Annotated in this window: 83 protein-coding genes and 1 pseudogene (1 of these 84 running past the window's edge); 53 read left to right on the top strand and 31 right to left on the bottom strand. The window is 60.4% G+C overall.

Going from position 1 to position 50,549, the window contains the following annotated elements:
• Both WCA85_RS26150 and WCA85_RS26145 read left to right on the top strand, forming a co-directional pair.
• Positions 1-490: the 3' portion of a patatin-like phospholipase family protein gene (locus WCA85_RS26150; RefSeq protein WP_424067764.1), read on the top strand. Its footprint begins 323 nt before the window's first position; 490 of the gene's 813 nt are visible here — the last part of the coding sequence; the start codon falls outside the window, past its left edge; it ends in the stop codon at positions 488-490.
• Positions 487-1,218: a hypothetical protein gene (locus tag WCA85_RS26145; protein WP_424067763.1), complete on the top strand. Its 732-nt coding sequence runs from the start codon at positions 487-489 to the stop codon at positions 1,216-1,218. The genes WCA85_RS26150 and WCA85_RS26145 overlap by 4 nt, the downstream gene beginning before the upstream one ends.
• Positions 1,219-1,579: 361 nt before the next feature.
• Here WCA85_RS26145 and WCA85_RS26140 read toward each other — a convergent pair whose 3' ends face one another.
• From WCA85_RS26140 to WCA85_RS26130, 3 genes are read right to left on the bottom strand one after another with little or no spacing between them, the layout of a single operon-like run.
• Entirely contained in the window at positions 1,580-2,710 is a 1,131-nt protein-coding gene (locus WCA85_RS26140) for a tyrosine-type recombinase/integrase (protein WP_424067762.1), read from the bottom strand.
• Positions 2,707-2,958 carry a DUF4224 domain-containing protein gene (locus tag WCA85_RS26135; protein WP_424067761.1) on the bottom strand — a complete coding sequence of 84 codons (252 nt, stop codon included), beginning with the start codon at positions 2,956-2,958 and terminating at the stop codon, positions 2,707-2,709. The genes WCA85_RS26140 and WCA85_RS26135 overlap by 4 nt, the downstream gene beginning before the upstream one ends.
• Entirely contained in the window at positions 2,951-3,421 is a 471-nt protein-coding gene (locus tag WCA85_RS26130) for a DUF4224 domain-containing protein (protein WP_424067760.1), read from the bottom strand. The genes WCA85_RS26135 and WCA85_RS26130 overlap by 8 nt, the downstream gene beginning before the upstream one ends.
• A 141-nt stretch (positions 3,422-3,562) precedes the next feature.
• Here WCA85_RS26130 and WCA85_RS26125 point away from each other — a divergent pair, with 141 nt between their 5' ends.
• Positions 3,563-3,811, top strand: a complete 249-nt coding sequence (locus WCA85_RS26125) for a hypothetical protein (protein ID WP_424067759.1) — start codon at positions 3,563-3,565, stop codon at positions 3,809-3,811.
• Here the strand turns inward: WCA85_RS26125 and WCA85_RS26120 are convergent.
• The 26 genes and pseudogenes from WCA85_RS26120 to WCA85_RS25995 all read right to left on the bottom strand — a co-directional run.
• Positions 3,802-4,455 (bottom strand): hypothetical protein, encoded by a 654-nt coding sequence (locus WCA85_RS26120; RefSeq protein ID WP_424067758.1) that lies wholly within the window; start codon positions 4,453-4,455, stop codon positions 3,802-3,804. The genes WCA85_RS26125 and WCA85_RS26120 overlap by 10 nt on opposite strands.
• Complete coding sequence (locus tag WCA85_RS26115) at positions 4,452-4,706, bottom strand: hypothetical protein (RefSeq protein WP_424067757.1); 255 nt, start codon at positions 4,704-4,706, stop codon at positions 4,452-4,454. Before WCA85_RS26115 ends, WCA85_RS26120 begins: the two co-directional genes overlap by 4 nt.
• Positions 4,703-5,185, bottom strand: coding sequence for a hypothetical protein (locus tag WCA85_RS26110; protein ID WP_424067756.1), 483 nt, complete (start codon positions 5,183-5,185; stop codon positions 4,703-4,705). The genes WCA85_RS26115 and WCA85_RS26110 overlap by 4 nt, the downstream gene beginning before the upstream one ends.
• Before the next feature lie 198 nt (positions 5,186-5,383).
• Positions 5,384-5,854, bottom strand: a complete 471-nt coding sequence (locus tag WCA85_RS26105; protein WP_424067755.1) for an HNH endonuclease — start codon at positions 5,852-5,854, stop codon at positions 5,384-5,386.
• A gap of 19 nt (positions 5,855-5,873) precedes the next feature.
• Positions 5,874-6,338, bottom strand: a complete 465-nt coding sequence (locus tag WCA85_RS26100; protein WP_424067754.1) for a DUF1566 domain-containing protein — start codon at positions 6,336-6,338, stop codon at positions 5,874-5,876.
• Positions 6,339-6,368: 30 nt separating this feature from the next.
• Positions 6,369-6,731, bottom strand: a complete 363-nt coding sequence (locus WCA85_RS26095; protein WP_424067753.1) for a DUF1566 domain-containing protein — start codon at positions 6,729-6,731, stop codon at positions 6,369-6,371.
• A gap of 97 nt (positions 6,732-6,828) precedes the next feature.
• Positions 6,829-7,539, bottom strand: coding sequence for a 1-pyrroline-5-carboxylate dehydrogenase (locus WCA85_RS26090; protein ID WP_424067752.1), 711 nt, complete (start codon positions 7,537-7,539; stop codon positions 6,829-6,831).
• A complete protein-coding gene (locus WCA85_RS26085; RefSeq protein ID WP_424067751.1) occupies positions 7,536-8,030 on the bottom strand; it encodes a hypothetical protein in 495 nt (164 codons plus the stop codon). The genes WCA85_RS26090 and WCA85_RS26085 overlap by 4 nt, the downstream gene beginning before the upstream one ends.
• A complete protein-coding gene (locus WCA85_RS26080; protein ID WP_424067750.1) occupies positions 8,027-8,689 on the bottom strand; it encodes a ribosome modulation factor in 663 nt (220 codons plus the stop codon). Before WCA85_RS26080 ends, WCA85_RS26085 begins: the two co-directional genes overlap by 4 nt.
• 42 nt (positions 8,690-8,731) lie before the next feature.
• Positions 8,732-9,427, bottom strand: coding sequence for a lambda exonuclease family protein (locus WCA85_RS26075; protein ID WP_424067749.1), 696 nt, complete (start codon positions 9,425-9,427; stop codon positions 8,732-8,734).
• Between the two features lie 52 nt (positions 9,428-9,479).
• Entirely contained in the window at positions 9,480-9,995 is a 516-nt protein-coding gene (locus tag WCA85_RS26070; protein WP_424067748.1) for an HNH endonuclease, read from the bottom strand.
• The gene (locus WCA85_RS26065) at positions 9,992-11,122 is read right to left on the bottom strand and encodes a RecT family recombinase (protein ID WP_424067747.1); all 1,131 of its coding nucleotides are present in this window, start codon (positions 11,120-11,122) and stop codon (positions 9,992-9,994) included. Before WCA85_RS26065 ends, WCA85_RS26070 begins: the two co-directional genes overlap by 4 nt.
• A gap of 32 nt (positions 11,123-11,154) precedes the next feature.
• Positions 11,155-12,531 carry a hypothetical protein gene (locus WCA85_RS26060; protein ID WP_424067746.1) on the bottom strand — a complete coding sequence of 459 codons (1,377 nt, stop codon included), beginning with the start codon at positions 12,529-12,531 and terminating at the stop codon, positions 11,155-11,157.
• Positions 12,521-12,757, bottom strand: a complete 237-nt coding sequence (locus WCA85_RS26055; protein ID WP_424067745.1) for a hypothetical protein — start codon at positions 12,755-12,757, stop codon at positions 12,521-12,523. The genes WCA85_RS26060 and WCA85_RS26055 overlap by 11 nt, the downstream gene beginning before the upstream one ends.
• Complete coding sequence (locus WCA85_RS26050; protein ID WP_424067744.1) at positions 12,754-12,909, bottom strand: hypothetical protein; 156 nt, start codon at positions 12,907-12,909, stop codon at positions 12,754-12,756. The genes WCA85_RS26055 and WCA85_RS26050 overlap by 4 nt, the downstream gene beginning before the upstream one ends.
• An 8-nt stretch (positions 12,910-12,917) precedes the next feature.
• The gene (locus WCA85_RS26045; protein ID WP_424067743.1) at positions 12,918-13,145 is read right to left on the bottom strand and encodes a hypothetical protein; all 228 of its coding nucleotides are present in this window, start codon (positions 13,143-13,145) and stop codon (positions 12,918-12,920) included.
• A 7-nt stretch (positions 13,146-13,152) separates the two neighbouring features.
• On the bottom strand, positions 13,153-13,305 hold the full coding sequence (locus WCA85_RS26040; RefSeq protein WP_424067742.1) for a hypothetical protein: 153 nt from the start codon (positions 13,303-13,305) through the stop codon (positions 13,153-13,155).
• A gap of 114 nt (positions 13,306-13,419) precedes the next feature.
• A complete protein-coding gene (locus tag WCA85_RS26035) occupies positions 13,420-13,602 on the bottom strand; it encodes a hypothetical protein (RefSeq protein WP_424067741.1) in 183 nt (60 codons plus the stop codon).
• A gap of 390 nt (positions 13,603-13,992) precedes the next feature.
• On the bottom strand, positions 13,993-14,376 hold the full coding sequence (locus tag WCA85_RS26030) for a DUF1566 domain-containing protein (protein WP_424067740.1): 384 nt from the start codon (positions 14,374-14,376) through the stop codon (positions 13,993-13,995).
• 22 nt (positions 14,377-14,398) lie between these two features.
• Positions 14,399-14,713: a hypothetical protein gene (locus WCA85_RS26025; protein ID WP_424067739.1), complete on the bottom strand. Its 315-nt coding sequence runs from the start codon at positions 14,711-14,713 to the stop codon at positions 14,399-14,401.
• 191 nt (positions 14,714-14,904) lie between these two features.
• Complete coding sequence (locus WCA85_RS26020) at positions 14,905-15,147, bottom strand: type II toxin-antitoxin system HicA family toxin (RefSeq protein WP_424067738.1); 243 nt, start codon at positions 15,145-15,147, stop codon at positions 14,905-14,907.
• Complete coding sequence (locus WCA85_RS26015; protein WP_424067737.1) at positions 15,144-15,467, bottom strand: hypothetical protein; 324 nt, start codon at positions 15,465-15,467, stop codon at positions 15,144-15,146. Before WCA85_RS26015 ends, WCA85_RS26020 begins: the two co-directional genes overlap by 4 nt.
• A 360-nt stretch (positions 15,468-15,827) precedes the next feature.
• Positions 15,828-16,112, bottom strand: a complete 285-nt coding sequence (locus WCA85_RS26010; protein WP_424067736.1) for a hypothetical protein — start codon at positions 16,110-16,112, stop codon at positions 15,828-15,830.
• Between the two features lie 39 nt (positions 16,113-16,151).
• Complete coding sequence (locus tag WCA85_RS26005; RefSeq protein WP_424067735.1) at positions 16,152-16,598, bottom strand: hypothetical protein; 447 nt, start codon at positions 16,596-16,598, stop codon at positions 16,152-16,154.
• Positions 16,599-16,611: 13 nt separating this feature from the next.
• Positions 16,612-17,223, bottom strand: coding sequence for a S24 family peptidase (locus WCA85_RS26000; protein WP_424067780.1), 612 nt, complete (start codon positions 17,221-17,223; stop codon positions 16,612-16,614).
• A gap of 105 nt (positions 17,224-17,328) precedes the next feature.
• A pseudogene (locus tag WCA85_RS25995) lies at positions 17,329-17,481 on the bottom strand (helix-turn-helix transcriptional regulator); the annotation flags it as partial.
• Between the two features lie 113 nt (positions 17,482-17,594).
• On the opposite strand from WCA85_RS25995, the gene WCA85_RS25990 reads away from it, so the two are divergent.
• The 19 genes from WCA85_RS25990 (at position 17,595) to WCA85_RS25900 (ending at position 26,037) form a co-directional block, all read left to right on the top strand.
• Positions 17,595-17,900, top strand: coding sequence for a transcriptional regulator (locus WCA85_RS25990; protein ID WP_424067734.1), 306 nt, complete (start codon positions 17,595-17,597; stop codon positions 17,898-17,900).
• A 219-nt stretch (positions 17,901-18,119) separates the two neighbouring features.
• Positions 18,120-18,302: a hypothetical protein gene (locus WCA85_RS25985; RefSeq protein WP_424067733.1), complete on the top strand. Its 183-nt coding sequence runs from the start codon at positions 18,120-18,122 to the stop codon at positions 18,300-18,302.
• A 69-nt stretch (positions 18,303-18,371) separates the two neighbouring features.
• Positions 18,372-18,899 (top strand): hypothetical protein, encoded by a 528-nt coding sequence (locus tag WCA85_RS25980; protein WP_424067732.1) that lies wholly within the window; start codon positions 18,372-18,374, stop codon positions 18,897-18,899.
• Positions 18,896-19,492 carry a helix-turn-helix domain-containing protein gene (locus tag WCA85_RS25975; RefSeq protein WP_424067731.1) on the top strand — a complete coding sequence of 199 codons (597 nt, stop codon included), beginning with the start codon at positions 18,896-18,898 and terminating at the stop codon, positions 19,490-19,492. Before WCA85_RS25980 ends, WCA85_RS25975 begins: the two co-directional genes overlap by 4 nt.
• A 103-nt stretch (positions 19,493-19,595) precedes the next feature.
• Positions 19,596-19,760, top strand: coding sequence for a hypothetical protein (locus tag WCA85_RS25970; protein WP_424067730.1), 165 nt, complete (start codon positions 19,596-19,598; stop codon positions 19,758-19,760).
• Positions 19,761-19,767: 7 nt separating this feature from the next.
• Entirely contained in the window at positions 19,768-19,941 is a 174-nt protein-coding gene (locus tag WCA85_RS25965) for a hypothetical protein (protein WP_424067729.1), read from the top strand.
• A 45-nt stretch (positions 19,942-19,986) separates the two neighbouring features.
• A complete protein-coding gene (locus WCA85_RS25960; RefSeq protein ID WP_424067728.1) occupies positions 19,987-20,799 on the top strand; it encodes a hypothetical protein in 813 nt (270 codons plus the stop codon).
• Complete coding sequence (gene dnaB / locus WCA85_RS25955; RefSeq protein WP_424067727.1) at positions 20,796-22,190, top strand: replicative DNA helicase; 1,395 nt, start codon at positions 20,796-20,798, stop codon at positions 22,188-22,190. The genes WCA85_RS25960 and dnaB overlap by 4 nt, the downstream gene beginning before the upstream one ends.
• Entirely contained in the window at positions 22,187-22,621 is a 435-nt protein-coding gene (locus WCA85_RS25950) for a RusA family crossover junction endodeoxyribonuclease (protein ID WP_424067726.1), read from the top strand. The genes dnaB and WCA85_RS25950 overlap by 4 nt, the downstream gene beginning before the upstream one ends.
• The gene (locus tag WCA85_RS25945) at positions 22,621-23,175 is read left to right on the top strand and encodes a hypothetical protein (RefSeq protein ID WP_424067725.1); all 555 of its coding nucleotides are present in this window, start codon (positions 22,621-22,623) and stop codon (positions 23,173-23,175) included. Before WCA85_RS25950 ends, WCA85_RS25945 begins: the two co-directional genes overlap by 1 nt.
• A complete protein-coding gene (locus tag WCA85_RS25940; RefSeq protein ID WP_424067724.1) occupies positions 23,172-23,333 on the top strand; it encodes a hypothetical protein in 162 nt (53 codons plus the stop codon). The genes WCA85_RS25945 and WCA85_RS25940 overlap by 4 nt, the downstream gene beginning before the upstream one ends.
• A 3-nt stretch (positions 23,334-23,336) precedes the next feature.
• Entirely contained in the window at positions 23,337-23,480 is a 144-nt protein-coding gene (locus WCA85_RS25935; protein ID WP_424067723.1) for a hypothetical protein, read from the top strand.
• Entirely contained in the window at positions 23,477-23,686 is a 210-nt protein-coding gene (locus WCA85_RS25930) for a hypothetical protein (RefSeq protein ID WP_424067722.1), read from the top strand. Before WCA85_RS25935 ends, WCA85_RS25930 begins: the two co-directional genes overlap by 4 nt.
• Entirely contained in the window at positions 23,683-24,201 is a 519-nt protein-coding gene (locus WCA85_RS25925; RefSeq protein WP_424067721.1) for a hypothetical protein, read from the top strand. The genes WCA85_RS25930 and WCA85_RS25925 overlap by 4 nt, the downstream gene beginning before the upstream one ends.
• Positions 24,198-24,542 carry a nuclease domain-containing protein gene (locus tag WCA85_RS25920; RefSeq protein WP_424067720.1) on the top strand — a complete coding sequence of 115 codons (345 nt, stop codon included), beginning with the start codon at positions 24,198-24,200 and terminating at the stop codon, positions 24,540-24,542. The genes WCA85_RS25925 and WCA85_RS25920 overlap by 4 nt, the downstream gene beginning before the upstream one ends.
• Positions 24,539-24,799, top strand: a complete 261-nt coding sequence (locus WCA85_RS25915; protein ID WP_424067719.1) for a hypothetical protein — start codon at positions 24,539-24,541, stop codon at positions 24,797-24,799. Before WCA85_RS25920 ends, WCA85_RS25915 begins: the two co-directional genes overlap by 4 nt.
• A complete protein-coding gene (locus WCA85_RS25910) occupies positions 24,796-25,038 on the top strand; it encodes a hypothetical protein (protein ID WP_424067718.1) in 243 nt (80 codons plus the stop codon). The genes WCA85_RS25915 and WCA85_RS25910 overlap by 4 nt, the downstream gene beginning before the upstream one ends.
• A 13-nt stretch (positions 25,039-25,051) precedes the next feature.
• Positions 25,052-25,714, top strand: coding sequence for a hypothetical protein (locus tag WCA85_RS25905; protein ID WP_424067717.1), 663 nt, complete (start codon positions 25,052-25,054; stop codon positions 25,712-25,714).
• 125 nt (positions 25,715-25,839) lie between these two features.
• On the top strand, positions 25,840-26,037 hold the full coding sequence (locus tag WCA85_RS25900; protein ID WP_424067716.1) for a hypothetical protein: 198 nt from the start codon (positions 25,840-25,842) through the stop codon (positions 26,035-26,037).
• Between the two features lie 344 nt (positions 26,038-26,381).
• On the opposite strand, the gene WCA85_RS25895 is transcribed toward WCA85_RS25900, so the two are convergent.
• The gene (locus WCA85_RS25895) at positions 26,382-26,588 is read right to left on the bottom strand and encodes a hypothetical protein (protein ID WP_424067715.1); all 207 of its coding nucleotides are present in this window, start codon (positions 26,586-26,588) and stop codon (positions 26,382-26,384) included.
• A gap of 99 nt (positions 26,589-26,687) precedes the next feature.
• Between WCA85_RS25895 and WCA85_RS25890 the strand changes: the two genes are divergently transcribed.
• From WCA85_RS25890 to WCA85_RS25745, 30 genes are all read left to right on the top strand, one after another.
• Positions 26,688-26,927, top strand: coding sequence for a hypothetical protein (locus WCA85_RS25890; protein ID WP_424067714.1), 240 nt, complete (start codon positions 26,688-26,690; stop codon positions 26,925-26,927).
• Positions 26,928-27,010: 83 nt separating this feature from the next.
• Positions 27,011-27,571, top strand: a complete 561-nt coding sequence (locus WCA85_RS25885) for a hypothetical protein (RefSeq protein WP_424067713.1) — start codon at positions 27,011-27,013, stop codon at positions 27,569-27,571.
• A 129-nt stretch (positions 27,572-27,700) separates the two neighbouring features.
• Entirely contained in the window at positions 27,701-28,249 is a 549-nt protein-coding gene (locus tag WCA85_RS25880) for a hypothetical protein (protein ID WP_424067712.1), read from the top strand.
• Positions 28,170-29,699, top strand: a complete 1,530-nt coding sequence (locus tag WCA85_RS25875; protein WP_424067711.1) for a terminase — start codon at positions 28,170-28,172, stop codon at positions 29,697-29,699. The genes WCA85_RS25880 and WCA85_RS25875 overlap by 80 nt, the downstream gene beginning before the upstream one ends.
• Positions 29,700-29,709: 10 nt before the next feature.
• Positions 29,710-31,059 (top strand): phage portal protein, encoded by a 1,350-nt coding sequence (locus tag WCA85_RS25870; RefSeq protein WP_424067710.1) that lies wholly within the window; start codon positions 29,710-29,712, stop codon positions 31,057-31,059.
• Positions 31,060-31,126: 67 nt separating this feature from the next.
• On the top strand, positions 31,127-31,435 hold the full coding sequence (locus WCA85_RS25865; protein WP_424067709.1) for a hypothetical protein: 309 nt from the start codon (positions 31,127-31,129) through the stop codon (positions 31,433-31,435).
• Between the two features lie 58 nt (positions 31,436-31,493).
• Positions 31,494-31,703 (top strand): hypothetical protein, encoded by a 210-nt coding sequence (locus WCA85_RS25860; protein WP_424067708.1) that lies wholly within the window; start codon positions 31,494-31,496, stop codon positions 31,701-31,703.
• A 13-nt stretch (positions 31,704-31,716) separates the two neighbouring features.
• On the top strand, positions 31,717-32,109 hold the full coding sequence (locus tag WCA85_RS25855; RefSeq protein ID WP_424067707.1) for a hypothetical protein: 393 nt from the start codon (positions 31,717-31,719) through the stop codon (positions 32,107-32,109).
• An 11-nt stretch (positions 32,110-32,120) separates the two neighbouring features.
• Positions 32,121-33,530, top strand: coding sequence for a DUF6582 domain-containing protein (locus WCA85_RS25850; protein WP_424067706.1), 1,410 nt, complete (start codon positions 32,121-32,123; stop codon positions 33,528-33,530).
• 45 nt (positions 33,531-33,575) lie between these two features.
• On the top strand, positions 33,576-34,631 hold the full coding sequence (locus tag WCA85_RS25845; RefSeq protein ID WP_424067705.1) for a hypothetical protein: 1,056 nt from the start codon (positions 33,576-33,578) through the stop codon (positions 34,629-34,631).
• A gap of 95 nt (positions 34,632-34,726) precedes the next feature.
• Positions 34,727-35,011, top strand: a complete 285-nt coding sequence (locus tag WCA85_RS25840; RefSeq protein WP_424067704.1) for a hypothetical protein — start codon at positions 34,727-34,729, stop codon at positions 35,009-35,011.
• A gap of 31 nt (positions 35,012-35,042) precedes the next feature.
• A complete protein-coding gene (locus tag WCA85_RS25835) occupies positions 35,043-35,327 on the top strand; it encodes a hypothetical protein (RefSeq protein ID WP_424067703.1) in 285 nt (94 codons plus the stop codon).
• Between the two features lie 3 nt (positions 35,328-35,330).
• Positions 35,331-36,269 (top strand): hypothetical protein, encoded by a 939-nt coding sequence (locus WCA85_RS25830; protein ID WP_424067702.1) that lies wholly within the window; start codon positions 35,331-35,333, stop codon positions 36,267-36,269.
• Positions 36,266-36,619, top strand: a complete 354-nt coding sequence (locus WCA85_RS25825; RefSeq protein WP_424067701.1) for a hypothetical protein — start codon at positions 36,266-36,268, stop codon at positions 36,617-36,619. The genes WCA85_RS25830 and WCA85_RS25825 overlap by 4 nt, the downstream gene beginning before the upstream one ends.
• Entirely contained in the window at positions 36,619-37,440 is an 822-nt protein-coding gene (locus WCA85_RS25820; protein ID WP_424067700.1) for a hypothetical protein, read from the top strand. The genes WCA85_RS25825 and WCA85_RS25820 overlap by 1 nt, the downstream gene beginning before the upstream one ends.
• Positions 37,441-37,447: 7 nt before the next feature.
• Positions 37,448-37,672, top strand: a complete 225-nt coding sequence (locus WCA85_RS25815; RefSeq protein ID WP_424067699.1) for a hypothetical protein — start codon at positions 37,448-37,450, stop codon at positions 37,670-37,672.
• Between the two features lie 2 nt (positions 37,673-37,674).
• On the top strand, positions 37,675-37,911 hold the full coding sequence (locus WCA85_RS25810; RefSeq protein ID WP_424067698.1) for a hypothetical protein: 237 nt from the start codon (positions 37,675-37,677) through the stop codon (positions 37,909-37,911).
• Positions 37,912-37,998: 87 nt separating this feature from the next.
• A complete protein-coding gene (locus tag WCA85_RS25805; protein WP_424067697.1) occupies positions 37,999-40,005 on the top strand; it encodes a hypothetical protein in 2,007 nt (668 codons plus the stop codon).
• A 58-nt stretch (positions 40,006-40,063) separates the two neighbouring features.
• Positions 40,064-40,498: a hypothetical protein gene (locus WCA85_RS25800; protein WP_424067696.1), complete on the top strand. Its 435-nt coding sequence runs from the start codon at positions 40,064-40,066 to the stop codon at positions 40,496-40,498.
• Positions 40,499-40,500: 2 nt separating this feature from the next.
• Complete coding sequence (locus WCA85_RS25795; RefSeq protein ID WP_424067695.1) at positions 40,501-40,866, top strand: hypothetical protein; 366 nt, start codon at positions 40,501-40,503, stop codon at positions 40,864-40,866.
• A gap of 29 nt (positions 40,867-40,895) precedes the next feature.
• A complete protein-coding gene (locus WCA85_RS25790; RefSeq protein WP_424067694.1) occupies positions 40,896-41,036 on the top strand; it encodes a hypothetical protein in 141 nt (46 codons plus the stop codon).
• Positions 41,033-41,515, top strand: a complete 483-nt coding sequence (locus tag WCA85_RS25785) for a hypothetical protein (protein ID WP_424067693.1) — start codon at positions 41,033-41,035, stop codon at positions 41,513-41,515. The genes WCA85_RS25790 and WCA85_RS25785 overlap by 4 nt, the downstream gene beginning before the upstream one ends.
• Complete coding sequence (locus tag WCA85_RS25780; protein WP_424067692.1) at positions 41,512-41,988, top strand: Fis family transcriptional regulator; 477 nt, start codon at positions 41,512-41,514, stop codon at positions 41,986-41,988. Before WCA85_RS25785 ends, WCA85_RS25780 begins: the two co-directional genes overlap by 4 nt.
• Before the next feature lie 11 nt (positions 41,989-41,999).
• Positions 42,000-44,015 carry a hypothetical protein gene (locus WCA85_RS25775; RefSeq protein WP_424067691.1) on the top strand — a complete coding sequence of 672 codons (2,016 nt, stop codon included), beginning with the start codon at positions 42,000-42,002 and terminating at the stop codon, positions 44,013-44,015.
• Complete coding sequence (locus tag WCA85_RS25770; protein WP_424067690.1) at positions 44,015-45,037, top strand: LysM peptidoglycan-binding domain-containing protein; 1,023 nt, start codon at positions 44,015-44,017, stop codon at positions 45,035-45,037. Before WCA85_RS25775 ends, WCA85_RS25770 begins: the two co-directional genes overlap by 1 nt.
• A complete protein-coding gene (locus WCA85_RS25765) occupies positions 45,034-46,155 on the top strand; it encodes a hypothetical protein (RefSeq protein WP_424067689.1) in 1,122 nt (373 codons plus the stop codon). The genes WCA85_RS25770 and WCA85_RS25765 overlap by 4 nt, the downstream gene beginning before the upstream one ends.
• On the top strand, positions 46,152-46,796 hold the full coding sequence (locus WCA85_RS25760; RefSeq protein ID WP_424067688.1) for a hypothetical protein: 645 nt from the start codon (positions 46,152-46,154) through the stop codon (positions 46,794-46,796). Before WCA85_RS25765 ends, WCA85_RS25760 begins: the two co-directional genes overlap by 4 nt.
• 8 nt (positions 46,797-46,804) lie before the next feature.
• Positions 46,805-47,191 (top strand): hypothetical protein, encoded by a 387-nt coding sequence (locus WCA85_RS25755; protein WP_424067687.1) that lies wholly within the window; start codon positions 46,805-46,807, stop codon positions 47,189-47,191.
• Positions 47,181-48,365, top strand: coding sequence for a baseplate J/gp47 family protein (locus WCA85_RS25750; RefSeq protein WP_424067686.1), 1,185 nt, complete (start codon positions 47,181-47,183; stop codon positions 48,363-48,365). The genes WCA85_RS25755 and WCA85_RS25750 overlap by 11 nt, the downstream gene beginning before the upstream one ends.
• A complete protein-coding gene (locus tag WCA85_RS25745; protein WP_424067685.1) occupies positions 48,365-49,024 on the top strand; it encodes a hypothetical protein in 660 nt (219 codons plus the stop codon). Before WCA85_RS25750 ends, WCA85_RS25745 begins: the two co-directional genes overlap by 1 nt.
• Here WCA85_RS25745 and WCA85_RS25740 read toward each other — a convergent pair.
• Positions 49,021-49,503 carry a hypothetical protein gene (locus WCA85_RS25740; protein ID WP_424067684.1) on the bottom strand — a complete coding sequence of 161 codons (483 nt, stop codon included), beginning with the start codon at positions 49,501-49,503 and terminating at the stop codon, positions 49,021-49,023. The two genes, WCA85_RS25745 and WCA85_RS25740, sit on opposite strands and share 4 nt — an antisense overlap.
• Positions 49,504-49,564: 61 nt before the next feature.
• On the opposite strand from WCA85_RS25740, the gene WCA85_RS25735 reads away from it, so the two are divergent.
• The coding region (locus WCA85_RS25735; protein WP_424067683.1) for a hypothetical protein at positions 49,565-50,549 on the top strand (985 nt) is incomplete at its 3' end.

The following is a 50,549-nucleotide window of genomic DNA, read 5'->3' as shown; positions in this document are numbered from 1 at the left end:
CCTGAAGGTGATCGCCTCTGACCTGCTGACCGAGAAAGAATTTCTGTTTAGCAGAGCGACGACTCCCGATGCGTCGATCGCTCTGGCTGCTCGAGCGTCGGCGTCGATCCCGGTCGTCTTTACGCCGGTCCCGTACAAGAACGTGCTGTGCGTTGACGGCGGCTGCTGCGACAACATCCCGGCCAGTCACCTGACCGTCGACGGCGTGCCGCGCGTGGGGATCTACCTCGAATCGGACGATGCACCGCTTTTGCCGGGTGCGTACGGGCTCGCCACACTGGCGCCGCGGATGATCGATCTGCTGCTCGCGTCCAATGAAAGCTCCCACGTGGAGCTCGACACGAAGAATGGCGCGCAGATCATTCGCGTTCAGACCGGGTTCGCGTCGAGCTTTGACCGCAACATGCCGGCCGCTACGCGTCAGAAGCTGTACGACGTGGGCCACGACGCCACTACCGCTGCACTCCAGTCCTCTCCGGTGACCGCATGAAACTAGGCAAGCTGCCGGCGCGGCACGATCCGCGCGTGCCCCATCTATCCCGGCACATGATGGTGGGAGTGCCGAAGCCCGCAGTGGACTGGACCGGCGCGGTGAAGTCATGGCCGATGCTGGCCAACGATGTGCACGGTGACTGCACAGCCGCTGCGGCCTATCACATCTCTCAGCTCTGGCGCGCGAACTCGTCGCTTGACGCTTGGCAGCCGACCGATCAGGAAGCACTAGCGCTGTATTCGGCGACCAGCGGCTTTCCGAAAGTCGACGAGGGCGCCGTCGAAATGGACGTGCTTCGCTACTGGTCGACGTTCGGCATCGGTACAGACATCGGTACCGAAACGATCGCCTTCACGTCGCTGAACCCGCAGAATCTGGACGAGCTGAAACTCTCGATTCAATGGTTCGGCGCGGCGTACCTCGGCGTTGCGCTGCCACTGTCGGCGCAGACCCAGACGGAATGGGATGTCGTTGCGGGTGCGGACAGCCTGACGGCGCCGGGTAGTTGGGGTGGTCACGCGGTCTGCGCGGTTGCCTACGACGAGACCAGCTTTACGGTGGTGACGTGGGGAGCTCTGAAGAAGGTCACGCCTGCTTTCATGCAGAAATACCTCGACGAGGCGTATGCCGTCGTATCGCGGGATTGGCTGGCCGATTCGGGTATCTCGCCGCCCGGACTCGACTGGGCCGCGCTCACGCGAGACATGGAAGCGATACAGGTCTAATCCTGTATTTGCGTTTTACAGGTGATCGCTTGTATCGGGATCGCCTGCACCCCTCAGCACGACTCTCGCGGCGCCTCCTCACGGCATCAAAATATTAGAAAGTTTCTAATATGGTGCTCGCCACGATTAAAAATTGAGCACAACGAAAAAACCCGCACAGCCTTACGGCGTGCGGGTTAGATCTTGGTCGGGGCGAGAGGATTTGAACCTCCGACCACCTGCACCCCATGCACCCGCGCCGATTCATCTTTAGCTTTACAAATCAAGGCATTGCAAAACAGCTTTCTAATATAATGCTCTAGTTTTATGCGCGTGGCGATGCGCTTTTGCGCGATACTCACGCCATCTTATTAGAAGCTTTTCAGGCTGACTTTTTCACTGGGAGCGCCAGTCTGACCGTCGAAACTGGCACCTCCCGCGATTTGATATATCCCTCTGTTGTCGAACGATCAGTGTGCGCTCCCGCCACCTGAAGAGCGTCGATATCGTACCCAGCTTTCTTGGCATCCGTCAGCGCCTTCGCGCGAATGTCCTTGATCGTGTATGGCGCCTCGTCTAGGCCGCACCGGTCCATCGCACCCTCCCATGCGTCGCGGCACGCCTGATCCGTCTTCGGCTTGCCGTGCTTGTCGCGAATCACGTACGTCTGCCCGAATGCTGGATCAAGTTTTCGCGCTCGATCGAGCACCGCTTCGATCTCCGGAGTGATCGGCCAATCGACCATTTCACCGCTCGAGTCCTCGGTCTTCGACGGCAGGAAGTGAATGACGCCCGACTCTCGATCAATGTAGCTGCTAGTGAATCGCTCCCCCTCATCGACATTCCATCGCAAATTCCGGATCTCGGTTGAGCGTTGAGCGGTCAGATAGCAGAGGTCGATAAAGCACTGCATCATGGGGCCCGTCTGCACCTTTGATTGCTTCCCAGTCTTAGGATGCGGCTTCGACACCATTAGCGCGTCTCGAATGGCCAGAAAGGCTGCATCCGGGATATACACCGTGCGCACCTTCGGTTTCTTGACCTTCACTTCCCGTGCCGGATTGATCTTGAGCAATTTCTTCTTGACGACAAGCCAGTTGAAAAATTTCGATACCCAAGCCTTCATGGCCCTCTGAGACGACAGTTTGCCTGGCCATTCACCGGTGACAAAGTCCTCAATCGCACTGGCATCCATCAACTCGACATTCCAGTCCCGGAAGTAACTGGCCACCACATCGCCGCGTCGCACCCATTCGTCCCGGTACGTTTCCGCATAGGCGCTTTTGTGGAGATCCACGAACTCGCCGACCAGTTTCGACAGGTTGCCGGCGCCGATCGACGGCTCGAACTTCCTCTTCTCCTCTGCGAGCCGCTCGAACATGCGGCGATCGCCCTCGTCGACTCGCGATAGCTTGATCCACTTGTTGTCGTGGCGCACCCAATAGTAAGCCCCTGATTTCGCGTAAACGCGGCTCGGCAGGCCATCGGGTTGCGCGCGGCGGCGTGCATTCATGCTGCGGCCTTCCTCATCGAATAGACCGGCGGGCGCATTGGCGCAGCGCCGGAGAGTGGCCCGTTCGTCAGACCTGCTTTCCGCGCCTGTAGCGCCTCAAATGTAGCCCAGGTCAGCACGATTGTACCGTCGCCGCGACGCACCACATCAATGTCAAATTGGCGTTTGAACCAAGTGGCTTGCGCCGAGCAGCGTTTCTTTCCGGTCACCTCTTCCAGGTCCCGGTCAGACATCAAACGCTCATTCATTGCACACCTCGAACATTCTCTCCGGCTTACCGGTGACGTTATAGATTGGGTCGAACCTCGCGATCATTTCCGCTTCCAGGTCTTTCAACGTGTCGAGCGACGATTCTATGAGTGAGATACCGTCGAATTCCTTGTCTGATCGAAGGTGCTGAGCAATGCGGGCAAGGACGTTGCGCGACATACCCACATAGACGACTTTTCCCATGCGCCACAGGAAATAGACGCCACAAAGACTACGCGGGAAGCGCTCCATGCGCATGATCTCTACGATGTCGGGAAACGGACTGAGGGGCACCTTATTAGCCATGGCAGCCTGGTAGGCTGAGCGCAACACGACGAGCGAACCGTGCGGCCGCAGTTTGTGCGGGATATCGTTCGTGATCATCCATCTCGCCTGTGCCCAGTGCGTTCTACACCCGGTCAATTCGGTCAACTCTTCGTCGGTCAGGAACATCGAGTCCATTCAACCTCCCACAGCTTGCTTGTCAGTTCCAATATTCGTTGCGCGGCTTCAGTCATACTATGAATTCAAACGTTTGGGTCGAGCGTTCGCGGCGATGTTAAGCGAGCACTTCGACCCTCCAAACCACAGCAGGTGGTAGTTATGGCGAAAATCGTTCACCTTGAGCACGGCGGCTACGTCTATGTGATCGACGAGATCAAACAGAAACTGAACGGCGGCACGTGGCGCGCCACAGGCAGCATCGGTCACTTTGATGGCGACGAATACGTGCCGGAAATCCAGAATCTGACGGAGTACGATGCAGGATCCCCGATGGGCGCGGGTTTTGCGCTCGAAGCGCGGATTAAGTCGATCATCGACGAAAAGAACGCGAAAGTAGATCAAGGGTGAGCCCTTCGGAATTCGACCACCCACACCCACGGGTTGGCGTCCCACCCATAGCCGCGCCCAGCGTTTAAACCATCCCAGAGCGTCCGGAAAAGATCGCGGCACATATTGCTCGAGCAATCGTGGCGGATTTCAACGCCATCCGGCCAGCGCGGCACCATGCCTTCCGCAGCGGCGTCCTGCTCGCTGATGTCGCAAAGCCGCTCGACGCGCACCCCGGTCACCTCAAGCGTGATTCTCGATGCCCACCGAGGCATGTGGATGGATGGCTTCCAAGAGCCATACGCGTATTCGTCGTGGCTAAAACCATCTGCCCTATAGACGACATCGTCATCGCACCTCGTTTCAGGTGCGGCATTGCCGCGATACATGTGAGCGAACGTCTCGCGCACCCACAGACGATCACCTGGCGTTCCGTAAGGGCATTTGCAGCCCCATGAACCATCTTCGCTGTATGCGCCGAAGATCACGCTTCCCGGCTCTTCCTCTCCGCGCCAATTGATCACGGTCGGTTCATAGTGCGCGACATTGATTGCTGCTACGCCCTCGGGCGGTTGATTCTTCAAGACGCGCCGCGTCTGCGTCTTACTGCCATCGAGCAAAGCGCGCACCATCGCGCCGCTGAAAATGATCGGACGTTCTTTCACTTCGCCTCTCCTTTATCAGCCTGAGCGGCGATAGCGCACGCTGGCGCGCTGAAGTTGATACCGCATGCTGCGTTCGCGCAGATCTTCTGGAACGGCGCATTTCCTTTGCCGCATACCGGGCACTTCCATCCGATCTGAGTAGATTGATCTTTGAATTTGACTTCGCTTTTGCACCCGCGCAGGCATCGACCTTCGCGAAAACAGTCGCCTCCCGTGGCTGTGCAGGTCGATCGAGGAATGAAGTCGCTCATGATTGCGCCTCGCCGGTGCTGAGATAGACCCGGAGCAGGTTGCCGATGGACTCAGCAGAGTTACGCCAATCCCGCGCACCTGCTATCAGATTATCCAACTGCTCTTGCGTCAGCACCGCTACTGGTGGCTGAGCACTGGCAGGGGCGGCGTAGAGAGGGCGCCAGTTCGTGCAATTTGAATCGGGGCTAAGGATCAGCACTCCATTGCTATCAGCCAAGCCTACCCGCCGCTTGTCCATATTGGAACTTGCCAATTCGAGATGCGGATTGAGGCCCGATCCAATCCTATCGTAAAGCCACGCTACCGGCACACCCGCAACAGGCGTGCTATCCGCTGCGGGCGGGGCGACGCATTTCACGCTGTCAATCGCAGATAGCATCCGACGGGCTTCATCGTCTGTGCATTCGAACGCCTCGCATTCTGCCCAAACCGCGTCTTTAAGCGCTCGAATGCGTGCGGCGGATAGTTCGTTGCTCATATCAGGTCCCTATAAGGTTTGGCGCGGTTTGCGATAGGTCTTCGTCAGCGCGGCATTTACCGAATGTCCACGGTCGCGCACGACATTCGCCAATAGCGCGCGATCGTGGTGACTGGCCGATGCCTGCCGCAGCAAGCCGAAATAGCTATTCGCCATCTCGTGGACTGTAGATCGGGAGGGTGGTGTGCGTCGCCACGGTTAAGCGCTCCTTGATTTGCCGGACAGAATCGCCCGAACAGCGGTCTTCGAAACGCCGAACTCTTTGGCCAGCACGTGACTTCCGTTACCTCGAACTCCGGGGACATAGCGTCGACGGATTTCGGCTACCTGATCATCGGTCAGCTTTGCCTTCGGATGACTCTCCCCTTTGCACTTATTGGCACGCCCCTTCGAAAACATGTCTTGGACGTTTTCCAACTGCGTTCCCGGGCTGAGGTGCCCGAGATGGATGCACGCCGGGGTGTCGCACGAATGCATCAAAACCTTTCCATCCGGGACTGGGCCGTGATGCAGCTCGTAGTGAACGATATGGGCGGCGCGGACCTTCCCACCGGTCTTGATTCGCCCATATCCCTTGTCGCTCTTCATGCCGGTCCAGATTAGGCAATCGCCAACCTTTACCGTCTTGGAAAGCAACTTTTCTTGCAGGGAGAGTTTGTTGTTGGCCATTGCTGACTAAATGATTAAATTACTCAATAACTAATCTGCGGACGGCACGCGCGCGGCAATAGCTGTCGCCCTTGCGGTAGTAGGTCTGGTAGCCGTAGCCGAAGTACTGATACCAGGCGTACGCGCTATCCGACTCATGCGTCTCCGCTGACCAGTACCAGGCTTTCTCGAAACTCTCCTTCAGGTTGGCGAACAGCAGCGATTGCTCGCGCCGGTTCGGCAGCCCACCGCCCTGCTTCGACGCCCAGTTCATCGCCTCCGACCAGGAACCTTTGTCGAGGTCGCCCGGGAGAAGAATCACGTGCCAGCTCGACTCTCCGCCGTTGCTGACGATCATCCCTGCATATTCCTCGCCGGGCTTCAGATCGATGGTCACCTCTGGGAAGTACAGCGTCGCCCTCTCCTTCTGCTGCTTTTCGAAGGCTGCGATCATTTCGCTAACCCTCGTTTGTTCCGCCTTGATGGCATAAAGCGTGATCGTCATTGCGGATGCTCCTTTTAAATTGATGAATGATTAAATTGACAATCTGCGGACGGCACGCGCGCGGCAATAGCTGCCGTCCTTGCGGCCGTAGCTCTGGTTGCCGTGGTAGAAGTACTGATACCAGGCGTACGCGTCATCGCTGTGATGCGTCTCGTTGCTCCAGTACCAATCCTTCTGGAACGAATCGCGGTGGTTGGCCCACAACATGGCCTGCTCCACCCGATTCGGCAGATCTCCGCCGACACTCTTGGCCCACTCCAACTGCTCGGCCCACGGCGCATCGTCGTTGTCGACCGGCAGCAGAATCACGTGATGGAAATCGCCGTTCTTGTCGCCAATCGCGCCGACATACACTTCGCCCTCGGCGAGCGGCGGAATCTGAAGCTGTTGCATGCACATCTCCTTGTTTGGGGAAAAAGCAGGCGCCGTACAGGCCGCCCTTCAAAAACACACGCCGCAGAGCGGGTACAACTGCGACGGGCCAATCAAACTACTGAGGGCGCCACTCGCTACCGCGAACGACCCGGCCAACCGGCTCCAACACGAGCACCTCCGATTCCTTCTCGGTGCGCACCAGCAATGCCGCACGCTTCTGTGCCTTGTCGAGCGACGCATGACGCTTCGGCGCGGCGTAGCGGCCGACCGTGACGAACAACGGAGACTTCGCGCCAACCGGCCCGAGCGTTAACTCGTCGATGCGCTTTTCGAGGATCGCGTTGTTCACCTTCAGTCGGGCGGCCAGGGTCTTGAGCGATTCGTTCTCGACGCGCAGCTCGTCGCGCTCGGTCGCGGTCTTCCGCCCTACCTCGACCATCTGGCGCGCAGCGTCGATTGCTCGCGCCAGAGTCGGCGGCAAGCCCAGCACGCTGAGCAGTTCGCGCATCTTCTCCACCACGTCGGTACTGAAGGACGGCTCGGCCACAGGCTCCGTCGCTTCCTGCTTCACGACAGGCGGCAGGCTCAGGACCGGCACCGGATTGCATTCGACGGTCGAGGCGGCCGGTGCGGGTTTCGGTGCCTCACCGCGCGAAAGCCAATACGCGTACTCGCCCTTCGACATCTCGCGCTCGAGCGTCCCGTCCTTGATCATCGCGTTGAGTTCACGCGTGACGTCGAGCTGGGGCAGGCCGACGCGGCTGGCGATGGTCTTCGCAGTCGACTGCTGGACGGTCCCGAGGTACTTCTCGATATCTGCTCTCACGAAGCCTCCACATATCCATAGACAACGAGGTCCGGTGCATGGCCGTCGTTGTAGACCGCGTCCGCGATCCGATTGAGATCGGTCCCGGCCGGCATCGCGTCGCCCTTCGTGACGCGCTCAACCGTGCGTTTGGCAATCTCAAGCGCACGCTCGCGGGTCAGCGAGATCCAGACACGCTGGCCAGCCAAGGGCGCGTGACTCGGCGCGTACTTGTCGAGGTTCCAGTTGACGTGCTTGAGGGACGCTTCGCCGCACGATGGACACGCCATGCAGAACGCGGTAACGCCGTCGCGGCTGTTCCAGATCCGCTCACGGTGCCCGCATTCGCACGCGTACCACATGAGGCTGAAAGCCTCGTTGTGCAGATGGCCAAAGCTAGTACGCGGCGCCACGCTAGCGGCGACCGGTTGCTGTCCTTTGCTGGCCGCACGCTGCGCCGCGCGGCGAATCTCGCGCGCGGACATGGATTGATCGGATGGCTTGCCGTTCATTGCGCGCCGCCGTTGTCTTCGTGCCACTGCTTCCAGCCCTTCACCCAGGCGATGCACAGCGCGCCGGCCATCACCGGGCATTCGCTCTGCGGCTTGCCTTCCTCGGCGGCGAGATAGCCCGCTTCCTCTGCCGCATCGAGTTCTTCCTTCAGCGGCTGATGCTCGATCTGGCGCGCGTCGACGTCGATCACGTCATCGCCGGGCGGGCCGTCCATGCCGTCGCCGTCTTGGGATGTGTATTCCTTGCCCAGATCCATCGCGCGCTGGTCGGACTCGCCCTTGATCTCATCCATGCCGCCCGTGTGATCCTCGGCGCTGGCCACTACCACGAGGACCGCTTTGCTCTGCGCGTCGTATAGCTCATGAAGCGACGCAGCGGCCGCGCTGAATTTGATCACCGCCTTAACGCCATCCTTGATGGTGATCTGGTCGAGGTCACCGGCAACTACCGTGCGACCGGCGCTGGCGAGCGTATGGACGGCCATTCCAACCTGCGACGCCACGCGGGCGCGCAGGCGGTCAATGATGTCGTCCTGCTTCTTCTGCGACAGCTTCACCCAGGTGTCGGGCAGCAGCTTCAGTTCGGTCACAAGCGCCGAGAGCAGATCTTTGCCGATCGAATCGGCGGTCATTGCGCGGAAGTCATGAGGTGCGTTCATCGAATGTCCTTCAGGGTGGAGATGTGTTTAAGCGGTCCAGCGTCAGGCGGCTTTCTGCCGCAACGTGCGTTCGTACTGGTCGACCAGCGCCGAGAACTGCAGCAGTTCAATTTCGAGGTCTTCGATATAGCCCTCGTCGCGCTCGACGCGGCGCCAGTAGAGTTCCTTGCCGACTGGTTCAAGCGCTGGGCAATACAGAGCGAAGTGCCAGTACCGACGGCCCGTGATCCACATGCAGCCCTGGATCTGGTCGATGAACTCGGAGATGTCGTCGGACAGCAGTACGTCGCGCAGGCCTTCCGGCGAAACGAGGCACTTGTATTCGCTGCCGCCGTCGTCACCGATCAGGCCGTCCGCGCTGGCACCGAACCGGCCGTCATCGGTCGTGACGAACCCTGCGCGCTCGACCATCACCCCAGCCGACGCTTCGTGCGCCAAGCGCGCCGCCGGTTCGAGGTCGTGACCGCGGCGCATCTGCCAAGTCTCGAAACCCTCGTCGAGCGGCTGGCCGCTGATGCGCTCGACGGCCAGACGGAACGCATAATTCAGCGCAGCTTCAGACGGATCGCCCACCACTTCTCCGGCGATTGCGCGCTTTACCGTTTCCGACTTCGGAGGTGCTTTGTAGTCAGCGACATCGCGCGCGGCTGCCTCGTCGAGACCCGACAGGATCGCGTTCACGTACGCAGCCTGCTTTTCGTCGAGGCCGTTGATCTTGGAGCGCGCGATTTTGAACATCGACGCGGTGATGCAGCCGCTTCTCGCTTGGTGCCAAGCCTCGCTACCTTGTTCACAGGCCACTAAACGCATGGAACACCTCCTTTCGCTTTTGTTTGTAGGCAACCAGCGCTTCGTCCACTGACTCGAAAACGCCGATTGATACGGGTTTCTTGTTGCACGTGATACGCGCTTGAAACTTTCCATTCGGCAACTGACGCACACCCATCGGTAGAGGGCTCTTCTTTGCTCGGGTCCGATGGTTCTGTGCGTTTTCTGTTGCAGACGCATGCCGCAAATTCTTAGACCGATCATCTAAGGTATTGCCGTTGTCGTGATCAACCATTTCGACCGGCCAACGCCCAGTTGCCAGCATCAAGACCAGTTGCGCCCGCTTATATGCGTTGCCGTTGATCTTGATTACCCAATAGAAATTGCCGCGACGCGTTTTCCGCGGACTGCCAGCCTCTTGACCATTTAGTCGAGAGTGATACTTCGTCGCGTTGACCCAGTAACAGCGGCCGCTTTCCATGTCGACAGACAAGCGCGCACGGATATCGTCCACCGTCAGAGGCGGCAGCCGTTTCATTGCGCACCTCCCTCGACGGCTTCAACAAGCGCGGCGTATTCGGTGCGCAGCTCAGCCTGCTCATCGGCGTCGTTGACGTTGCGGATCATGTCGGCGGCTGCATTCAGACCGTCCAGATCACCACGCTCGGCGGCGCTCTTCATGCTCGCCATCACCTCAGCGAAGGTGACTTCGGGTGCGCCGCTCTGCGCCGTCGATGCAGCGGCAGCGGTAGGCTTTGCGGTCGCGGCTGCACCGTTGTCGATGGTCCGTTCTTTGTCCGCACGCACAGCAGTCGCCTTCAGGCTTTCGTGCTCGCCGGCCAGCAACTTACGGTTGTCTTTGCTGGTGGCTGCCCAAAACGCCTGATAAGCAGCTACGCCCTTCCCTGCAGCGGTGCGCGCTTCGTCGAGCAATGCCGTCGACGGTTCGGGCGTGACGACTTCAGCGGCGCCCATGTTGCGCGGTGCCGGGGCTTCGTCGAGTTCATCCGGCGTGTAGACGCCCAGGATCACGTCCGGGCAGTACAGGCGCGCCCAGCGTTTGACCGCGAGATACGCCAACTGCTGCTTCGGGTCTTGCCCCCAGAGCGGCGAGTTACGTACGCCAGCCTGCGCGAGCAGCAAGCGCAGCTCGCGCGGTTCCGCTTCACCCTTGAACGTCGCCCAGACCCGCACGCCAAGGCCTTCTTCATCCTTGATCGTCCAATCACGCACGATGCGCATCTCGCCGGGATTGTTCTTGGCGGGCATTTCCTTGAAGCGGCCGGCGATGCGATCCCAGTCGCCGAACCAGTCATAGTTCATGCGCCCGGTCACCGGAGCGCGCGCCGTGATCACCGCGTTGACGAGCTGGGCCTCGTAGCCGAGCGTGCCATTCACGAGGTGGGTTTTCTGAGCCACCGCGAAAGGCATCATTCCCCACTGCATAGCCTGGATGGTCACCGCCAGGCAGTCGCCGCGATTGCCCTGCAAGTGCTTGGGCACAGTCGAGCGGCCGGTCGCCATGACGTCGGCGAACTTGAGCGCCCGATCCATCGCGTCGCCGCTCAGAATGAGCGCGGCGCTGCTCGTGTCTTCGGAAGGAAGATCTGAAGGCGCACCACTCGCTACCTGAAGCGCGCGCACGTTGGATTCCGGGTTAGTCACGTGAAACTCCTTTGAGATATGGAAATAGGGATTCAGACGACGGCCGCTTCCGCTTCCGGAACGCGCGCAGCGTCGATCGCTTCGCGCACCTTCGTCAGAGTCGTTTCGAACACCGGCTGGCCGTCGCGAACGATCGAGCCGAGCGCGTGCTCCGCGGCCTGCAGGGCTTCGAACATCGCCTTCGATGCGGCGAGCAGATGCGCGTCGGCTGGGCGGTAAATGCTCTCGGCGATCAGGTGGCCGCCGTAGTACTCGACGTCGTCATGACCACCACCAAACAGACCGGGGATTGGTTGATCACTGACGACAGCTCCGCCAACCACAGACCAGGTGCCGCCAGTCGGTTCCGAGGCCATGCGCGCGGCGACGTTTTCTGCACGCTCACGCTCGGCCTGCGTACGACGAGCCGCTTCGGCTTGCTCTTCCAGTGCGCGAAGCGTTTCCGCTGCCGCCGCCTCTTCAGCGCGACGCGCAGCATCAGCCGCTTCCTGCTGGGCGCGCAACGCGGCAGCTTGCTCATCGAGGACGCGCTGCTCGGCGGCACGGGCCTCGGCAGCAATCCGATCCTGTTCGGCGCGCTGTTCGTTCGCTTTACGATCGGCCTCTTCCCGAGCTGCTTGCGCCTGACGATCCAGTTCGGCTTGTGCAGCCCGCGCGGCGGCGGCTTGCTCTTCGACCTGACGTGCGAGAGCGGCAAGGCGTTCACCCTCTGCGCGTTGCTCAGCAGCGACACGTTCGCGCTCGACGCGATCCGCCTCAGCTTGGGCCGCAGCTTGTTCGGCCTCTTCTTCCCGGGCGACCGCCGAGTCGTACATCTCGGCCAGCTTCGCCAACGTGTCGGCCTTCGCCTTCATCGCGTCGCCAGCGCGCTTGTCGAATTCCTCGGCGGTGATGTCGCGGAAGTCGAGGGCGATCTGCGCCTGATCGATCTCAGCAGACGACTTGCCGACCAGCGTCAGCACGATCGCCTTGATGGCGTCGATTGCCGCCTGGATCTTGGCTTGACGCTCAGCCTCAACGCGCGCCGCCTCAGCCTTGATGGCTTCCTTGCGCGCTTCCTCCGCCTTGATCTCTTCATCGAACAAGGTTTCGAGCGGCAACAGCGTGGCTTCGATTTCGCCTTGGCGGCTATCGAGCAACTTGCCGATTTCGAGAATCGGAGCCTTGCGCAGCTTGCGCGCCTTTTCACTGGCAATGCGAATGTCGCGGAACAGGGCGCGATGCTTGATCGCGCTGTTCATACCAGCCGTCGTGGCGATGTCGTACGCCGTTTCACGGACGGAGTTCTTTGCCTCTTCGAACTGCTTCGCGAACGGTTCGAACACCAACTCGACGTACTTCTTCGGCTCGATGGTGATCAACTGTTGCGGCTGCTCGGCAACCACCAGTTCGGTTTGTTCAACGGTCATACAACGCCTCCATTTGTTCGGTTTTCAGATGCCGCTGAAGTTCAGCGGCGTTGTACGGGATGTCGACGATGACCTGACCATTGAACTCGGCGTACGACTCCAACACTTCACCGGTCAGGTCATCGAACACCAGCGAGTGCGCCACCTCAACCTGCGCGAGCATCACGTCGCGCGGTTCGGTCATCTGCTCGATGGTGATTCGCACCATGCGTTCGATCTTGCTCATACCGCACCTTTCGACGCAGCCATCATCAGTTGCAGGCGCAACGCGTTGGTATCGGAGCGGTCCCAGTCAGCTGCGATGTACAGGCAAGCGAACGCCGCCAGGACGGCGATACCAAACGCAATGCGCGGGTGGCGATCGTAGAAACGGGCCATGGCACGAATCACCGCACACCTCCAACCGTGCAATGCAGGAACTGTCTGGCGACGCTCTCCGGCACGTGATGTACGCCGATTTCCATCGGCACGAGACCGCGACGCGCATTGCGGGCCTTTTTCTCTGCTAGCTGAGCGTCGTTCATCGCTGACAGGTGACGCATCTGAGCAGCGAGCCGCTCTGCCTGAGTAAGGCGTACCCCGGTTTCGACGGTGCGCAGGTCGATCATCATCATGCCCACATCAACCTCCGAAAAATGACAGAACAGCGGTTACAAACGCGTCGCCGAGCAACGTAGAGAGCAACGCGAAGCCGACGAACAGGAAGCCGAAGACGAGGCACGCGATAGTGGTGATTGCGTGCGACGCTTCGAATTCGGTATCGGTGGGGTTCACTCGTTGGCTCCTGTATTTGCGCCACTCAGCGCCGTTTCGCATGGCCAGCGCCACGAATGAAGATCACCAGCGCCGCGCCGAGAAACACCCAGATCCCGATGGCAACGACGAACTTCATTGCGCCGCCCCGAACATCCGGTTGAACATCACATCCACTTCGCGAAGGCACTTGTCGTCGCGGAAGGATTCGAAGTCGTCCCAGCCTGCAGCGCGCTCCGCTTCGGAAAGCTGCTCATCGCCCCTCCCCTGCGTCTGCTGCAACTTGCGATAGATCTCAGCATTGAAATGCTTGCCCATGACACACCTCGCGTAGTAGTCCTTATTTCACCTGACTTTCTATCGCCCTCAAGGATGAACATTCGACGCTCCCATGAGGCAGGGTGTTGCGCCGCGCAACGTTCGTGTCTACTGCAACCGAGCCCACCGGCTGCCGTCGAACGCTCATGCTTCAGGGCGGTCCCTTACGGGGACCACTCGGAGGTATCGCACCTCACCGGCTTATCGAGCGGCCGTCGCTTCGAAACTGTTACTGAAGGCAGACGCGGCTCAGATCCACGGTGCGCCGATAAACCGTTCGGTTCAGCCAGGGGACGAAGGTATATTCGTCGTAGGCGTTGCAACCGATCACGATGAATGTGTGGAGACTGTTCATGACGTACCTGAATGAAAGCGAATTGAATAACTGAATTACTCAATAACTAATCTGCGGACGGCACGCGCGCGGCAACCGCTGTAGCCCTTGTGGGTGAGGTCCTGGTTGCCGTAGCCGAAGTCCTGACACCAGGCGAACGCGTCGTTGTGCTCATAAGACTGGTTTGACCAGTACCAGTCGCTTTCGAACTGATCCTTTGCGTGCGTGTAGAGCATCAGGAGTTCAAAGCGCGAAGGTAGATCGCCACCGACAGACGCTGCCCACTCAAGCGCGTCTTTCCACGTGCTCAGACCGCGCGATCCAGCCAACAGAATTGCGTGATGGCCACGGCCTTCCGGAGTGAAAACAGCACCAACGTAGACCTCGCCTTCGTTGAGCTCCGGAATCGAGTACTGCACAGCTTCAGTGATGCGTGACATGTGGCTCTCCTTTGGATGGGAATCAGGCGAAGATGACGGCGTTGATCTCGGCGATCGCTTTCGCGCTGTCTTGCGCACGCTGAACGGCCGCTGCGGCTACCTTGTCTGTGCGCACCCAAGCGTCGGCGATGAGTTCGCGTGCTTCGATCGCATCGATCTTTTCAACACCGTTGTGAGGAACGAATTTGTAGAACTGCGTGCCCTTCGCATTCACCAGGATGTACGCATCTGGCGCGAAGTCGCCCGGCGTGGCGATCGCTGCCTTGACGGTCAGCGACAGAAAGCCAACCTTGACGGTTGAACCCACTTCCCACGACTGCTTGCTGTTCTTGATCATGTCCGGCTCCCGCTTTGTGGTTTGTGCTTCGATGGACTGAAGTATAGAAAACCTAGACATCGAAGGTCAAGAAAATGTTGACCTGAATTTGTAACAGCCGTCCCGCGGACGCAAAAAAGCCCGCACAAGGCGGGCTTCGATGAATCTTTGAGAACGTTGGGTAGATGTGAAAAGCCCCGCTCGGGGCGGGGCTAGATCTTGCGAAATGCGGCGTAGAACTCTTTCTTGCTCATGCCGGCCTGTCGGGCCATCAATTCGATGAGGATCTGGCTGAACGGTGCTTTTGGGCAATCGACCGTCACCTTGCGAAAGGGCTTCGGCTCATCCCGAACCCAATTCTCGTGCGACCCTTCAGTGTTCCGGTACGTGAATCCAAGTGATTTGAGTGTGCGCTTGACTTCCTTGCATGTAAGCGGCGGATTAACGCCGCTCATGCATGCGCAGGAGCCAACGGCAGCGGCTGCCGGAATGTCTTTACCAGCGTGTGATTGCCGATACCGCGGATGCACCGCGCAAGCCAGTATTGCGCCCAATATTTAAGGGGGGCTCGTCGGGAGAGCAGCTCCTCGGCATGCGCTTTATCCTGCCCAATCAGGGCATCCGTCAAATACTCGCGGATCTGGGACTGAAGCATGGCCTTGGCTTGCTCCAAGGAATCGGCCTGGGCGGCCAGCGAAAACTCTAACGACATGACGACCCATTGATCGCCTTCCTTCCGCCCCAAGCAATGCAAGATCAGCTCGTTGGCTCTCATAACTCTCTCCGTGTCGCGCCCGCAGGTAGCGACGTACGTAAACATCTATAACTAACAGTTTGACGGCATCTCGGCCCAAAAGTTTAGGGCGAAATCCTTCTGTCAAGCGGTTTCGGCATTGTACCCACCGTTGGGATTTCGTGCGTTGGAAATTGCGCGGCAAAATTACGGCGCAAGATTTGAGCCTCGAAATCTCATTGCAACTTCCGGGGCTCGAAACATAGATGCTAGTTTTGGCGCAAATTTCAAGCTGGACGGTGCGTTGGACAGCATAACCGCTCGTTAGATTGTCTCGAAAGTACAAAGTTGGACTACTCCATACAATCCGTCTAGCCGCGGCACCCCGCTATTTCGAGGTCTCTACCGGCCGCCATTATTTTTCTCTGCGAACCATTTTTCGATCCAAAAAGTATGATGCATGCGCACGAAACCGCAGTTTTGGCAGATCAATGGAAGCACGGGTATCCATGAATTCCGCTTGACCATGCGTACAGTCACTTCGAGTGCTATCTCGCCGGCCTCCTGGGTTCCATCAAGCCCCTGAACTGGCGCGACAGACCAGTCACTCGTAGCGCACATGGGACAATCGTCGCGGACGTTCTTCGCCGCGAAATACGCCGACAGATCTTCAGCGCTTATTTTCATGGGAGTCTCACGCCTCCGTATTTCCGGTGCTCGGGGAGATCACGGTGCTTCTTTGTATGGATTGAGTTGGCCGTTTATGGCGTCAGCCATCACGGCATAAATGAGGGTACCGGGCGTGTTTTGCATTGTCTGTGACTGCACCGGGTTGCCGTCAATAAGCAATGCCTCTTTCACATAAGTGCATGGTTCCTTGCATGTAGTCTCCGTGGTCTGGCCATCGGCAGTCGCTCGCAGTCGATACTCGCCATGTTGCTTCCCAAAATATCTAACCATGATTAACGGAACTTGGCCGACGCCCTGCTGACGTTCTTGCTCCGAAACACTTGGCTGATAACCATACTCGCCATTTTGCTCAAGCACGTAATTGTGCATTGGCGCGACTGGTGCGACGGCAACTGATGGGGGCGCGGCGTTGGGTGCCTTGCTGCAAGCGGCGACGCTGCAGGCGACCGTGAAAGTCATGATTGCCGCTATGTGCATTCTCATCAGGATCACCTAATCACTCTGGGCGCCACATAGACTTTTTTGCGATGCCGGCCACGTAATGCATCTTATCGATTTCGTCTTCGTGAAGAACGACTTTGCCGTGTGCCTCGTTGACCGAAAGCAATGTATACCGGCCGCCGGTTTTGTATGCCAGCTCCTTTACCATCACCCGGCCATCCTTCGATTTGACCAGAACTTCTTCACCCGGCTGTATTGGGTGATTCGGCTCAACGATAACGAATTCGCCGTGCTTGATTCGGGGTCGCATCGAATCGCCAGAGCATTCGATTGCATATGCGTCAGGATCGGTTGTCGGCCAATCAATATAGCCATCCCCGTGCCCGACGGGATATTCCACGTCGGCCCAAAAGCCGTTGTCGCCAAGTTGCGCCATTCCTACCACCGCGAGTGGTTTCCGCTTGCCGATGCCCCGCGGGCGGAACTCATCATTATGTTGGATAGCGGCCTTTTTTTGACCCACTCGGGCCAGTACCCAGGCGCTGTTGTAGCCAAAAACGGTCTGTATCGCGACAGCATCCTCAACGCCTATCGACGCGCCTTTTAGCCACGATTCCACCCTCTCAAGTGGGATCTGACACTTGGCCGCGAAGGCGACGCTGTCCATGCCCGTCTCCGTAAGCATCTCCTCTACGCGCTCTGCGACATCCTTACTATCTAAGACGCTCGCTGCGGGGGTGCTTGGCTGAGAATCCGGCATCGGGTACTTCGTGATAACCGAAATCTCTTGGATCTGAGCATAGCTCGGCTCGTGCCTGCCATTCTCCCAAGCAGACACGTTTCCTTTGGTCACTCCGAGCCTTTCCCCAAGCTGCTCCTGTGTTAGATCAGCCTTTTTGCGGGCGCTCCTGATCCAGTTTCTCATTTCCATGCGCGGAGGGTATAGGAAATCTAAACGTCCTTGGTCTATTTTTTCTTTACTTTTAGGTCTAGCAAATCTATACTTTCTCGGGAGATCACTCATGACCGGCACCCGAAATGACCAAACACCCTATCGAGATCGCTGCAGGCATTGTCGGCAGTTACAAAGCGCTGGCTGACATCCTCGGCGTGACCAAGGGGGCGGTCCATCAGTGGATGGCACCAGACCGGCGCGTTCCGATTGAACACTGTACGCCGATCGAACAGGCCACCGGCGGCGTCGTGACACGTCAGATGCTGCGGCCCGACGACTGGAAATCCATCTGGCCAGAACTGGTCAAGCTCTCCAACGGCGCTGTTGACCGAACTGCTGCTTCCGACGATACCCAGCCGCCGGTCGGCTCGACTGACGGGGAGGTGTAAATGGCGATTACTGAACGTCAACGCGAAATTATGACGGCGGAGATGTGCCGTGCGCTGTTCTCCGAAGCGGCCAAGTGCGTTGCCCGAGCGTCTGACGATCAACTTTCGCGCATAACAAACACCGTAGCGAGTCTCGTAGTCGCTCTCAATGCGCAGATTGACGCGTTGAACGCGGACGACGTCCAACCGCCGGTCGGCTCTGCTGAGGAGGATGCGTAAATGAAGAACATCTTGCGTCGCCTCGCGAAGTTGCTCGGCCCGAACTCCGGGTACCCGGTGCCGTCTGCCCTGGCATTCGTTCTTCTCGCCACGCTTGCCGCGTTCTTTCTGATCTGGGCGCTCGCGTGGGTCACTCATTTTGCGGCTGAGTTTTTCCTCTGGCTGCCGTGGCCGAAGGGATGAAAGTAGTTTGTGGCAATACCCACATGCGGCACGTCGGGCAACGAGAAGCTGGCAAATACCGTGTGAGGCGTGCGCAGTACTGAAGGTGTGCATGACGGGGCCGTAGGGAAATTAAGCGATGACCGAATCATCGCTTTTTTAGGGCCTGAAGTGACAGTCAACCTTCCGCAACCGTTCGCAATTGTTGGCAAAACGCAGAGAGACATGGCGAGTTCCTTCGCTGATTTGGGGGCCATCCGAATGCAAAAAGAAATGCCTTTTCTGGCTGGGGTACGCGCGATGAAGAACGCACCTGATGAACTTGTGAAAAAGTGTCGCCACGGTCTTGATGCGATCCGTTTGTGCATTCAGCTTTCGAATCACACCAACGAATATCTGGCCGACAAGCTTGGTATCGACAAAGGCCACTTCTCTCGAATTATGCAAGGGAAGGCATGGTTTCCGGACACGAAGCGTATCGACCTCATGAGCCTGTGCGATAACCGCGCGCCGGCTCAGTTCGATGCGCTGATGACCGGCTGCGAACTGATCGAGTTGTCCAAGGATGCGCGGATCCGTGAACTCGAAGCGCAGCTGGCGGCAGTGAGGGCAGCTTGAACGAACTCATCATCCAGGCTAGGCATGCCGACAAACTTGTTTCCGGCGCACGCCACGCGCACGTCGAAGTGAGCAAAGCAGTGGCGCGCGGCGATCTCGCTCCGGCTGCCACGCTTCCCTGCGCTGATTGTGGCGAAACCGCCCAGGCTTACGACCACCGGGATTACGGCAAGCCCTTGGCCGTCGATGCCGTATGCGATTCGTGCAATGCGCGTCGCGGAGTCGCCATACCCAGCGCCGCTGCGGCCGAGAAATACCTGAGCGCAGTAATTGAACACGAGCGCGGCTGGAAAGCGCGAATGCCGATTCCGTTGCCAGCCCCCATTGATCTCGTGGCTCAGTGCGAAAGCTATCGCGACGCGGTTCTTCTAGCGTGGGAACTGCGTTCGACCCGCAACATGACCCGCGCCGCACTCGCTGAGCGCGTTGGCATTCACGCTCCGCACATCACTGAAATGCTTTCCGGCGGTCCGGCGCGTGGCAAGCGCACGTTGCCGGCCGAACAGATCGATGACTTCGAATGGGCGGTCGGTAATCGAGTCGTCACGCAATACCTACTCTACAAGGCGGGAATTGCTTTGGAGGTCGCATGAAAACCCTAAAAGCCCTGATTCTCGTCGGCGCCACTGTCCTCATCACGTTTCTTATGCTTGCCGCAATTACCGACTTTTGCATGCATGTGGTGAGGGAGTGCTCATGAGACGCGATCTCTTCAATGTCGCGCCTGACAAGTGGCGCGAGCAATCCGAACTGGCACAGATGATTGGCCAGACACGCAAGAAAGCCGAGAAGTACCAGCTCGTGAGCCTCCTGTGCGCATCGCTGGCCCGCATGACCGAGAAGCCGCGTCTTCGCCGTTGAGGTTCACATGAACAACTCACAACCCATTCACATTGATCCGCTGCTCGGCGAAGTGTCCGAGTTGCTGCACCGGATGGAGCTTTGCCAAGAAGACACACCCGCCACGCGAATGGCCGGCGAAGCCTTGCGCAAGCTGAAGCAGTACGAAGCAAAAATCAGTAACGCCCGCGTAACGCAGTGAGCGTTACAGGTACGGAACAGCACCAACACTGCACGAGTGTCATACATGGCAGGTGAATGGATCAAGATGCGCACGAACCTTTGGGATGACCCAAGGGTTTCGCGTCTTTGCGACCTGACAGGTTGCACGGAAGCAGCCGTAGTCGGCGGCCTGTATTGGCTTTGGGCCACGGCGGACGACCATTCGGCTGATGGCGTTCTGGTCGGTATGACGCCCGCGACCATTGCACGCAAGACGGGTGTGCCTAACCTCGGCGCCGCACTCGCGCAGATCGGCTGGATTGAGGAAATCGATGGCGGTATTCGCATTTTCAAGTTCGATGATCACAACGGAGTGTCTGCCAAGAGCCGTGCGCAGACCGCCAAACGCGTTGCCAGTCATAGAGGTAACGGTGATGTAACGCCACCAGCGTTACAGGAACCGAATGCCGCCGTTACAGGTGCGTTAGCTAGAGAAGATAAGAGTAAGACTAAAGAAGAACCCCCCATACCCCCCAAGGGGGGCGATGGACCCGAGGACACCGGTGCAGGCAAACCAACCCGCAAGGCCGCAGTTTCGTTGAAGACGTTTTTGGAAGAGTGCCGCAAGGCTGGCGAGAAGCCGATTTTGAAAGACGACCCGGTGTTCGCTTATGCGGACCAGACCGGTATCCCGGACGAGTTCCTGAAGCTGCACTGGCTTGAGTTCAAGGAACGCTATTGCCTGCCGGACGCCAAGCGCTACAAGGACTGGCGATCGGTTTATCGCAAGTCCGTTCGAGGCTGCTGGTTCAAGCTCTGGTACCTGCGCGCTGACGGCGCGTGCGGTCTGACGACACAGGGCGAGCAAGCAAAACGACACCACGGAAAAGATGAATGAACGCCCCTAACGACCTGCCCGACAACCAGGGCCTCGCCGTCCCACCGCACAGCGTCGAAACCGAGCAATCGGTGCTCGGTGCGCTGATGAGCGACAACGATGCGCTGGACCGTATCGGCGATCTGAGAGCCGAGCATTTCTATCGCTACGACCACCGCGTGATCTTCGAGCACATCACGAAGCTGATCATCGCTGGCCGCACGGCCGACATGATCACGGTCTTCGAGGCGCTCGGCGCGTCCGGTAAGGCCGATTCCGTTGGAGGCCTCGCCTACCTGAACGCCGTGGTGCAAAGCACGCCTGGCAGCGCGGGCATCGCACGTTGGGCCGACATCATCATCGATCGATGGAAGCTGCGCGGCGTGATATCGGCGGCTGACGAAGTTTCGGCAATGGCCTTCCGGCCGAACGGCAAGCCGGTATCCGAGATCATCAGCGAAGCCCAGGCGAAATTCGAACCGCTCGCTGAGGCGCGTTCGTTTGAACCGCAGATGCCAGGACCGGTCCTGACGCAGATCGTCGAAGAGATCGATCGCCGCTTTCACGGCGCCGAACTCGAACTGGTCTCGACGGGGTTTCGCGACCTCGATGCGAAGTTGGGCGGCGGCCTGCGCGGTTCCGAACTGATCATCGTCGCTGGCCGCCCTTCGATGGGCAAGACTGCGTTCTCGATGTGCATCGGCGGTCACGTCGCGGAGAACGAGGGCATGGTGCTGGTGTTCTCGCTCGAGATGTCCGGCAAGTCGCTCCATCAGCGAAACCTCGCGCGGATTGGCCATATCCCGCTGGCACACGTGCTGGACGGGAAAAAGATCGTCGATGAAGACTGGCCGCGTCTGACTCGCGGCGTCACCGTGATGTCCGAGATGCAGATGCTCGTTGACGATACCTCCGGTCTGTCGATGGCCCAGATCGCGAGCCGCGCACGCACCGTGAAGCGCCGCCACGGCCTGAAGCTGATCATCGTCGACTACCTCGGCCTGATGACCGGTGGCACCGAAGAGCGTCACGACCTGAAGATCGGCAGCTACTCCGCCGGCCTGAAGGGTCTCGCCAAGCACCTCGACGTTCCGGTGATTGCCCTCTCGCAGTTGAACCGCGGCGTCGAGCAACGCCCGAACAAGCGGCCGAACATGGGCGATCTGCGCGACTCTGGCGCGATCGAGCAGGACGCCGACATCATCATGCTGCTCTACCGCGATGAGGTCTACAACCCGGACACACCGGACCGCGGCACGGCCGAAATCATCGTTGGCAAACAGCGCAACGGCGAGACGGGTCCGGTTCGACTCGCATTCGCTGGCGAGTATCAACGGTTCTCCGATCTAGCTCCCGGCTACGTGCCGGCGCCGCGCAGCACACCCGAAAAATCTCGCAGGGGTTTTGAATGAACCAGGTCGTCTTCTCCGTGCCCGGCACCCCGATTGCAAAGGGCCGCGCCAAGTTCGCGCGCCGTGGCACTTTCGTCACCACGTACACGCCGAAGGAAACCGTGCAGTACGAGAACCTCGTGCGGCTCGCAGCGCAAGAAGCGATGCGCGGCGCGGATCCGTTCGATAGCCCCGTCGAACTGACGGTCGCGATCTACCTGCCTATCCCGCAGAGCTGGTCGAAGAAGAAACAGGAAAAGGCACGTACCGGACTGGTCGGGGCCACGAAGAAGCCGGATGCAGACAACGTGCTCAAGGCACTCAAGGACGGGATGAACGGTGTCGTGTATGTCGACGATGCGCGGATCACCGACGTGCTGCTCAAGAAGCGCTATGCGGTCTCGCCGCGAGTCGACGTGATTGCGCGTGCGCTTGATCTGGAGATTGCGTGATGCAAACGACCAAACACGACTGGAATGCGTGGCTCGTATGGGAGGACACGTGGTTGAAAGCGAACTACGAACGGCCCATCCCCATGACGGAAATCCTGAAGATGTTGCCGCGGCACACACGTGGCTCGATCAAGGTCTACGCCCGGGTCAACCTCGGGCTGAAGCGGCCGCGCGGCATCAGGGACAATCCGCGCCCTCTCCCCGCATGGGATCGCATCAAGGCAGTGATCGAGCACGAGGCGTTGACGCGTGATCAGATCGCAGATCGCCTGAGCGTTACGAAGCAGGCGGTCGGTGAAGTACTCGGTGCGCACCGAAAGGAGTGGTACGTCGCCAAGTGGGAGCCGCCCGTCGGAAGGGGCAAGCCAACCGAGATGGTTTTGCTTGGTGATCGTTCCGACGAGCCTTATCAACGCCGGACACGCAATCGCAAGGCAGCCGCGGCGCGTGCAATCAATCCGTTTGCGCCTGTCGCTGGGTTTGTCCAGATTCCGGTCGGCCAGCGCGGCCGCGTCATCAAGCATCTGCACGACGACGAGCAGGAGGCGGCGTGAATTCGAACGATCCACTCCGCGATCAGGCCAAGACCATCCGCGAGCACCACGAGCAACAGCCGGCGCCGCGGCAAGAGACGCCCCGCGAGGGTCGCTACCGCGTCCAGCGCGAGCAGGCAGAGCGCGATGCAAAGAAGAATCCGCACAAGGGGTATTGAGCGATGCCGAAAGCTGTCGTCTACGTGGTGATCTTTGTGGCCATCGCCGCCGTGCTTGGGTCGCGCCGCATCGGCTGGGGCAACTGGCAATCGTGGGCGATATACGCGCTCATGGGCGCGGCTGCGATCGCGGGGAGGCTTGCGTGAAGCGTCGCCTTCTCACCTCCGCGCTCGCCGCTGCCCTCGGTGGATCAGGGCTGTCATATCCCAACTATCGAAGCTGGAACTTCACTGACGGCCCTACCGTGCCGGTGGCACCGACCCTCAACCGCGAGCGTCAGTGCACATCCTGCCGCGTCGGCATTCTCACTGGCACGAAGTGCTTTGCATGCTCGAACCGGAGGCTCAAGTGAGCGAGATAACGCTATCGAAGGGCAATGTCGCCCTGACCGACGAGCAGAAGGAAGTCTTGCGCACTGCCCTCTTCGGCATGGTCGACGGCCTGTCCGAGTCGGACCAGAAGTCCTGGCGACGCTTCTGGAACCGCATCGTCAGTCTGAACGTCGGCGAGATCTTCAGCATCGAGACGTGGGCGCCGCGCCACTCCGGATTTCACAAGCGCCACATGGTAATGGAGACAAGCGTCTTCAAATGCCAGGAGCGCATCCGGACATTCGAGCAGTTCCGCATCTGGCTGAAGATCGGCGCCGGGTTCGTTGACTGGATGGCCGGACCGAAAGGCGGCGTCGTTCCGGTGCCGCGCTCGATCAGCTACAAAAAGTGCGACGAAGAGGCGATGCGCAAGTTTCACGATGACGCGATCGCGTTCCTGCGCACCCAGCACGCGACGAAATATCTGTGGCCGCACCTCGATGCTGCCGGCGGCGAACGGATGATCGAAGCGATCTTCCAGGAGTTCGACGAGTGACCGCGCGCCTCATCGGCTTCCCGAAAGAGCTCACCTATCGCAATCAGAAGATCCGCGACTCGGCGCGCGACGAGGACTGCCTCGTTCGTTTGCCGGGCGCTTGCCTGTTCGATCCGCGCGCAACGATCTGGAGTCACTACCGCGGCGGCGCGGGCGGCAAAGCTGGCGCGCTGAAGGCTGACGACCTCGCCGGTGCCTACGCGTGCACCGCGTGCGATGCGGTCTATGACGGTCAGCGGCCGCCACCCGCAGGCATGACGTACGCCGATGTGGTTCTCGCGTGGCACGAAGGCCACATCCGTTCAATTGTCCGGCTGCACGCCAAGGGGGTTCTCAAATGATCAGCTGGTTTAAGAGGCTCATTGCCGGGCGCGAGCTGGCCGAACTAGAGATGCGCCGCGCCGTCATGGACGGATGGGCGGAGGGTCTAGCGCTCGCCGCAGCGATCGGAGTGCCGGTCGATCACCTCGAGATGCGGTTGCCCGCGACGCCTCCCCGCGATGCAGATATGTGGGACATCGCCGAAGCCGCCGAGCGAGCTGAGCAGCCTGGCGTCGAATACCGCTTCCTTGGTGTGACCGGCGAGGAGGACGCTTGAGTGCCAATTGGCCAGACGCCGACGATCCGCAGCTCGTACTGCAGCGCAAGCAACGCGAATGCTGCCACGGCTGCCGGTTCGTCGATCAGGACCGTACACCGGGGTTCGAGAAGTTCACCTGCAAGAGGGGCATGCGCAAGGCGGTACGTGACCTGTACGAGTCTGAGCGGTGCCCGGTGTACGCAGTAAAAGCAGTCGCCGTGAAAGCGGCCAAGAAACGCAAAAACAGCAAAACTTAAAGCGAGAAACCATATGGACGCTATTTTCGAGAGCACAGAGCAGGCCCTCCACGTATCGTTTCTCATCCTCTCGGTACCGGCCATGGGGGAGAACAAATTCAGGCAGTTCCTGATCAAGGTGATGGAGGTGGCGCCGAAGCTGTCGCAGCGCCAGCAGCTCTGGCTAGATCAATTGAAGGGCACGCCGTCAGGGACCGTGAACTTTGCAGGCCTCGACCAGATCGAGGTGCGCGCCCAGTGCGCGATGATCGTCGCCGCGGTGCGCGACCGGCTGCCCAAGACCGAGTCGGCCGCCCTGCTCGCCCGCTTCGGTGTTGGCGAGGATAAGCAGAGGGGAGTAATGCGACTGGCCCTACATGCGCGCCGAAGTTGCGGACTGGGCCTCAAGCCGTGCGCCAAGCTCACCGCGCGCCATTACCTGCCCAAGGATGAGCGCGACGACCTCTCGTTCCGTGACCTGGCAGATGAAGCCAAGGTGACCAAAGATAAGGTCTACCGCGCATCAATATGGATGGCGAAGCATTATCGGGCAATGGAAGTGCTCGGCATCGCGCGTCTGCAGCCCAAGTTCAAGGCTCAAGGGGTTGTTGAAACAGAGGAGTTTGTCGCCGATGAACCGCTCCCAGAATCTGCCGACGTAGCGAAACGCGCAGAGCCCGAACTGACGTGCGATTGACCGCGAAAAGACCTTGATTTTTTGCGACAAACCTCATAGTATTCCGCCAGACTCACCGCAATACCCCCTGAAACCTCGCCAGCACACCGCTCGCGGGGTTTTTGCATTTCTGCTCGGAGTTCGTCATGGATGATCTGACCGAAGCCGAGCAAGCGGCACTCACCGAGTGGACGTCTGTTGCATTCGACGAAGCCGTTGCCGCTGGCTATGTGACGCCACCGTGGCGCCCAACGCGCGGCGCATACGAACAGATGCATGGTTACTACGCATCCGGCCTCACGCCTGCTGAGGCCGCACAAGCAATGTTCGCACCTCGCCACTAAACATGAACCCCATCCTCGAAGCGTTCGCCGCCGGCCCCCTGCTGGCCGCGTCATGGCATCTCGCCTGCGCAACCGCGCTAACAGCGTGGTGCGACTGGCTGGTTGGGCAATAGCTTTGCTCGACACCGCGACGTGCAGGTCGGCTGCACTGAAGACACCCGCGCGGCGCCGGGCCTCTCACGCATGGCGATCGACAGAAAAGCGGCCCTGCCGCCCGTTGCCCCGGGCGAAGCGGCAACCCGTCTCCTAGTATGTCGGTCGCCAGCCGTGAGTGCCGCAGACCCGGTAATAAACCCATAGCGGCAGGCGAAAGCGTTGTCGTTGCTCTCCCAGGTTCCCTGCTCTCATACGACGCCGAAGGAAATCGGCCGCTGGCTCTGCGTACGAGCACTCTCCCTGAAGCGCGAGACTCCGGCGCGGCCGGATAAAAGCGGCGGAACGCCAGACTGGTTGCGCGCTTCAGTGAAGGTGTAGCCCATAAACGCGAAGTGGAAGAGCGGCCCCTCGTGGGCGGGCGTAGTCGGGTTCGATTCCCGCACCTTCAGTAACATCGTCTCCTCCATCGACTCGCGTCGCTGGATTCGCCCGCGCCTAAACAACGCGGGCTTTTTGTTTTCTGGGCAGAGATGCCCATTCACTAGGAGTAGGCCATGTTGTTCCTGAAAGCTATGTCCGGGCAGGATCTGCCCGATGAATCGCCGCGCAAGCACTTCACGATGTATCCGGTGCCCGACGACTCCGCACTGTCATTCGGCCAGAGCGATGTGTATCCGCAGGGCATCCGGGCAAGTTGGTTCACCAACAAGGGATTGCAGACGGTTGAACTGGAAGGCAATGCCTATGTGCTGAACGCACAGGGCAAGACGATCGCCAGCCACGGCGCTTTCTGATCGCGCCACAAATCCTCCGCCGTCAATGAGAGTTGATGGATTCGCCCGGCACTCACCGGGCTCTTTTCTTTCAGGGTTTCCGCATGAACGAACCGAAGAGCGTCGCGCACCGGCGCGGCATGAACCATTTCGGCATCGCGCAGAACCCGGATGGTCTGGTGCCGTGGCGCGAGGCGAAAGCGCCCGACACGACCGCGCCCGGCATGGCAGTCGGCCAACTGAGGTCTTGCGCTTACTGCGGGTCCATGCATCCTGCCGACGTAGCCGCTGCGATCCGTGCCGGCGCCAAAGGACATTGGGCCGACTTCAAGTACGGCTGGCCGCACAAGGCGTATTTCGACGGCATCCCGAATCCACACGCGGGCATGCGAGAGATCCGCACATCACGCAGTCACAAGCCAGATGACGAGGGTTGGGAATACCGACCGGAGCCGCGATACGACGAGCGCACAGGCGAACGACTGCCGGACCGTGAGAACTGGGTAATGTATTCGATTGCCGGCGCGACGACGTACGACAAGTTCTACACGGTCCACCTGATGGATGCGACGCCGGAAGATCGCGCGACGATCGAGCAGCACCTCGGCCTCTCGTTTGAGTTCAAGGATGACGGTGGCGTCAGTTGGTCGCCATATAAGGCTTAGCAGATATCTGCAGCCCCAGCCGGCGGTGGGTCAGAAACACCGGCAGCCGCCGACGAAATGTGGCCACATCCTTTGCCGGTGCAATACCGGTTTCAAGCGGCGCTGGGCGGCGGCAACCTCTGAAACATCATGGCGAAACCAAAGAAGGACATCGACTGGGTAGCGATCGAGGCCGCGTACCGCGCTGGCGTCGAACCCGTTACTGCGATCGCAGCTAAACACGGCATCAGCCATACCGCCATTAACAAGCGGGCTAAGGCTAAGGGCTGGGTACGCAACCCGGGCAGCGCCAAGCGCGCAATTGTCGAAGCGCACTTCAGCGGCGCCGCGCAACCGGTTTCGGGCGACAAGGTTTCACCGCAGGTTTCAGGTTTAACCATTGAAACCATTCAGGGCGCGGCGAACGAAGACATCATCGACATGGAGCGCGGATTGCGCATCCATCGTCACTGCCTGATCAACCTTGAGGTGAGCGCTGAGAAGAGCAGCGACCCGAAGGAAATCAAGATCATCGTCGAGGCTGCCAGCCTCGCCATCACTGCGATCCGCAAGATCCGTGGCCTCGACGCTCCTAACTCTGCCGACATGAAAGACATCGATGCAGCAATCGAGGCAGAACTGGAGAACATGGAGCGCGGCCGACAAGCGGGCGCTCCTGCAGACGCTCAAAGCGCGTAACCGGCTCACGTGGAAGCCGCTGCCCGGTCCTCAGACGCAGGCGTACGCATGTCGCGCTGACGTAATCCTGTACGGCGGGGCTGCCGGAGGTGGCAAGACCGATCTGGCGCTCGGCACGGCGCTTACGCAACATCAGCGCTCACTGATCCTTAGGCGCGAGTTTCCGCAGCTAGCGGGGATGATCGACCGCTCGAAGGATGTCTATCACGAGCACGGCGTCTACAACGAAAAGGGCATCTGGCGTTGCGAGTTCGCTGGGAAACGGCGGCTGATCGAGTTCGGCTCGGTGCAGCACGAGACCGACAGGCTCAAGTATCAGGGCCGTCCGCACGATCTGAAGGTGTTCGACGAGGCAGCTAACTTTCTCGAATCACAGGTCGAGTTCATTGCCGGCTGGAATCGCAGTGAAGATCCGACCCAGCATTGTCAGGTACTGCTGTGCTCCAACCCGCCGACTGATGCGACGGGTGACTGGTTGATTGCCTGGTTTGCCGCGTGGCTTGATCCGCAGCATCCGAATCCGGCCGCGCCCGGCGAACTGCGTTGGTACGCGGCGGTCGAGGGGCGTCAGATCGAATGCGTCGACGGTCGGGAGTTCGTGATCGTCGATGGCGAGCCGTCGTACGACTTCGATCCGTCGAAGTTCGATCCCATCGAGATCATCAAGCCGCAGACGCGCACGTTCATTCCTGCGCGCGTGACGGACAACCCGTATTACATGCAGTCTGGCTACATCGCCAAGCTGCAGGCGCTGCCCGAGCCGTTGCGCTCGAAGATGCTGAAAGGTGACTTTGCAGCTGGCCGCGAGGACGATGCCTATCAGATCATCCCGTCTGAATGGATACGTGCGGCTCAAGAGCGCTGGGTGCAGCGGCAGCAACCGCGCATTCCGATGTCAGCGCTTGGCGTCGACGTGGCGCGCGGCGGCAAGGACAACACGATTCACAGTCCGCGCTACGGCAACTGGTTCGCCGAGCAGATCTGCTATCCGGGCGCCGACACACCCGACGGCCATGTCATTGCCGCTCAGGTCTTCAACCTGCGCGAGCCGGGCACGGCCATCAATATCGACGTGGTTGGCGTCGGAGCTTCGCCGTATGACCTGATCCGCGCTGCTATCGGCGACAAGGTCTGGGGCATCAGCAGCGCCGCCGGCACGGATGAGCTGGACGTGACGGGATGCTTCGGCTTCGCGAACATTCGCGCCCTGCTCTGGTGGCGCATGCGTGAAGCACTTGACCCAGTCAACGGGTTTGACCTGGCTTTCCCGCCAGATCGTGAGTTGTTCGCCGATCTGTGCGCGCCACGTTACAAGCGCACACCCCGAGGCATTCAGGTCGAGAGCAAAGACGAGATCAGGGCCCGCATCGGGCGCAGTCCGGACAAGGGTGACAGCGCGGTCTACGCGCTAGCCGAGCATCGCAGCACGCTGGCGTTCGGCTCAATCTAACGGACCATTCATGGATCACACGAAGCTGCATCAGCGACCGCCGCCGTCGCGCTGGACGCGCATCAAGCGTGCGGTCACCGGCGCAGTGCGCGCGATCCGCGCCGGGCGCATGCGCCACGAGCCGCACCGCGTGACGTCGCAGTACGCGCGCATGCGTCAGGTCGGGTCGTGGAACCTGCGCGACTCCCGGCCGATGATCAAGCCGGTACCGGCAAACCTGCGGTATTTCAGCCGTACGCCGTACGCAACGCGCGCAATCCAGTTCTATACGCGGTCGATCTGCTCGCTGGAATGGGCAATCAAGGTCAAAAAGGACGTCGTCGAGAACAGCGAGATCACGCGGCAGATCGATACGACCTCGGCCTGCTTCTTCAGCCCGAACCACGACGATTCATTTTCATCGCTGCTGCAACAGGTGATTGAAGACATCCTAGTGTGCGGTGCGGGCGCGATCGAGCAGCAGACTGGCGGCGACAAGCTGCGGCCGCTGTGGATGTGGCCGGTTGATGCGCTGTCGATCCAGATCTATGCGGACTGGGACGGCAGCGAGTCGCAGCCGCGCTACTGCCAGACCTTCGGGTTCGGCAATGTGGGTGTGGCGCAGGGCCGTGACCTGCTCAATCGCGAGCTGATCTATATACGCGATCGCATCACCACCGATTCGCCCTTCGCGTTCGGTGCGCTCGAAGTTGCGTTCGAAACGATCAACCGCCTGCTCGGTGTCGCTGAATACGCGGGCAACGTCGCGGCGAATGCGCACCCGGCCAACCTGATCTTCCTGCAAACGGCTGATCAGACGATGATCGAAGCGTTCCGCGCCTACTGGCGCAACGACATCGAAGGTCAGGGGCAAACGCCGGTCGTGGGCGGTACCGACGCGAAGGTGCTCAACCTGCGCGGCACTAACGATGATGCGCTGTTCCTGAAGTACCAGAACTTCGTAATCCGCGAGATCGCCACCGCGTTCGGCATCAGCCCGCAGAACCTGGGCGTTGAGGCTGACGTCAATCGCAATACCTCGGAGACTGCCGAGGACCGCGACTGGGATCTGTCGATCAAGCCGATGACGCGCAACATCTGCGCGTACTTCAACCGCGAGGTGATCTGGGGGCGACTCGGCTACAGCAACATCGAGCTGACGCCTGGTGGTCTGGATCGAGAGGATGAGAAGGCTACGGCCGACATCTACGAGAAGGAATACAAGAACAACGCGATCACGCCGAACGAATACCGCGCGCGGCGCAACCTGCCGCCGCTGGAAAGCAAGTTCGGCGACATGATCAGCGCCGATGCGCAGATCGCCATCGAGGCGGCACGCGGCGCAAAGGTCGTCAATCCGAAGTTGACCGAGATCGAATAGCAGGCCGAACGCCTGTTCATCGCCGCAAGGCACCCCTCTGGGCGTTCGCCCGACACAGGAGCATTCAATGGGACTCGACATCCACACGATCGACGTCGCGCCGGGTAGCAGCCCGCTTGCGCAGCCCGATCGCATCGCCTTCGCCAACCTGCCCAATCAGGCCAACGGTGCCGGTGGCAGCGCAGGCGCCGCAGTAACGGTCGCGATCACTGGCCTGCAGTTGCCGGCGACGTACAGCGTGCAGGGCTGCATGAGCCAGGCAGGCGACCTGAGCGTTTCGAGCAAAACGCAGACGGGCTTCACGGTCACCCTCACACCTCCGTCGTCCTCGGTCACGCTGGCCGCCGGCACGTTCGACGTAACGATCTTCGCTTAACCAGTTTCGCGCCCTGTGCGCGACTTCCGCAGTACCCCACCACGCATAGGAGAACGCCATGGGCGTCCGCACCAATCTGCTTGCCCTCACCCCGCTCGCGGCCGAAACCGCAACGTGCGCACAAAACGGCCAGGACCTTCCCGGCATGCTGAACTTCTCCGCCGAGAAAGTCGCTGACGCGATCCAGGTCCTCAACGCTATCGCCGACTTCCTGCCGTCCGGCTCGAATCTGACGGCGATCAACACTGCGATCACCGCGCTGACCTGATCCGGAGGCGACGATGCCACGAGGCAAACAGAACAACCCGAAGCCGGGCGTCGCGTTCGGTTCGCTCGGTGCGGCCGATGTGCCTGTTGCTGTCGGGGACGTCGACTTGCCTCGCCCCCCGATGCGCGTCCTGCTGAGCGATCCGGTTCCCGCAGCCGCTGATCCGAAGCCGGAAGTTGTTGACGAACCTGTCGCCGCGCCTGCTCCGGCTGAAAAACCGAAGACGGTGTACGCGCAGCTCGACGCACTGCTGCAGTCGCATCTGCGCTCGAACCATGTGGACTACGCGGTGCTGCACCCGATCCTCGTTTCGTTAGCCGGTGCGAAGTTCAAGGCCTTCGAAGCCATGGAAACGGTGAAGGATCCGGCCACGTTGGCCCTGCTGCAGAAGATCAAAGCGCTGTAAGGGGATTTGAGATGCCGCTCTCGAAAGAGGAACGCGACGCGCTGCCGCCCGAGCATTTCGCCGTGCCCGGCAAGCGGAAACTGCCGATCAACGACGAGACACATACGTCTCTCGCATGGGATCAGGTCGACCGCACGCAGGGCCTGTCGGATGCCGAGCGCTCGGAAGCACGCGCTCGCATCTTGCGCCGCGCGAAGGAACTCGGCATCGACACGTCCGATTGGGACAAGAGCATGCACGCCGCGGCGATGACGCTCTGGGGCATGTCGCTGAACGTGCCCGAAGTCGCGAACCATCCGAACCGCATGCCGTTCTCCGGCGTGCTCACGTTCGTGAACCAGCCGTCCGACCTGCCTCCGGGTGGATCAGGCGGCAAGCGCACCTATCTGCCGAAGGATGTTGCCGAGAAGGCCCTTGAAAGCCTGCTTGGCATGGCAGTGGATTTTTCCGACGACCTGAGCGCCCACGACGTCACCCAGAAGATCGGGGTCATCACGGGTGCTGAGATCGTCGGCGAAGAAGTGCGAATTGAAGGCTTTTTCTACGCTGCAGACTTTCCGCAGGAATGCGCCCGCATTCAGAAAGAGAAAGAGGCCTTGGGCTTCAGTTACGAAGTCCGAGCTCAAACTCGATCGATGGGTGACCTGCTTCAGATTGTGAGCTGCGTGTTCACTGGCGCTGCCGTCCTCTACAAGGACAAGGCTGCCTATCAGTCAACGTCATTGGCCGCACAGGCTGAACAGGGAATCGATATGGACCCGAAGGAATTGCAGGAACTGCTCGCCGCCGCTCTCAAGCCGCTGGTCACGCAGATCGAAACGGTGACGAAGGATGTCACGGCCATCAAGGCAGCCGGGGAAACCGCGTTGCACGCAAACAAGGAAGTCCGCGACCGCGTTGCGCCGCATGCCACCGCGCTGCGCAACTGCGCTGCCGCAATGGAAGCCGCCGGCATGGGCCTCGATAGCCACCGTGGTCACGTGAAGATCCTTCACCACATGGCTGCGTCGATGGAAGCCGATGCTGCTGCTGGCAAGGTGCCGCACATCTTCCGCGATCACGACTGGGGCTTTAGCGCAGCAAGCGACCTGAAGCCGGCGCACGTCGAAGCCGCCGCTCCCGCGCTCGACGTGAACAACCCGGTGATCAAGGGCATCACCGACACGCTGGCCGGTCTCGGCACCCAGTTGACCGACCTGAAGGCTGCCGCGTTCAAGGTTGCCGAAGCACCCGCACGCAAGACCGTTCCCGCTGAAGTCATGACGCTGCTCGCCCGTGGCGGCATCAAGGTCGAGGACACCAAGGAAGGCCTGACGGAAGGCCAGATCGACACGATGCTGGAAGCCGCTGGTGTGACGGGTATCAGCGCCCGGATCGCTGCGAAGCAGCAGATCGCCAACGCCGGCCTGCTGCGCAAGTAAGCCGCGCGCGACCTCACCACACATCCAGACTTCACAGGAAAAGCCATGACTATCATTGCACGCGCGGCTGATACGAAGGACGATACCGCCCTTCTCGCGCTCGGGAATTCTCTGGGCTCGCAGGGCACCAGCCCGCTCGCCATCTCGGCCGCTGCCGATTACAGCGGTCCCGGTGCGCTCGAAGTGCCGGTGTTCGAACGTGAGATCGTCGACTTGATCCGTCGCGAATCCGTTGCGCTCGAACGCACGCCGCATGTCCCGGCAACCGGCCACCCGCACCGCTACTTCGAACAGATCGCGATCGCGACGGCAACGTCGAATGACCCGCGCAATCTGAGCGCAACGGCATCGGGCCCGACCCGCGTCGAACGCGCCGCGTTCATCAAGGCGAGCGTCGCCCAGTCGAACCTCTCGCTGTTCGACCGCGATGTGACCGAGCAGCAAGGCCAGTTCGCCGCGCTGCAGGCCAAGGACGTCGAAGACATCATCACCGCGATTATCGTGCTGCGCGCGCACATGTTCTGGAACGGCACGGACACGTCCTTGCTGGTCCCGACGACTCTGCAATGGGTCGGTGCGCTCGAGCAGATCACGCAGCAGGCCACGATCCCCTTCGGTTCGTCGATCATCGACGGCCTGAAGACGATGGTTGCGACGATGATGGCCAACGTCGTGTTCAAGCCGAAGCCTACCGCGATCTACATGAACCCGCTCCTGATCGACAAGATCGAAAAGGAAGCGAAGGCATCGCACATCGAACTGAAGACGAAGGATGTCGTCGCCGGTATCTCGGTGAAGTACCTCGCCACGCAGGCGGGCGATCTGCCGCTGATCCCGGATCCGTACATGCCGACGGATTCGTCCGGCAAGTATGGCTTCAACAACCCCGGCTCGGGTCTGAACAACTACTACGCCGCGATCGTGACGGAGTCGATGCTCGAAATCGCTTACATCGGCAAGGGCACCGACGGCAAGCCGCGTATCTTCCAACTCGGCCTGACCGGTAATCTGGCTGGCCAGTTCGTCGGCGTGCAGTTCGACGCGCTGATCGTGAAGGGCTACAGCTACGCGCACGCTGTTGTCGCGGTCGTGGGCACGTAATAGACGGGTCGCAAGACTAGCCGCTTCAGTGCGGTATCCGAGGGGCGCTGGGTCAAACCAGCGCCCTTTTTCTTTTCTTCAACCAAAGGACTGGCATGGACATCTTTCTCACCACCGGCAAGCGCGATCACCTGATCATCGTCCAGCCCGGCAAGGAATTCCCGACGTCCGATTTTCTGATGGCCGACGGCACGCCGTTGACGTTCTCGGTGAAGTTCGTCGACGGAAAAGCCTCGGACGTGCCGACCAACCTCGCGAAATACCTGCTGGACACGGGACTGGTGCAGCGCTCGCCGATCATGACCGACCTCGCGATGGCGAAACGGCTCGAAGTGCATGACGAACGCGTTCGCACGCACATCCTGCTGACCTCGGCGTAACGCGCCCCGCATCGCCTTTCTGGAGATTGAAATGCCCCTAAACACTGGTGCAATTGTCGGTGCCGGGATCAGTTCGAACAGCACCGTCGGCACGACCAGTGCGGTCATCGTCCCAGCGGGCACCTATTCCAACTGGGTGACGATCCAGAACACCCATGCGACGAACAAGCTGTCGCTGTCCTTCAATGCGACGGCAACCACCGCCGACTACACCCTGGCGCCCGGCGCATCAATCACGTTGCCTTTCGGTCTCGCCAATGCCCTGAATGGCATCGGGAGCGCCGCCGGCACGACCTACGCACTGATCGGACTTTGATTCATGCCTTCTTCCTACCTGACCTCCGGTGACTTCGCGACGTATGGGTTGCCGAGCACCACGTCGGCGGCTCAGGTAACGACGGCATCGACGCTGATCGATCTGTACCTCAAGCGTCCCGACGGTCTCGTCTGGTCGCCAGACGGCACTGGTGCGCCGGGATGGATGGCTGCGAAGGCACCCTCTATTACGTACCAGGCCGCGGGTCCGATCGAGCCAGGGCAGAACGTTGTCATCGAGGTAACGGGCGGCGTCGCTGCGTTGAACATTGGTGATGTGCTGATCCTCGACCGTGCGAATAGTGCGATCGCCGAGCCGGTCGCGGTCGTCTCATTCGGCAATGGCCTGCAGTCAATCGCTGGCGTAACGCCACCGGTGCAGGTCACGCTTCAAAACGTCGTGTTCAGCCATCCCGGCCCATGCACGCTCGATGCTGGCATGACGATCAAGCAGCACAAGTTCATGCCGGATGGTCGTCCGGTGACGAATCTGGCGTACACACCGGTTGCACGGCTGCTCGCTGGCCAAGGGCGCTATGGCTACGGCCGGCGCGGCGCGTCATCGCGCTATCAGGTCGACGAATTCAACCTGCTTGCGTCGCTGTCGCACTTCGGCGGGCCACCGGTGTGGGAGTTCTTTCCGGTCATCAATACGGGTGTCGACTTCGAAACCGGGATGCTGTGGGTGCCAGCGGGTGTGATGCTCGCGTACTACAGCGAGATCAACCTCTGGTACGTGGGCGGCTTCCCTGCCACGGGAATTCCACCCGAGATCAAGGCGGCGTGCGTCAACATCATCCAGGCGCAGGCGGCCGTCCCGCAGATGGGCGCTGTGAAGACGTACAAGGCTGGCGATACGGCGCTCGAACGCTTCTCGGCGACCGTGCTAGACGACGATACGAAGGCCTTACTCGCGCCCTACCGCGCAAAGCTGTTCGTATGAGTTTCATTTATCCGCGCACCATATCGGTCACTCGCCCGAATACCGACCTCGCGGCCGGCTATGCACCGAATTACAGTGGTGTCGAGCCGACCGACGAGACACCGATCGCGACAGGACTGCAGGCGTCGATCCAGCTAAAGAAGGGGTTAGGCCGTCCTGACCCGAACGTGCCGGCGGACGCAGCGCAGAAGTCCCTCTGGACGGTGCTTATTCCGGCGGGTAGCGCTCAGCTCGGACTGATCCAGACTAACGACATCATCACCGACGACCTCGGTGTACGATACCAGGTCACCGGACCCTACTGGAATTCGCTGGGGTACGCACTTCTGGTCGAACGTCTGGAGCCGTAATGGCCGATATTTCCGATGTGAGGAATACGCTCGGCAGCCTGGCTGGCGCCGCGATGTATCCCAATGGCGTTCAGCAAATGAGCGTCGCAGGGGTGACGGTCGTCGTGCGCTCAGGCTGGCCGGTGCCGCAGCAGTTGAAGGCAATCATGGCGGCCGGCAATGCCATGATCAGCATCTATGGAATGCCCGGTATGGGCAAGAACACCAACCGGTTCATCGCGGACGATGATGCGCAGGCAACAGTTCCGGCACCGCAACTCACGCTAGCCGTCGCCGGCAATCGGGTCACAGTGGGCGGCGCGATCAACCCCGGCGAAGCACCAACGCTGCGGGTGAATTACCAGCCGTACAGCCATTCGGTCCTGAGCACCGACACGATTGACACCGTCGCCGCCGCGCTGGCCGCGCTCATCCCCGGAGCGTCGGCTGCGGGCGCGGTGATCACAATCAACGGGTTGTTCGATCTCGAATCCGCCATCTCCGTACCGGTGACAGTGCAACAGGAAATCGGCCGTCAGGCGCAGGTTTTCATGGTCGTCATCTGGACGCCCTCCGAGATGCTCCGCGATGCAGTCGGGCGGCCGCTAGAACTCGCGTTCAAGCAGCAGCCGCGCATTGTGATGCCGGACAACACGTGGGCGCGCATGCTGTTTCGCGGCGTGACCGATCTGGACGGCAGCGAAAAGCAGCAGATCTACCGGCGCAACCTGCTGTACGAGGTCGAATACGCGCTCACCGAAGCAGTGACAACGAATACTGTGACGAATTTCGGCGTAACGGTCACTCCGACGAGCGGCACGCCGCGAACCATCAACATCTGAGGCATCCATGGCAAAGACTCAATCCGACGGTGATACGGTCATCGATAGCGCTGATGTCGCTGGCAATATGACTGACGCAGGCAACGAACCGGTCAACACACTTGGTCACTACCTCGTGGTGCGCCATGCTTTTGGCGAGTATCGCAAGGGCGATGCGATCCGCGACGAGGTCACCATCAAGGCCGTCCTCAATGGCGAGAACGCTCGCAGCGTGCACAAGGTGATCGGATGAAGATGGATCTGAACAGAACCGCCGGCGTGGCATTGCGGAAGGCCGTCGAGCGCTTTGTCGAGCAGGAAGCAACGCCTGTCGTGTGCCAGCGCATCAAGCGCGAGTTCATCCAGATCATGCGCCATGAGTTCGGTGTCGACTGGAGCCGCTACGCGCGCCAGATCAGTGTCTCGTTCCTCGACGGCAACAAGCCGAACCTCAGCGTCCCTCCTCGCCTGCTAAAACGCACGGTGCACTGACCCGCTCCACCCTCGCATAGACCGCCCTCCGGGGCGGTTTTTTCGTTTACGGCCGCCTTCGAGCGGCCTTTTTTATTGGGAAACGCCATGCCGGTCTATCAAGCAGGCAGTTTGAACACTACGGCGCTGCAGGCGCCGGACCTGTACGTGATCATCCAGCCGCCCGGCGTCGCGTACATCAACGGCGTTGCGACCGATGGTCTCGGTCTCGTCGGCGTCGGCTCGTGGGGCCCGGTCAACGTACCGATTATGGGTGTGGGCAACAGCCCGCAGGCCCAGCAGATGGTCGGCCCGGTCACGAACCGGCTGCGCGATCTCGCGACGGCGACGGCCATCGGCGATCTGAACAACGTCCAGAACTACATTCTGGTGCGCGTTTCGGACGGCAGCGATACGGCGGCTAGCGCGGCGCTGAAGGACACGGCGGGTACGCCGATCACCGGCATGACGCTCACCGCGATCTACACCGGCATCGTCGGCAACGGCATCACGGCCTCGATCGTCGCTGGCACCGCGGCCAATACTTACCGGCTCCAGATCCAACGCTCCGGCTTCACGCCTGAAGTGTTCGACAATCTGTCGCAAGGTGTGAGCGGCGGCGCGGTTACGCCGGGTACTGGCTACACGTCAGTGCCAGCGTTGACCCTGTCGGCTCCGCAAGCATCGAATGGCGTGCAGGCGACCGGCACGATCAGCCTTAAGGCATTGTCGGCCGCTGTCACCGGTGGGGGTGCGAGCGGCGGTACCGGCTACGTCACCAACGACACGATCACGCTGCCGAATGGCATCCTCCTGACGGTCACTGCGTCGGCTGGTGTCATCACAGCACTCGCAGTCACGAATGCTGGCTCACTGACCGGCGGCTCTATTCCGACGAATCCGGTCGCGCCGTCTTCGACGTCCGGCGTCGGTACCGGTGCGCTCGTGAATCTGGTCTACGGTCTCGGCGCATTCACTGTGACGAACCCCGGCTCGGGTTACACCAGCGCGACGGCAACGCTGACCGGCGGCGGCGCTGGTACGCCCGGCTCGCTCGCGCTGACGACCAGCGTCTGGCTGAACATGGTCAACGCCGTGAATAACGGCTTGTCTGGCCTTCGTGGTCCGTCGCAAAACGCGATCGCGACGATCGGCACGTCGAGCAGCGCGCCGAACCTGACCGCGACCTACACCATGTCGGGCGGTACCGACGGTGTTGCTGGCGTTACCGACAACACCCTGCAAGGTGCTGATGGCCTGACCCGCTCCGGCATGTATGCACTGCGCAAGTCCGGTGCACAAGTCGGCAACCTGATCGACTGCCAGTCGCCCATCACGTGGGGCGCACAGCTCGCGCTCGGTTTGCAGGAAGGCATCTACTTCCACAGTGCGAACCCTCCGGGTACGAGCATCACGACCAGCGCGGCTAACCTCGCCAGCGCCGGTGTCGACGGTTACGGCTTCGCCTGCCTCGTCGGTGACTGGTGCTACTTCAACGACACGGTCAACGGCGTGCAGCGGATGGTGTCGCCTGCCACGTATTCGTCTGCCAAGCAGGCTTCGACGAGTCCGGAGCAGTCGATCCTGAATGCCGACAACCCGCCGCTCGCCGGCATCATCGGCACGCAGCGCAGCCTGCAGAACAACGCATACAGCGACACGGAAATCGCCCTCGCTGCGACGTCGCGCCTGGAGGTGATCACGCTGGGCGCACCGGCGGGTTCGATCTTCGCAGCACGCACCGGCCGCAACGCGAGCAGCAACAGCGGGACGAACGGCGATAACTACACGCGGATGACGAACTACATCGCGTTCACGATCGCATCCGCGTTCGGCTACGTGCCGGGCAAGGTCCAGACGATCAACCTGCGGCGCAACGTGAAGGGCGCGATGGATGCGTTCTTCGCCAACCTGCAGATCAACAACATGATCGGCAATGTGAACGCGCCGACACAGCCGGGCTGGTCGGTGCAGATCAACGCCGCGAACAACCCGTTTAGCCAGGTCGCGCTCGGCTACATGGTCGCGAACGTGATGGTCACGTACCTGTCGATCGTGCGGTACTTCCTCGTGAACATCGAGGGCGGCCAGACCGTCACCGTCACGCCGCTGTAGTCATTCCCCAACCATACGGGCCGCCTTCGGGCGGCTTTTGTTATTTCCGGAGTAAGCCATGCCACAAAATGGTTTGAATATTGGGAATGACTGCCGGTTCGACATCTACACGTCGAACGGCCTGCTCACGCTCCCCACGCTACTGAAGTTCACGAAGAAGAAGATCAAGAGCACGCTCACCGTGAAGCCGCTTAACAGCGTGCCGATCATCCTCACGTTCCAGGAGGGTGGCTGGGAAGGATCGTTCGAGATTTCGCGCGCCGACTCGACGCTCGACTCGTACTTCGCCCAGTTTGAAGCCGCGTACTATGCCGGCGTCAACCAGCCGCCCGGCTTCATTCAGGAAACGATCAACGAGGTCAGCGGCCCTCCGACCACGTGGCAGTTGCAGGGCGTCGTGCTGTTCTTCGAAGACGCTGGCGATGCTGAAGCCGAGAAGAACGTCATCCAGCGCTGCTCGTTCGCTGCCAGCACCCGCATCCAACTGAACTGAACATGGACCAACTCAACGTTACCGAAACGAGCGGCGTGGCCGCAGCGCAACCTGCAAGCGATGGCGCCATGATCGTCGTCGACACGACCGACGGCCGCAAGCTCACGCTCACCTATCCCGGTCCGCTCGCGCAGTACAAGCTGGTGCTGGCTATGGGGAGTGAAGCTGCTGAGAACGGGCGCTTCGTGTCGATGTGTCTGCCGCTCATCTATCTGAGTGCGATCGACGGCGCACCGACCCTTCTGCCGACAACGCTGTTGCAGATCGAAGCAATCATCGGCCGCCTGGGTCACACGGGACTGCAGGCGCTCCAGAAGGGAATCAGGCAGTTCGATCAGAAGGAAGATGTCGACTCCGCAAAAAAATAAGCCGGGACTCGGGCCTGCGTCAGACGCTGATGCTGGCAAAGGCTGGGGTCCCGTGGCGCGTGATCGAGCGCCTGTCGCGCACTGAGTTGCTGGCGTACTGCGTCTCGGTCGGCGAACTGGAGGGCCGCAAGTTCTCCTGGTCGCGCATGGAGTGGGAAAAGCCGAAATGAAGGAATACAAGTCATTCGGCGCATTTGCCCGCGCGATGGAACGCGCCGCTTTGGAAATCGATGCGGCGTACGCCACCGCTATGGAAGCGGGCGCGATCCTCGTCGCGGCAGAGGCCAAAGCGGAGTTCGGTCACTACCAGCGCGAGGACATGGGGGAACTGGACCCTTGGGCTGAACTGAAGGACGCGACGAAGCAGCAGCACATTCAAGCGATCGTTGATGGCGAAGCGGCCGATGATGCCGGGCCGAACACACCGCTGCTGGTGAAGGGCGATCTCCGCGAGAGCATCGAGCATGAAGCCGATCCTCGCGCGTTCGTGGTGGGTAGCGAGTCGGACGTGATGGTCTGGCAGGAAGAAGGCACCCCCGAAGGTATTCCACCGCGCCCAGTCCTCGCGACCGCTATGTATCGCAACGTCGAAACCGTCGTGAATCTCGTTGGGCAGGCAGTTCAAGACACTCTCGCAGGAAAAAAATGATTGAGATACGTCTTTCTCGCGGTCTCGTCGCGCGCATTGATGACGATGATTACGCCCTTGTGAGCCAGTACAAATGGCATGCGGTGAAACCGTACGACACGTTCTATGCGGCAACACACGCGACCGATGCCGACGGTCGACGCGTTTATCTGTACATGCACCGATTGATCCTTGGTTTGATGACGCGAGACGCACAAGCTGACCATGACGATGGTGACGGCCTGAACAACACACGCTTGAATCTACGGCCCTGCAACAACACGCAGAATAACTGCAACAAAGGCCGTACGAAACGCAACACCAGCGGTTTCAAGGGTGTGACATTCGACAGGCAGCACGGTAAGTGGCGCGCACAAATCGGCGTCAACCGCAAGGTTAAATACCTTGGGCTCTTCGCCACGGCGGAAGAGGCTTTCACGGCTCGATGTGCAGCGGCAACGCACTTTCATGGCGAGTTCGCCAACAACGGATAGCGGGATTCCCCATGCTGAACGCGTACGCCATTGGTGTCACCGCGACGCTCGAAGATAACGTCAGCAGCCGCCTGATGCTGATCGTCGAGTGGGCGGATAAGGCAAACGCCTCGATCCTCGCGTTCGCCGAAACTGCCCGCAAGGCGTCGACGGCCGGCGCTGGCATGGCCCGCAACTTCGAGAAGGCTTCTGCGGCCGCTACCGCGCTTGGCGATAGCGCTGCTGGATTGACGCGTGCCAGCTATGTGCTTGACACGATGGCCGCGAGCAGCGGTGATCTCGCGCGCAACATGGCGGCGGCGCGCGCCGAAGCGAACGGGATGCGCACACCCGGCGGTGGCGGAATTCGTCCCGGCGGTGGTAGCGGCGCCGCTGCCGCAGAGCGTCGTCCATCGGATCGCGCGGCTACTGCGGCGGGCGTTGCTGGTGCAGGCATGGCCTGGGGAGTCTACGAGAACGCCCGTCTTGGTGACACAAACATCAAGGCCGCCGCGACCTCGCAACTGCCGCCCGATCAATGGGGCACCGCCTCGGCAGCGCTGCGTGATCGCGAGATGGCATACGCCCAGCAGTATGCGTTTGCCACCGGCGGCAGGATTGAGCCTTTCGCAGACGCCATGCTGGAAGGCTCGCGCCTGATGCGCACGTTGCCGGCCACCCAGCAGATCGCGCTGATGGATGCGGCAATGCCCTACATGGCGGGCGAAGCGAAGCTGAAGGGCGTCGAACTGCCTGATGCGGCGAATGCCTTTATCGGTCTCGCGCACATGTCTGGAGCCTACGCGCCCAAGGATGCGGCACCACTGTTCGAAGCGATGATGCAGGCGTCGCTGACCACGCATGCCTCGCTGGAACAGATCGGGCGAGCGGCCAGCTACGCGCTGCCGTCCCTTCACGCCGCTGGCGCGAATTCGAGCGACGTGATGCTGCTCATCGCCACGATGATGCAGGGTGGCCTTCTTAATACGAAATCGGGCACGTGGCTTAACGCCATGGCTTCCAATGCACTGCCCAATACCCTCGGCAGCGGCCTATTTTCGAACAAGAAGCAGAACGAGGCGCTTCATGCGCTGGGGCTGTACAAAGGCAATCAGGCACAGTTCTACAAGAACGGTAGCCTGGACCTGATGAAGGAAGTCGCCATCCTCGCGGAAGATCGCGAGAAGATGTCGCCGCTGGAATTCAACGCAGCGCTGAAGATGGCGTTCGGCACGCAGGGCGCGCGCGGCGCGTCATTCTTCAGTGAGCAGACGACGCTTTCCAATCTTCACTCCCTGTCTGACCTGAAGGACTTTGCGCTACCGCCGCTCGCGCTTGATAAAAATATCAATGCATGGAGCACTGTAGCGAAAGCCGACCAGACCATCGCAAACGCCAATATCACACTGATGAATGGCACCGCAACGCTGATGGGGCCGGTCAATGCAACCCTGGGCGCGGCCAATTCCGCATTCAAGTGGACGGCGGACTTCACCAAGGATCATCCGACGATGGGGATGGGCTTGGACGTGGGGCTGTTGTTTGGCGGTGCGATCGCGGGCATGACTGCCTGGAGTGGAGCGAAGGGTGCGGCGGGAATGGTGAACAAGGCCATCATTGGCCTCTCGAAGTACATTGCCACTACGACCGGCAGCCTTATCGGTCGCGCCTTTCTCGGCATGAGCGCAGCCGAAGTCGGCTCCGCTTCTCTGGCGGCGATTGGCGGCGAAGTCGTCATTGGCGCCGCGATCGCTGGCGGTATTGCGCTGGCGCTGGCGGCTGGCCTGAAGTGGGCGATGGACAAGATCCCCACGACACCCCCGCCTCCCGGCTGGCACCCGAAGGGGATTGATCCGAAGGCTGCGCACGGGGTGACAACTGGCCACCCGTCGTATGCGCATCCGCACGTGCAGGTCAACGTCAAGATGGATAGCCATGACGTTGCTGCGCATGTCGAAACGAAGTTGATCCCGCCGAAAAGCACCGGATCGACCGGCTTCAATCCGGACTCGACACCATATAGTCCGAGCATGGGCATGTACAACTGATGAACACCTTCGCCACCCTGACACTCGACACACCGGCCGAGACGTTCATTTTCACGAACGTGGCCGTGCCGGAACGGATCGTTTTCGGTGGCAAGCAGTTGCTCGACGTCCAGAAGATGATCGGCGGTCGTCGGCGGGTCAACGCAATGGGACCCGACGACGATCCGATTTCGTGGACCGGATGGCTGGTTCCTACCGGATCGGGCAGCACACCCATGCAGCGCGCGCAGGTTCTGGATTCATTCCGGCGCATCGGGACAGTGTGCACGCTGTCGTGGGACACGCTCCGCTATCAGGTGGTGATCAGCGATTTTCACGCCACCTACGAAAAGCCGTTCAAGATCCCCTACTCGATCAGTTTCGAGGTCGTCGAGGATCAGACGCAGCTCATCACGTCGCTGCCCGCTTATAACCCGGCTCAAGCAATGTCAACCGACATGGCGAGCATGAGTACGCTGTCGAACTGCATCGGAGACTCGACGCTGAATGGACTGGTGGGCGACCTGCAGGGCGCGATGGGTACGCTCTCAGGTGCGGCGCAGCCCATCGCAAACGGTCTGAAGGCCGTGACGTCGTTCGTTTCGGGCGTCGCTAACTGTGCCGCGCAGGTCGTCAACAGCGTCGAAAGTGCCGCGGCTTCGGTTGTGGCACCGCTGGCGGCGGTTGCGTCACATGTGCAGTCGCTGATCACCGGTGCCGAGCAGGCAATGGCGTCCGGATCCGGCGTATTGCCCGGCTTGCCTGCCTCGACGACTGTGTTCAGTGCGCTCACGCGAATGAATGCGGCCGTGCAGTTGCCTGAGTTGTACCAGTTGCGCAGCATCACGGCTCGTATGCAGGTCAATCTGCCGCTGATTTCGACGCCAACGAGTTCGAAGACGATCACGGTCGGTGGTGGTGACCTGTACACCATTGCGTCCCAGCAATACGGCGACGCGACTCGATGGACCGACATCGCCGCAGCGAACAACATCAGTGACCCGGTTCTGGTCGGTATTAACACCTTGACGATTCCCCCATGACGATCAATACCCTTCCCACCGCAGGTTCGCTCGCTGCTCCGCGTGCGATCCTGATGGTGGGTTCAAAGGTGATCGACTGGTCGAGTTGGGATGCTGGCCACAACGGCATCTACGAGGCTGGCACGGTCAGCATCGAGGTTGCGGCCGTGTTCGCGGATTGGGCGTGGTGGACGCAGCAGACTGAGATTCTGGTTGATGTGTACGTTGGGTTCCCGAAAGACCCGCTGAACTACTCGGCCTCGGATCTGACGTTGCTGCAAACGTACCGTATCGATTCGATCCGGCTGAATGCCGCGACGCTGGGGATCACGCTGTCGGGGCGCGACCTAACGGCGCTCCTCACTGACAAAAAGATCGACATCAAGTTTCAGAACCAGACGGCGAGCCAGATCGCGACGTATCTCGCGAATCAGGTCGGGCTCACTCCGAACGTGCAGCCCACGACGGATCTCGTCGGACACTTCTTCACGCTCGACCATGTGAGCCTGCAGCGGCAGCAGTCGATGTGGTCGATTCTGACGTACCTCGCTCAACACGAGGGGTTGCAGTGCTTCGTTCTGGGCCGCACGCTGTATTTCGGAGCATTCGGCAGCCAGTTGTCGAACCAGCCGTATCTGATCCAGTACGACCCGCCCAACACGGATCGCCCATACCCGACGTGCAACGCGACGAGCCTTGAGTTCGAGCATGACCTGACGCTCGCGAACGACGTGTCGGTCAAGGTGATGAGCTATCACGGCATGAAAAACGCGGTGTACACCTCGGTCGCGACATCCACCAAAACGGCGAAGCGTATCGAGCGCGACGCGGATCTCGCGCAAAGCGTGCAGGAATACAGCTTCACGTTCGCTGACCTCACGCAAGCACAATGTGACGCGAAGGCGCAGCTGCTTCTCGGCCAGATCAGCCAGCACGAGTTGAAGATGGAAGCGAAGCTGCCGGGCGACACGATCATCTATCCGTGGACACCAGTGCTCGTGCAAGGCACCGGAACACCGTTCGATACAACCTATGAGGCGGCGCGCATCCGCCGTCGTTGTCAGGCTGACCCGCCACGATTTGAAGTTTCGGTGCACGGCAAGACCGTGACCGATGCGCAGACGGTGACGCTCTCATGATCGACCACATCAAGCGTGTCGTGTCGGAGTTCATGGCGAACTTCACATCGACGAAGTACGGACAGATCAGCGCCTACGACCCGAACAACTACACGGTCAAGGTGATGTTGATGCCGGCCATGAAGGAGACGGGATTCATTCCGTTGTCAGCGCCGTGGGTTGGCAATAACTTTGGCGCGGTGTTCGGGCCCGGCATCGGCGACTCGGTGCGGCTCGACTTCATGGATGGTCGCGTCGAGGCTACCGTCGTTGGCGGTCGGTTCTTCAATAACTCGGCGCTGCCGCCAATCGTTCAGTCCGGACAGGCTGCGATCGTCGATAGCAAAGGCTCGTACATCAAGCTGAATAACGACGGCACGATCAGCATCAACGCGGCGACCGGCATGTACTTCTCCGCGCAGACGATCGCGATGCAGGCGAGCCAGACGATTGGGCTCACCGCTGGGACTGAAATCACGAATTCAGCGCCTCAGATTGAGATGGACGGTCAGTTGACGCAGGGCACCGGGCCGAATGGTGGCAATGCAACTCTCAACGGTCCTGTCACGGTCAACCTCGACCTCACGGCCGAAGGCAAGAGCGTGCACGGCCACACTCACACCGCGCAGGGCGCCACAGCAATCACGACGCCACCTAACTAAAGCAGACCATGGCAGACGAATTCCATTGGTGGGGCCAAGACACCCAGTTCTCGGCCTCAGGGGATGACCTTGTCGTGACGGGTGTCACCGAACTCAATCAGCGCATCGTGCGCGCGCTGCTGACGCCTCCCGGCACGTATATCTGGCATCCGACCTATGGCGCGGGACTCGGCAGGTTCGTTGGCCGTGCGTTATCGACTGAAGAATTGACGGAAATCCAGTCGTTGATCAAAAGCGTGCTGGTCAACGAGCCGGACGTACAGAACCAGCCAGCGCCGACGTTCACTTACCAGAACGACGCGACCGGCCTGCTTAGCGTGACGATCAACTACATCTACGCGCCTACGGGTGTGCCGCAGACCCTCAATTTCAACGTTCCGGCATATGGCTCTTAACCAGCAAAGCTTCACGACACTCGTCCAGCAACAGGTCGCGGCGATTCAGTCGGCAGTGGCGGCGATTCCGTCTGCGATCGCCGTCTTTCTGTCGTTCGTCGTCGGCTCGCTCGAGCTCGCGCGCGTTGAGGCGGTCGCGGGTATCGCAACGTGGCTGCAATCGCTGGTAATGCAATTGCTTGCCGTCACGCGACTGGCCACATCGGAGGGCTCCGATGTCGATTCGTTCATAGCGGACTTTGGATGCCCACCACGCGAACAGGCCGTGTCGGCGACTGGTCAGATTGTATTCGCACGCTTCACGCCTACGAACGCAGCGAGCATCCCGGCCGGCGTATACACAGCCAACGCGAATGGCATCGGTGGTAGCTATTCCGGCGGCGCGATGGTGCTCACTGCCGACGGCACGCAGCCGTTTCAGGTGATCCCTGATGCGACCCAGACTTACTGGAACGCAGCGGCTAACGCTTACATCATTCCGGCTGGCGTTACCAGCGCACAGGCCACCGTGCAGGCGTCGAACGCGGGCATTCAGGGGAACGTCGCAGCGGGATCGATCACAACCATCTCGACAGCCATCGTCGGCGTCGACACGGTGAACAACCCGAACTCGTTCGCCAACGGCGTCAACCAGGAATCCGACGAAGCGGTGATGGCGCGCTTCCAGTTGTGGGTGCAGAGCCTGCGCGCGGCGATCGCGACGTCTGTCGAATCCGCCATCGAAGGTGTGCAACAGGGCATCCAGTACGAGATCGTAGAGAACCAGACGCTGGCGGGCGCGACGCAGTACGGCTTCTTCTACGTGATCATTTCGCCGTTCACCACCCAGCTTCAAACGGCGGTCTATTCGGCAATCAACGCGATTCGAGGCCTCAGCATCACGTTTGCGGTCTACGCGGCATCCCAACTGACGGCGAACATAGTCGTTAGTGTGACTGCCGCGACCGGCTACACCTTGACGAACGTCGAGGCGGCGGTGCAAACCGCAATCGAGAACTTCATTGCATCGGTTCCGCTTGGCGGCACGCTCTCCTATTCGCAGCTCTATTCGGCGATCTGGGCCGTTCCCGGCGTGGCGATCCCCGTCACCGGGCTGACCATCAACGGTGGCACGTCTGATCTCGTAGCGACCGCTCAACAGACTGTGGTCGCTGGCACGGTAACGGTGAACTAATGGCCATCGGCGATCAGAACGACTTTTTCTCGCGTCTGAAGGCGCAGATCCCGAAGTCGTGGTTCCAGTCGTCTCCAAACTTCGATGCGACGTTGCAGGGGCCCGCGTGGGCGATGTCCACGATCTACGCGCAGATCACCTACGCCACCCTGCAAACGCGCATCGCGACGGCGACGGACGGCTATCTCGATCTTATCTCCAACGATTTTTTCGGTACGTCGCTCCCCCGGCTTCCTAACGAGCAGGACGGCCCGTTTCGCGCGCGCATTCTCGCGAACCTGTTCGTCAAGGGACCTACGCGCGCAAACATGTCTGCGGTGCTCACACTGGTCACCGGCCGCGTGCCGACGATCTTCGAGCCGAGTAATACGACGGACTCGGGTGGTTGGGATGGCGGATTCTACTGGGACACTGGTGTTGGCCAGTGGGGTGCGCCAATGCCCTACCAGAGCTTTGTCACGGCTTACCGCCCGATTACCAACGCGCAATCACTCGGCGAACTGGATTCGTATCGCTGGTCGTGGGACTCGTACGGCGCATGGTCGGATCAGCCGGTCACCGCGGTCACAGATGCAGCGATCATCGCAGCCGTCGAATCGACCCGGATGACGGGCACCGTATGTTGGATGAGAATTGAGGATAATCCGGTCACGCCTTAGGATGTGCGTGCGAACTCACCGTGCAGTTCCGCGGCTGCCTTGCAGTAGGCGGAATGCGCACCGTCCGGCGTATAGAAATAGCCGAGGCAAAGCTGTTTTCCTTCCGACCTGATTCGTGCCATCCATAGCCCGCTGGCCTTGTGCAAGACGATTCCCTTAAGACCTGAACTGCTGTTCGATTTGACAGGCGTGTTCTGCATGTTCTGAGCGCGAGTGCACACGCGCAGGTTGAGCTTCTGGTTATTAAGGCCATTCAGATCGCGGTGATCGCAATCGATCTTTCGGTCAGTAATGCCCTTGATGTACCGATGCATCTTGATCGTCGTTTTCTTTCCCTCGGGAGTCCGGACCGACGTCGCGGCGTACCAGCGGCGTCCATCTCTGGACTTCTCTGCATACCACTTGCGTTTCGAGACGAGTTCTAAGTCTTCGTCATCAATGAGGGCGGTTTTGCCTTGCGTCAAAGGTATTTCGACCATCACCTGATTCCTTCATTCGTTCTCCGGAACGTTAATTATAGAAGCTCTAAAGGCTAAGAGAATGGACAGAGCAACCGTATATACGGCCGAACAAGGCCGCAGCGTCGATTTTCTGTTTGCGCAACGCGCGACGATGATCGGCCTGGGCAAACTCGCGCAAGCCATCATGGGTGGCAACACGATGGTGCGCGGGCTGGCTGTCGCGCCGAATTCTCCGGCAGCATTGAACGTGCTCGTCGGTATCGGTGAGATCTATTCGCTGACCGAGGTCGATGCAACGGCATGGGGCGCGCTGCCGGCCGACACGACCGACTTCATCGTCAAGCAAGGTCTGAACATGACCGCGCAGACGATCTCGACGCCGGCACCCGTCACGGGCGGCTACAGCATCTGCTACCTGATCGAAGCGCAGTATCAGGATCAGGACACGAACGCAGCCGTTCTGCCTTTCTACAACAGCGCGAACCCGCAACAGCCTTTGAACGGTCAAGGTGGCTCCGGCGCCGCGCAGGCCACCGAACGTCAGGGCGTCTGCGTCATTCAAGCCAAGGCGGGTATCGCTGCGCCGACCGGCACGCAGGTCGCGCCGACGGTTGACTCGGGCTGGACCGCGCTGGCAGTCGTTACTGTCGCGTTCGGTGCCACCACGGTCGTTGCGGGCAACATCGCGGTGCCGGCCGGTGTGCCGCAGGTCACCAGCATCCTGCAGATGATGCAGACCGAGTCGACGAACTATGCCGTCGACACCAGCGGCACTGCGAACCAGATCAATATCGCGCTGACGCCGCCGATCACGGCCTATGCGGACGGGATGCCGCTGAATTTCCGCGCGGCGAACAACAGTAGCGGCGCGGTCACGATCAATGCGGGTCCAGGCTCAATCCAGTTGTCGGGCGCTGCCGGCGCGCTGCAATCCGGCGAGATCGTCGCGGGCGGCTATTACACGGCAACATATCAGTCGAACACGGGCACGGCCGTGCTGGTCGGCCAAGGCTCTGGCGCAGAACAGGTGAATCCTGCCACGCAGAGCAAGCATGCCGTGCAGT

This window comes from Paraburkholderia sp. (assembly GCF_049581445.1).
GTDB lineage: Bacteria > Pseudomonadota > Gammaproteobacteria > Burkholderiales > Burkholderiaceae > Paraburkholderia.
Note: the sequence above shows the minus strand (reverse complement) of the source record. Positions and strands in the feature narration are given on the sequence as shown.

Coding starts and splice junctions, on each gene's coding strand:
- WCA85_RS25890 (WP_424067714.1), top strand. CDS start 26,688: ATGTTGTTCCTGAAAGCTATGTCCGGGCAGGATCTGCCCGATGAATCG.
- WCA85_RS25900 (WP_424067716.1), top strand. CDS start 25,840: ATGGATGATCTGACCGAAGCCGAGCAAGCGGCACTCACCGAGTGGACG.
- WCA85_RS26030 (WP_424067740.1), bottom strand. CDS start 14,376: ATGTCACGCATCACTGAAGCTGTGCAGTACTCGATTCCGGAGCTCAAC.
- WCA85_RS25905 (WP_424067717.1), top strand. CDS start 25,052: ATGGACGCTATTTTCGAGAGCACAGAGCAGGCCCTCCACGTATCGTTT.
- WCA85_RS25745 (WP_424067685.1), top strand. CDS start 48,365: ATGGCCATCGGCGATCAGAACGACTTTTTCTCGCGTCTGAAGGCGCAG.
- WCA85_RS26010 (WP_424067736.1), bottom strand. CDS start 16,112: ATGAAAATAAGCGCTGAAGATCTGTCGGCGTATTTCGCGGCGAAGAAC.
- WCA85_RS25895 (WP_424067715.1), bottom strand. CDS start 26,588: ATGTTACTGAAGGTGCGGGAATCGAACCCGACTACGCCCGCCCACGAG.
- WCA85_RS26130 (WP_424067760.1), bottom strand. CDS start 3,421: ATGGACTCGATGTTCCTGACCGACGAAGAGTTGACCGAATTGACCGGG.
- WCA85_RS26050 (WP_424067744.1), bottom strand. CDS start 12,909: ATGGCCCGTTTCTACGATCGCCACCCGCGCATTGCGTTTGGTATCGCC.
- WCA85_RS26095 (WP_424067753.1), bottom strand. CDS start 6,731: ATGCAACAGCTTCAGATTCCGCCGCTCGCCGAGGGCGAAGTGTATGTC.
- WCA85_RS25840 (WP_424067704.1), top strand. CDS start 34,727: ATGGACATCTTTCTCACCACCGGCAAGCGCGATCACCTGATCATCGTC.
- WCA85_RS26055 (WP_424067745.1), bottom strand. CDS start 12,757: ATGAGCAAGATCGAACGCATGGTGCGAATCACCATCGAGCAGATGACC.
- WCA85_RS26110 (WP_424067756.1), bottom strand. CDS start 5,185: ATGAGCAACGAACTATCCGCCGCACGCATTCGAGCGCTTAAAGACGCG.
- WCA85_RS26125 (WP_424067759.1), top strand. CDS start 3,563: ATGGCGAAAATCGTTCACCTTGAGCACGGCGGCTACGTCTATGTGATC.
- WCA85_RS25740 (WP_424067684.1), bottom strand. CDS start 49,503: ATGGTCGAAATACCTTTGACGCAAGGCAAAACCGCCCTCATTGATGAC.
- WCA85_RS25870 (WP_424067710.1), top strand. CDS start 29,710: ATGGATCACACGAAGCTGCATCAGCGACCGCCGCCGTCGCGCTGGACG.
- WCA85_RS25795 (WP_424067695.1), top strand. CDS start 40,501: ATGGACCAACTCAACGTTACCGAAACGAGCGGCGTGGCCGCAGCGCAA.
- WCA85_RS26000 (WP_424067780.1), bottom strand. CDS start 17,223: ATGGACAGCGTCGCCTTCGCGGCCAAGTGTCAGATCCCACTTGAGAGG.
- WCA85_RS26100 (WP_424067754.1), bottom strand. CDS start 6,338: ATGACGATCACGCTTTATGCCATCAAGGCGGAACAAACGAGGGTTAGC.
- WCA85_RS26035 (WP_424067741.1), bottom strand. CDS start 13,602: ATGGGCAAGCATTTCAATGCTGAGATCTATCGCAAGTTGCAGCAGACG.
- WCA85_RS26060 (WP_424067746.1), bottom strand. CDS start 12,531: ATGACCGTTGAACAAACCGAACTGGTGGTTGCCGAGCAGCCGCAACAG.
- WCA85_RS25880 (WP_424067712.1), top strand. CDS start 27,701: ATGGCGAAACCAAAGAAGGACATCGACTGGGTAGCGATCGAGGCCGCG.
- WCA85_RS25860 (WP_424067708.1), top strand. CDS start 31,494: ATGGGCGTCCGCACCAATCTGCTTGCCCTCACCCCGCTCGCGGCCGAA.
- WCA85_RS25815 (WP_424067699.1), top strand. CDS start 37,448: ATGGCAAAGACTCAATCCGACGGTGATACGGTCATCGATAGCGCTGAT.
- WCA85_RS26045 (WP_424067743.1), bottom strand. CDS start 13,145: ATGATGATGATCGACCTGCGCACCGTCGAAACCGGGGTACGCCTTACT.
- WCA85_RS25825 (WP_424067701.1), top strand. CDS start 36,266: ATGAGTTTCATTTATCCGCGCACCATATCGGTCACTCGCCCGAATACC.
- WCA85_RS26115 (WP_424067757.1), bottom strand. CDS start 4,706: ATGAGCGACTTCATTCCTCGATCGACCTGCACAGCCACGGGAGGCGAC.
- WCA85_RS25835 (WP_424067703.1), top strand. CDS start 35,043: ATGCCCCTAAACACTGGTGCAATTGTCGGTGCCGGGATCAGTTCGAAC.
- WCA85_RS25765 (WP_424067689.1), top strand. CDS start 45,034: ATGACGATCAATACCCTTCCCACCGCAGGTTCGCTCGCTGCTCCGCGT.
- WCA85_RS25875 (WP_424067711.1), top strand. CDS start 28,170: ATGCAGCAATCGAGGCAGAACTGGAGAACATGGAGCGCGGCCGACAAG.
- WCA85_RS26070 (WP_424067748.1), bottom strand. CDS start 9,995: ATGAAACGGCTGCCGCCTCTGACGGTGGACGATATCCGTGCGCGCTTG.
- WCA85_RS26025 (WP_424067739.1), bottom strand. CDS start 14,713: ATGATCAAGAACAGCAAGCAGTCGTGGGAAGTGGGTTCAACCGTCAAG.
- WCA85_RS25760 (WP_424067688.1), top strand. CDS start 46,152: ATGATCGACCACATCAAGCGTGTCGTGTCGGAGTTCATGGCGAACTTC.
- WCA85_RS25990 (WP_424067734.1), top strand. CDS start 17,595: ATGACCAAACACCCTATCGAGATCGCTGCAGGCATTGTCGGCAGTTAC.
- WCA85_RS25780 (WP_424067692.1), top strand. CDS start 41,512: ATGATTGAGATACGTCTTTCTCGCGGTCTCGTCGCGCGCATTGATGAC.
- WCA85_RS26105 (WP_424067755.1), bottom strand. CDS start 5,854: ATGGCCAACAACAAACTCTCCCTGCAAGAAAAGTTGCTTTCCAAGACG.
- WCA85_RS26080 (WP_424067750.1), bottom strand. CDS start 8,689: ATGAACGCACCTCATGACTTCCGCGCAATGACCGCCGATTCGATCGGC.
- WCA85_RS26135 (WP_424067761.1), bottom strand. CDS start 2,958: ATGAATGAGCGTTTGATGTCTGACCGGGACCTGGAAGAGGTGACCGGA.
- WCA85_RS25785 (WP_424067693.1), top strand. CDS start 41,033: ATGAAGGAATACAAGTCATTCGGCGCATTTGCCCGCGCGATGGAACGC.
- WCA85_RS26020 (WP_424067738.1), bottom strand. CDS start 15,147: ATGAGCGGCGTTAATCCGCCGCTTACATGCAAGGAAGTCAAGCGCACA.
- WCA85_RS25855 (WP_424067707.1), top strand. CDS start 31,717: ATGCCACGAGGCAAACAGAACAACCCGAAGCCGGGCGTCGCGTTCGGT.
- WCA85_RS25960 (WP_424067728.1), top strand. CDS start 19,987: ATGGCAGGTGAATGGATCAAGATGCGCACGAACCTTTGGGATGACCCA.
- WCA85_RS25945 (WP_424067725.1), top strand. CDS start 22,621: ATGCAAACGACCAAACACGACTGGAATGCGTGGCTCGTATGGGAGGAC.
- WCA85_RS26085 (WP_424067751.1), bottom strand. CDS start 8,030: ATGAACGGCAAGCCATCCGATCAATCCATGTCCGCGCGCGAGATTCGC.
- WCA85_RS26005 (WP_424067735.1), bottom strand. CDS start 16,598: ATGAGAATGCACATAGCGGCAATCATGACTTTCACGGTCGCCTGCAGC.
- WCA85_RS25850 (WP_424067706.1), top strand. CDS start 32,121: ATGCCGCTCTCGAAAGAGGAACGCGACGCGCTGCCGCCCGAGCATTTC.
- WCA85_RS25820 (WP_424067700.1), top strand. CDS start 36,619: ATGGCCGATATTTCCGATGTGAGGAATACGCTCGGCAGCCTGGCTGGC.
- WCA85_RS26015 (WP_424067737.1), bottom strand. CDS start 15,467: ATGAGAGCCAACGAGCTGATCTTGCATTGCTTGGGGCGGAAGGAAGGC.
- WCA85_RS25790 (WP_424067694.1), top strand. CDS start 40,896: ATGCTGGCAAAGGCTGGGGTCCCGTGGCGCGTGATCGAGCGCCTGTCG.
- WCA85_RS25915 (WP_424067719.1), top strand. CDS start 24,539: ATGATCAGCTGGTTTAAGAGGCTCATTGCCGGGCGCGAGCTGGCCGAA.
- WCA85_RS25935 (WP_424067723.1), top strand. CDS start 23,337: ATGCCGAAAGCTGTCGTCTACGTGGTGATCTTTGTGGCCATCGCCGCC.
- WCA85_RS25805 (WP_424067697.1), top strand. CDS start 37,999: ATGCCGGTCTATCAAGCAGGCAGTTTGAACACTACGGCGCTGCAGGCG.
- WCA85_RS25800 (WP_424067696.1), top strand. CDS start 40,064: ATGCCACAAAATGGTTTGAATATTGGGAATGACTGCCGGTTCGACATC.
- WCA85_RS26075 (WP_424067749.1), bottom strand. CDS start 9,427: ATGTTCAAAATCGCGCGCTCCAAGATCAACGGCCTCGACGAAAAGCAG.
- WCA85_RS25985 (WP_424067733.1), top strand. CDS start 18,120: ATGAAGAACATCTTGCGTCGCCTCGCGAAGTTGCTCGGCCCGAACTCC.
- WCA85_RS25845 (WP_424067705.1), top strand. CDS start 33,576: ATGACTATCATTGCACGCGCGGCTGATACGAAGGACGATACCGCCCTT.
- WCA85_RS26140 (WP_424067762.1), bottom strand. CDS start 2,710: ATGAATGCACGCCGCCGCGCGCAACCCGATGGCCTGCCGAGCCGCGTT.
- dnaB (WP_424067727.1), top strand. CDS start 20,796: ATGAACGCCCCTAACGACCTGCCCGACAACCAGGGCCTCGCCGTCCCA.
- WCA85_RS25810 (WP_424067698.1), top strand. CDS start 37,675: ATGGATCTGAACAGAACCGCCGGCGTGGCATTGCGGAAGGCCGTCGAG.
- WCA85_RS25750 (WP_424067686.1), top strand. CDS start 47,181: ATGGCTCTTAACCAGCAAAGCTTCACGACACTCGTCCAGCAACAGGTC.
- WCA85_RS25970 (WP_424067730.1), top strand. CDS start 19,596: ATGAGACGCGATCTCTTCAATGTCGCGCCTGACAAGTGGCGCGAGCAA.
- WCA85_RS25755 (WP_424067687.1), top strand. CDS start 46,805: ATGGCAGACGAATTCCATTGGTGGGGCCAAGACACCCAGTTCTCGGCC.
- WCA85_RS25965 (WP_424067729.1), top strand. CDS start 19,768: ATGAACAACTCACAACCCATTCACATTGATCCGCTGCTCGGCGAAGTG.
- WCA85_RS25775 (WP_424067691.1), top strand. CDS start 42,000: ATGCTGAACGCGTACGCCATTGGTGTCACCGCGACGCTCGAAGATAAC.
- WCA85_RS25865 (WP_424067709.1), top strand. CDS start 31,127: ATGGGACTCGACATCCACACGATCGACGTCGCGCCGGGTAGCAGCCCG.
- WCA85_RS25770 (WP_424067690.1), top strand. CDS start 44,015: ATGAACACCTTCGCCACCCTGACACTCGACACACCGGCCGAGACGTTC.
- WCA85_RS26145 (WP_424067763.1), top strand. CDS start 487: ATGAAACTAGGCAAGCTGCCGGCGCGGCACGATCCGCGCGTGCCCCAT.
- WCA85_RS25830 (WP_424067702.1), top strand. CDS start 35,331: ATGCCTTCTTCCTACCTGACCTCCGGTGACTTCGCGACGTATGGGTTG.
- WCA85_RS25950 (WP_424067726.1), top strand. CDS start 22,187: ATGAACCAGGTCGTCTTCTCCGTGCCCGGCACCCCGATTGCAAAGGGC.
- WCA85_RS25885 (WP_424067713.1), top strand. CDS start 27,011: ATGAACGAACCGAAGAGCGTCGCGCACCGGCGCGGCATGAACCATTTC.